The organism is Aquimarina sp. 433, assembly GCF_054054605.1.
The window spans coordinates 436,652-494,322 of sequence record NZ_JBSWZK010000003.1; the positions used below are offsets into that span (position 1 = coordinate 436,652).

Annotated in this window: 38 protein-coding genes (2 of these 38 running past the window's edge); 22 read left to right on the plus strand and 16 right to left on the minus strand. The window is 33.9% G+C overall.

Annotated features, from left to right (window positions below; translation table 11 throughout):
- A protein-coding gene (locus ACWNT5_RS08590; protein ID WP_456517106.1) for a hypothetical protein crosses the window boundary here: on the plus strand, positions 1 to 263 show its final stretch. The gene continues 1,153 nt to the left of window position 1, outside the view; the window shows 263 of its 1,416 coding nt (coding positions 1,154–1,416); the start codon falls outside the window, past its left edge; its stop codon occupies positions 261 to 263.
- A gap of 725 nt (positions 264 to 988) precedes the next feature.
- Here ACWNT5_RS08590 and ACWNT5_RS08595 read toward each other — a convergent pair.
- Together ACWNT5_RS08595 and ACWNT5_RS08600 are read right to left on the minus strand one after the other, a co-directional pair.
- Positions 989 to 1,750, minus strand: a complete 762-nt coding sequence (locus tag ACWNT5_RS08595; protein WP_456517107.1) for a DJ-1/PfpI family protein — start codon at positions 1,748 to 1,750, stop codon at positions 989 to 991.
- A 77-nt stretch (positions 1,751 to 1,827) separates the two neighbouring features.
- Entirely contained in the window at positions 1,828 to 3,054 is a 1,227-nt protein-coding gene (locus ACWNT5_RS08600; RefSeq protein ID WP_456517108.1) for an MDR family MFS transporter, read from the minus strand.
- 127 nt (positions 3,055 to 3,181) lie between these two features.
- On the opposite strand from ACWNT5_RS08600, the gene ACWNT5_RS08605 reads away from it, so the two are divergent.
- Positions 3,182 to 3,796, plus strand: a complete 615-nt coding sequence (locus tag ACWNT5_RS08605; RefSeq protein ID WP_456517109.1) for a DUF1684 domain-containing protein — start codon at positions 3,182 to 3,184, stop codon at positions 3,794 to 3,796.
- 62 nt (positions 3,797 to 3,858) lie between these two features.
- On the opposite strand, the gene ACWNT5_RS08610 is transcribed toward ACWNT5_RS08605, so the two are convergent.
- From ACWNT5_RS08610 to ACWNT5_RS08625, 4 genes are all read right to left on the minus strand, one after another.
- Positions 3,859 to 4,956, minus strand: coding sequence for a porin (locus tag ACWNT5_RS08610; protein WP_456517110.1), 1,098 nt, complete (start codon positions 4,954 to 4,956; stop codon positions 3,859 to 3,861).
- 313 nt (positions 4,957 to 5,269) lie between these two features.
- On the minus strand, positions 5,270 to 5,608 hold the full coding sequence (locus ACWNT5_RS08615; RefSeq protein WP_299606531.1) for a P-II family nitrogen regulator: 339 nt from the start codon (positions 5,606 to 5,608) through the stop codon (positions 5,270 to 5,272).
- Between the two features lie 70 nt (positions 5,609 to 5,678).
- A complete protein-coding gene (gene crcB, locus ACWNT5_RS08620) occupies positions 5,679 to 6,044 on the minus strand; it encodes a fluoride efflux transporter CrcB (protein ID WP_299606534.1) in 366 nt (121 codons plus the stop codon).
- Between the two features lie 44 nt (positions 6,045 to 6,088).
- Positions 6,089 to 7,126, minus strand: a complete 1,038-nt coding sequence (locus tag ACWNT5_RS08625; RefSeq protein ID WP_456517111.1) for an SRPBCC family protein — start codon at positions 7,124 to 7,126, stop codon at positions 6,089 to 6,091.
- A gap of 188 nt (positions 7,127 to 7,314) precedes the next feature.
- Here ACWNT5_RS08625 and ACWNT5_RS08630 point away from each other — a divergent pair, with 188 nt between their 5' ends.
- Positions 7,315 to 9,378: a dipeptidyl-peptidase 3 family protein gene (locus ACWNT5_RS08630; protein ID WP_456517112.1), complete on the plus strand. Its 2,064-nt coding sequence runs from the start codon at positions 7,315 to 7,317 to the stop codon at positions 9,376 to 9,378.
- Between the two features lie 69 nt (positions 9,379 to 9,447).
- Here the strand turns inward: ACWNT5_RS08630 and ACWNT5_RS08635 are convergent, their stop codons facing one another.
- The 8 genes from ACWNT5_RS08635 to ACWNT5_RS08670 all read right to left on the minus strand — a co-directional run bounded on the left by ACWNT5_RS08635 (position 9,448) and on the right by ACWNT5_RS08670 (position 18,590).
- A complete protein-coding gene (locus ACWNT5_RS08635) occupies positions 9,448 to 10,617 on the minus strand; it encodes a cupin domain-containing protein (protein ID WP_456517113.1) in 1,170 nt (389 codons plus the stop codon).
- Between the two features lie 284 nt (positions 10,618 to 10,901).
- Positions 10,902 to 11,099, minus strand: coding sequence for a hypothetical protein (locus tag ACWNT5_RS08640; RefSeq protein WP_299606546.1), 198 nt, complete (start codon positions 11,097 to 11,099; stop codon positions 10,902 to 10,904).
- A gap of 107 nt (positions 11,100 to 11,206) precedes the next feature.
- Positions 11,207 to 12,124, minus strand: coding sequence for a YfaP family protein (locus ACWNT5_RS08645; RefSeq protein WP_456517114.1), 918 nt, complete (start codon positions 12,122 to 12,124; stop codon positions 11,207 to 11,209).
- 104 nt (positions 12,125 to 12,228) lie between these two features.
- Positions 12,229 to 13,464 carry a hypothetical protein gene (locus ACWNT5_RS08650; protein WP_456517115.1) on the minus strand — a complete coding sequence of 412 codons (1,236 nt, stop codon included), beginning with the start codon at positions 13,462 to 13,464 and terminating at the stop codon, positions 12,229 to 12,231.
- Between the two features lie 107 nt (positions 13,465 to 13,571).
- Positions 13,572 to 14,198, minus strand: a complete 627-nt coding sequence (locus ACWNT5_RS08655; RefSeq protein WP_456517116.1) for a response regulator — start codon at positions 14,196 to 14,198, stop codon at positions 13,572 to 13,574.
- Positions 14,195 to 16,057, minus strand: coding sequence for a sensor histidine kinase (locus ACWNT5_RS08660; RefSeq protein WP_456517117.1), 1,863 nt, complete (start codon positions 16,055 to 16,057; stop codon positions 14,195 to 14,197). Before ACWNT5_RS08660 ends, ACWNT5_RS08655 begins: the two co-directional genes overlap by 4 nt.
- A complete protein-coding gene (locus ACWNT5_RS08665; protein ID WP_299606561.1) occupies positions 16,057 to 16,773 on the minus strand; it encodes a hypothetical protein in 717 nt (238 codons plus the stop codon). Before ACWNT5_RS08665 ends, ACWNT5_RS08660 begins: the two co-directional genes overlap by 1 nt.
- Positions 16,774 to 16,865: 92 nt before the next feature.
- Positions 16,866 to 18,590: a clostripain-related cysteine peptidase gene (locus ACWNT5_RS08670; protein ID WP_299606564.1), complete on the minus strand. Its 1,725-nt coding sequence runs from the start codon at positions 18,588 to 18,590 to the stop codon at positions 16,866 to 16,868.
- A gap of 493 nt (positions 18,591 to 19,083) precedes the next feature.
- On the opposite strand from ACWNT5_RS08670, the gene ACWNT5_RS08675 reads away from it, so the two are divergent.
- Entirely contained in the window at positions 19,084 to 19,470 is a 387-nt protein-coding gene (locus ACWNT5_RS08675) for a nucleoside triphosphate pyrophosphohydrolase family protein (RefSeq protein ID WP_299606570.1), read from the plus strand.
- Between the two features lie 86 nt (positions 19,471 to 19,556).
- Here ACWNT5_RS08675 and ACWNT5_RS08680 read toward each other — a convergent pair whose 3' ends face one another.
- A complete protein-coding gene (locus ACWNT5_RS08680; protein ID WP_299606573.1) occupies positions 19,557 to 20,624 on the minus strand; it encodes a branched-chain amino acid aminotransferase in 1,068 nt (355 codons plus the stop codon).
- 185 nt (positions 20,625 to 20,809) lie between these two features.
- Here ACWNT5_RS08680 and ACWNT5_RS08685 point away from each other — a divergent pair, with 185 nt between their 5' ends.
- From ACWNT5_RS08685 to ACWNT5_RS08695, 3 genes are all read left to right on the plus strand, one after another.
- The gene (locus tag ACWNT5_RS08685) at positions 20,810 to 21,316 is read left to right on the plus strand and encodes a DUF4920 domain-containing protein (RefSeq protein ID WP_456517118.1); all 507 of its coding nucleotides are present in this window, start codon (positions 20,810 to 20,812) and stop codon (positions 21,314 to 21,316) included.
- Entirely contained in the window at positions 21,316 to 22,005 is a 690-nt protein-coding gene (mnmD, locus tag ACWNT5_RS08690; RefSeq protein ID WP_299606578.1) for a tRNA (5-methylaminomethyl-2-thiouridine)(34)-methyltransferase MnmD, read from the plus strand. Before ACWNT5_RS08685 ends, mnmD begins: the two co-directional genes overlap by 1 nt.
- Positions 22,006 to 22,334: 329 nt before the next feature.
- Positions 22,335 to 23,237, plus strand: a complete 903-nt coding sequence (locus ACWNT5_RS08695; protein WP_299606580.1) for a TIGR01777 family oxidoreductase — start codon at positions 22,335 to 22,337, stop codon at positions 23,235 to 23,237.
- A 132-nt stretch (positions 23,238 to 23,369) separates the two neighbouring features.
- Here the strand turns inward: ACWNT5_RS08695 and ACWNT5_RS08700 are convergent, their stop codons facing one another.
- A complete protein-coding gene (locus tag ACWNT5_RS08700) occupies positions 23,370 to 24,041 on the minus strand; it encodes a YceI family protein (protein WP_299606583.1) in 672 nt (223 codons plus the stop codon).
- Positions 24,042 to 24,201: 160 nt separating this feature from the next.
- On the opposite strand from ACWNT5_RS08700, the gene ACWNT5_RS08705 reads away from it, so the two are divergent.
- The 15 genes from ACWNT5_RS08705 to ACWNT5_RS08775 form a co-directional block, all read left to right on the plus strand.
- Complete coding sequence (locus ACWNT5_RS08705; protein ID WP_299606585.1) at positions 24,202 to 24,753, plus strand: nucleotide exchange factor GrpE; 552 nt, start codon at positions 24,202 to 24,204, stop codon at positions 24,751 to 24,753.
- A 7-nt stretch (positions 24,754 to 24,760) separates the two neighbouring features.
- Entirely contained in the window at positions 24,761 to 25,876 is a 1,116-nt protein-coding gene (dnaJ, locus tag ACWNT5_RS08710; RefSeq protein ID WP_299606587.1) for a molecular chaperone DnaJ, read from the plus strand.
- 335 nt (positions 25,877 to 26,211) lie between these two features.
- Positions 26,212 to 27,141, plus strand: a complete 930-nt coding sequence (locus tag ACWNT5_RS08715) for an ABC transporter ATP-binding protein (protein ID WP_299898821.1) — start codon at positions 26,212 to 26,214, stop codon at positions 27,139 to 27,141.
- A complete protein-coding gene (locus ACWNT5_RS08720; protein WP_456517119.1) occupies positions 27,134 to 28,447 on the plus strand; it encodes an ABC transporter permease in 1,314 nt (437 codons plus the stop codon). The genes ACWNT5_RS08715 and ACWNT5_RS08720 overlap by 8 nt, the downstream gene beginning before the upstream one ends.
- Before the next feature lies 1 nt (position 28,448).
- The gene (locus ACWNT5_RS08725; RefSeq protein WP_299606594.1) at positions 28,449 to 29,348 is read left to right on the plus strand and encodes a mechanosensitive ion channel family protein; all 900 of its coding nucleotides are present in this window, start codon (positions 28,449 to 28,451) and stop codon (positions 29,346 to 29,348) included.
- A gap of 23 nt (positions 29,349 to 29,371) precedes the next feature.
- Positions 29,372 to 30,271, plus strand: a complete 900-nt coding sequence (locus ACWNT5_RS08730; protein ID WP_299898826.1) for a DUF6268 family outer membrane beta-barrel protein — start codon at positions 29,372 to 29,374, stop codon at positions 30,269 to 30,271.
- Positions 30,271 to 31,434 carry a sigma-54-dependent transcriptional regulator gene (locus tag ACWNT5_RS08735; protein ID WP_299898828.1) on the plus strand — a complete coding sequence of 388 codons (1,164 nt, stop codon included), beginning with the start codon at positions 30,271 to 30,273 and terminating at the stop codon, positions 31,432 to 31,434. Before ACWNT5_RS08730 ends, ACWNT5_RS08735 begins: the two co-directional genes overlap by 1 nt.
- Before the next feature lie 45 nt (positions 31,435 to 31,479).
- Positions 31,480 to 31,998 carry a hypothetical protein gene (locus tag ACWNT5_RS08740; protein ID WP_299606602.1) on the plus strand — a complete coding sequence of 173 codons (519 nt, stop codon included), beginning with the start codon at positions 31,480 to 31,482 and terminating at the stop codon, positions 31,996 to 31,998.
- 130 nt (positions 31,999 to 32,128) lie between these two features.
- A complete protein-coding gene (locus tag ACWNT5_RS08745; protein WP_299898831.1) occupies positions 32,129 to 33,007 on the plus strand; it encodes a PPK2 family polyphosphate kinase in 879 nt (292 codons plus the stop codon).
- Positions 33,008 to 33,049: 42 nt separating this feature from the next.
- The gene (locus ACWNT5_RS08750; RefSeq protein ID WP_456517120.1) at positions 33,050 to 34,438 is read left to right on the plus strand and encodes a M20/M25/M40 family metallo-hydrolase; all 1,389 of its coding nucleotides are present in this window, start codon (positions 33,050 to 33,052) and stop codon (positions 34,436 to 34,438) included.
- A gap of 1,225 nt (positions 34,439 to 35,663) precedes the next feature.
- Positions 35,664 to 42,290, plus strand: a complete 6,627-nt coding sequence (locus tag ACWNT5_RS08755; protein WP_456517121.1) for a glycoside hydrolase family 48 protein — start codon at positions 35,664 to 35,666, stop codon at positions 42,288 to 42,290.
- Between the two features lie 314 nt (positions 42,291 to 42,604).
- On the plus strand, positions 42,605 to 44,989 hold the full coding sequence (locus tag ACWNT5_RS08760; RefSeq protein WP_456517122.1) for a cellulase family glycosylhydrolase: 2,385 nt from the start codon (positions 42,605 to 42,607) through the stop codon (positions 44,987 to 44,989).
- A gap of 131 nt (positions 44,990 to 45,120) precedes the next feature.
- Positions 45,121 to 52,071: a PKD domain-containing protein gene (locus ACWNT5_RS08765; protein WP_456517123.1), complete on the plus strand. Its 6,951-nt coding sequence runs from the start codon at positions 45,121 to 45,123 to the stop codon at positions 52,069 to 52,071.
- Positions 52,072 to 52,273: 202 nt separating this feature from the next.
- Positions 52,274 to 55,669, plus strand: a complete 3,396-nt coding sequence (locus ACWNT5_RS08770) for a PKD domain-containing protein (RefSeq protein WP_456517124.1) — start codon at positions 52,274 to 52,276, stop codon at positions 55,667 to 55,669.
- A 195-nt stretch (positions 55,670 to 55,864) separates the two neighbouring features.
- Positions 55,865 to 57,671, plus strand: partial view of an RICIN domain-containing protein gene (locus ACWNT5_RS08775; RefSeq protein WP_456517125.1) — the 5' portion only. The gene runs 1,439 nt beyond the window's last position; only the first 1,807 of its 3,246 coding nucleotides appear in the window; it begins with the start codon at positions 55,865 to 55,867; its stop codon lies beyond the right edge, outside the window.

Genomic DNA, 57,671 nt, shown 5'->3' on the forward strand with positions numbered 1-57,671 from the left:
TTGATAAAAAAATATTCCTAAATATATTAAGTACTATAATTAATAGAAAGGATTTTAAGTCTTACAAAAATATAATTTCTCTGAGCGCTAGAGATGAGGATAATCAAACTGCATTATTCTATTTAGAAAAAATGCTGGAACAGGGATATAAAGAAATGGACAGTTTATACGCTATAGAAGGAACTTTGGCTCTTAGAATTTCTAAAGAGTACAATATGATTGTTAAAAAGTACTTAGGTTCCTCCAAATTCTATTCGTATTAGTGCTTAAAATATTGTAAAAAGTGCATTTCGTCGTGCTTAATAAACATTTAATCGTATTTTTGTTAATAACTTTTTAGATAATTACGGTTTTGAAGTAGAAAAACATTTATCTTTATAATACGTAAAATATTAAAGATGTGTATGATACAAATTAACATATCAAGAAATATGACGATATGGATTTGAAATATTAATTTGGAATACACATTGGGATGAATTAAGTGTGAGGACATTAGTCTAAAGACCCCAAATCTAAAAACTAAAGAGAGTACATAATTTGACCCATAAGAGAAAGCGATCTATTTTAGATCGCTTTTGTTTTATAACTATTCTGTCTTAAGCAAAAAAAGGAAGTAAAAGAAGAAATATCCCTGTTTTAAATAAATGGGGAGATATTAAAAATCTTTAAAATCATGTATTTTTGTGTATTTCATCGAATATTTATGTTTTTTATCGTTGAAAATTTTGTATTAACAATTTTTTTACAATATATTTACATAAGCTTAAAAACATAACGGTGTATGGCCAGAATTAACATTTTTAAGCTGTATGACGATACAGGTTTGAAATATTAGTTTGGAATACATCAGGGTATATTAAGTGTGAGGACATTAGTCTGAAAGACCCCAAATCTTGAAGCTAAAGAGAGTACGTAATTAGCCCTAAAATTGATGAAAGCGTTTCCCTAGGGAAGCGCTTTTATATTTTCTATTACACTTTTTAGCTTACTTAGAAATAACTAAATGAGGGATTTTTTCTAAATCCCAATCGATTACCAATCCTTTGGCTAATGATTTTGCTATTTCCGCACTGTATAAATGTTCGGACAAATACAAGGCAGCTTCAAAACTTTTGGCACCACCAGCAGAAGTTATATATTTTCCATCATGTACAAATAGAATATCTTTTCTGATATCCAGATCAGGAAACATATTTTTCATTTTATCAATATCACTTGGGAAGGTAGTTGAAACTTTATCTTTTAATAATCCAGCTTTGGCTAGTACAAAAGCACCGTCACAGTGGGACGTCATGTATATGGCTGTTTTATCTATTTTTTTTACAAAGTTGATCATAGTAGTATCCTGTAGATCTGTATCGAGATGATGTTCTGCACTGGGAATTACTAATATATCAATCCTCGGAATAGAATCTCGCATATAATTGTAATCTGGAATAATTTTTACACCTTCAAAAGTGGTTATAGGTTTATCGGTATTAGCAACCGTAAACACATTCATTTGTTTGATGTTTTCTCGATACTGCGTATGCTGGAAAATATCAAAAGGAGCAGTAAATTCCGTGTTGTAGGTGCCATCCATAATTAAAAAACCTACATTATATCTGTTAGCTACTAATTTTGGAAATGTTTTTTGTTTTAGTGCAGTTTCCTTGGGTTCTTTCATATCCAATGTAGATTGTTCGGGTCTGTCCGTTTTACAACTGAATAATATGATAATTAACAAGATATGAATTAAGTACTTCATAGGAATAAATTATATTTTATGTATTCTTTAATGATATTGTGGTTTAAAAATATTGAATCTACTGGTTTTATTGGTAATTAAGTTTTTTCATGCAGTGCTGTTTTTTCTTTTCCAATTTTATATTTCACAATAAACAATAAAAACGTTCCTAAAGCGGCAATACTACCCATAAATAACCATGCATTATTATAACCAAAATTATTAATGAATTGCATTCCTGTATTATGTCCCAATATATGTGCTAAAGAAAATGACATGCTATAGAAGCCCATATAATCTCCTTGTTTCCCTTTTTTAGAACGGTCAAGAGCAAAAGCGTTACCAAAAGGAAATGAAATCATCTCACCGACAGTAGCTATGATCATACCAATAATAACAATCCCAGCCCAAGGAGTGATCACTAATAACAGGAAACTTATACCTGTTAGAATAAATCCATGAATTACATTTTTTATTTTGGATAATGAGGTAGATTCTAAATAAGCTATTAAGGGCATTTCGAAAATGAAAATTAGAATTCCATTCATGGCAAGTATCAGACCTATACTTTTTTCTGATAAAAAATGAACTTCTTTATAGTATAAAGGTATGGTAGAAAAATATTGAACAAAAATAAACCCAAACAATGTTAGTGCTATTAGAAATAGCATATAAATTCCATCACTTGCTGCGGGAGTAGGGTTGTCTACAACAATTTCTTTATCAATTACTTTGGCTTTTTTAGGATGTAAAGTTTTGATCATAATAAGTCCTGCGATGATACAGGTAATTCCATCTACCCAAAACAGTCCTGAATATCCTAAGGTAACTATTAAAAACCCTCCAAGAGCTGGAGCCATAGAAAATCCAAGGTTTATCGCAAGTCTTATAAATGTTAATGATCGAGTTTTGTTTTCTGGTTTACTATATGCACTAAGCGCTACGAAAAATGCAGGTCTCGCGGCATCTGCAACCGTAATTAAAATAAAAAAACTAATACAAATACTCAAAAAGCTTGAGAAATACTGCACAACAAAGAAAGAAATCCCAGTTAGCAGCAGAGATCCTAAAATTACTTTGTAATAACCAATTCGATCACTTAATTTTCCTCCAATCCAGGCACCTAATAGAGAACCTAAACCATAACAACTCATAACCCATCCAATCTCTTGTAGTGTAAAACATAAATCATCAGAAAGGTATAAAGACAAAAATGGGATGACCATAGCTCCCATTCTATTGATCAGTGTTATCAAGGCTAACCACCAGACTTCTTTGGATAATCCAGAGAAGGTATCTATATAATTTAGGAACAGTTTTTTCAAAATATGGTTAGTTGGTTTGTTTAGAACCCGTAAAAGTAGCTTTTTGTCGAAAAACTGGATACAATTTTAGAGAATATTAACTTGTTTATTGTGAATGCTTTGTACTTTTGCAAAAAATAAGGGGACAGTGTACAGATTATCTTTTTTACTAATGCTATGCTTTAGCCATTTAGTGGCTCAAGATTCTACAGCAATAAAAAAAATACTAGCTTTTCAAGAGGGGTTAAATAAGAAGTTCGCTTCAGAAGAAAAATCGCCATTAACACCAAAGGATTTTAAAACATTTAAGGCATTAGAGTTCTTCAAAATTGATACAAACTACAGCATAAAAGCAAAGTTTGTAAGGACACCCTATGAAACTCCTTTTATTATGAAGACTACAACGAATAGAGAACCAATTTATGTGAAATATGGTGAAGCTCAATTTGTTTTAGAAGACAAAAAGCAAAAGCTTAATATTTATCAAAATCAAGGATTAAAAACACAACCTGAGTACGAAAATTATCTTTTTTTACCTTTTACAGATTTAACGAATGGTGATAGTTCATATGATGGAGGACGTTTTATAGATCTTACTATTCCAGAAGGTGATACAATTATAATCGATTTTAACACTGCATATAATCCTTATTGCGCTTACAGCGCTAGATATTCTTGCCCTATTCCTCCAGAAGAAAATCATTTAGATTTAGAAATTCCAGTTGGAGTCAAAAAGTATAGTACCGTCGAAGAAAATAAATAAAAAAGCACTCTGATATCAGAGTGCTTTTTGCATAAACAAACAATATATTAAACTATAATATATTAAAACTTATAGATGGCTCCAAGAACAAAAGAAGAAAGACTCTTAGTTGCGTCTCCATCATTGTCACTGAAGAAATCTTCAGATGTAGAATCTAATCTTAATTCAGGCTTAAGAGTTAGGTCTCCAATATCATAACTTCCTGTAAGCGTAGCAGCAATAACGCTACCATCACCTTCTCCATCTAAACCTACTACATCAACTAAACCACCGTTAAATACTGAAAAATATTCACCTCTTAATCCAATGCTGAAATTATCAGTAGCTTTTACTTGTGGATATAGAGCAACTCCGTAGAATCCTGATGCATCAGCATCTCCTTGATCTTCCGTAGTTAAATAAGTGGTATTAACTCCTAAATAAAATTTCTCAGAAAGATCCCATCCTGTTGTTAGATCAACTTGAAAAGTAGGACCTACTAATCCTGGTTCGCCTTCGTTTCCATATCTAAAGTTAAGATATGCACTTCCGTTATCTGCGGCATAACCTACTTGTGCACCAAAAATGTATGTGTCAAAAGGATTATTTTCTGTATAATCTGTTGGGTTCATAATGGCTACCATCGCAGACCATTTGTCGCTTAGCGCAAAATCAGCTTTTAATCCAGTATGAGAGAATGGACCATAAGAGAACATGTAGGAAGTAGAGTAGTTGAAATTTCCAGTTGGAGAAATTACCTCATACCCAAGAAAAGTATTAAAGTTACCAAAAGTAAGTTTGAACTTTTCAGTTACATTCCAGTAAGCATATAATTGATTTACAATTTGCGAAGAACCGTCAGAAAGGAATACAGCATCCTCTCCTCTAGGACCAAAAACAAGATCTGCTACAAATCCTACTTTCTCACCTTCATAACCCACGATTAAATTAGCCATACCTAAAGCAAATCCAGATTGATTAGCAAAAGAAGTAGCAGGTGCGGTAGAATTGTCGTTTTGTGCCCCAAAATTATATCTGAAATATCCATCTACAGATCCATTAACAGAAAAATTATCGAACCATTTTTTTTCTTCTTCCTGTGCGATTGCAGAAAAACTAATAAGCGCTAGAGAAAAAAGACATACTTTTTTAAAAAGTGTTGTTACGGTTTTTGTTTTCATAATAAACATTAATTGGTATTAATTTGTTTTTAATTGGAGCTGTAAAACTATGTTAAAACAAATTTATCCCAATAAAAAAAGGGGTATCCATCCCTATTTTTACGTTTTTACTATTTTATGCCCCTAAAAAATTAGACATTATCGTTTGTAGGTCGATTTTTTAAGAATTTGAAAGTGTAGTTTTTTGTAAAGATGTTAAATAAGTAAATAATCTTCACTAATTGTTAAATTAAGTTATATAAAGGTTAATGAGGATATAATAAAAAAAGCTTATCAAGTACTGATAAGCTCTTTTATATTAGCAAGGATTTTCTTAATTCAAAGCTTGATTACCATGCTCGCCAGTTCGAATTCTGTAGGTATTTTGTATTTCAGAAATGAATACCTTTCCATCTCCGATTTCTCCGGTTTTCGCGGCATCAATTATTGTTTGTATTGTCTTTTCTGCAAATTCATCTGAGACAACTACCGATAGATATCTTCTTTGGATATCAGAAGTACTATAGCTAATACCTCTATATAAATGCCCTTTTTTTTCATTACCAACACCCGTAACATCCCAATAAGTAAAAAAGTTTACCTCTATATCATGCAAGGCATCTCTTACTTCTTTAAATCTTGATTTACGAATGATTGCTTCTATTTTTTTCATTGGTTATAATGGTGTTGGTTATTATTTAAAATGATACTTTAAATTTCTATTATTGATAGAATTGTAGTTGTTATTTTACGATCCACATACCTAAAAATACTAAAAGAAACCCTATCACAAAAGAACCAAGCGTATACACTGCGAAATTCACAAAGTCTCCGGATCGTAGAAGCATATGATTTTCATATGCAAAAGTGGAAAATGTTGTAAACCCTCCACAGAAACCAGTGGCAATTAATAGAACAGTATTTTGTGATAATACATTGTTCTTTAGAGCAAGCCCAAGTATAATACCGATTAGAAAACTACCTAATATATTGGCGGTAAAAGTCCCATACGGTATTCCGTTAGTTTCATTATTTAGGTATTTACTAATAAGAAACCTGGCTACACTACCGGTACCTCCTCCTATAAACACGAGCAGTATTTGTTTCATTTATATAATATTAGACTTTTCCTTTACTGTTTTGTCAAAAGGGTTTATTGAACAGGAATATATATTTCTGTTATCCATTCCGCCGGATTAGGTTGTAAATCTGGACCTGATCTGTAAACTTCAAAAGCCGGAGATTCAGTTGAAGGAACTAAACCGCTTTTCTGTACATACTGGCTGGCAGCTTCCCATGCTTCTTTTAAATTCTTATAATCTCCTTTTAAAGTAGCTTTTACAACCTTTTGACGTGGGAGTGACCCACATAAGATATTACTATCAGCCGGCGTAATTACTTCTTCTCGTACCGGAACTCCCGAAGAATAAATAGCAGTTCCTAAGGCTTCATTATATTCATTAAATACAGTAAGAGGCATTCCTGTTTGCGGTAGATTATTCTGTCGTACATATGCCAAAACCGAAGATAACATCTGTGCTGATTTTTCTGGAATTTCAGCTATCGAAGATGCTGTTGCGTTATACATATAAAAACCGCCTCTGTGTTCTGTTATACCATCAACATTAATAGAATATTCTTCCATTTTTTTCTGAGTATAGGTATCTAGTTTTTCTAAGCCTTTTTTATACATAGGTCTTAAACTTTCGGATACCGTACTATCTCTAGTCATCCAAAATAGCTTTTCCATAAAACCTTGTTCTCCTTTGATTCCCCAAGTCACTTTGGTTTTTTTGTTTTCCAATTTTTCAAATTTCCAATAAACATCATTGGTAATTTGATCAACCACAGGTAGTACCATTGTTAACTCTTGATCTATACTAGAAAAAGGAGCTGATTTTACAGTTTTCATCCCTCCATCTTCTTGCGATTCGCTTTTCCAACTATAAGAAGCTCCTACACCACTAGTTTGATTAGAATATTCTATAATTAGATCATCAGAATCAGTCATCCAAGGATTCCACTGTTCCCATGTTTTGAAGTCATTAACCGTGTCAAAAAGTAATTCATTAGGAGAATTAATTACTTTACTTTCTTCTAATTGAAATTTGCCATCTATCATTGCCACGTAAGCCCCACCACCAACAACTACAATAAGAAGAAGAAAAAATAAATATTTTATGATTTTCATGTTAGTTAGTTTAGAAAATTTGAGTAGCTAAGATAATCAATTTTTAAAATGGTTTTTAGTGTGTAGGTTTTCAAGGTGTTATGCTTTTTTATTGTCTAAATGAAGTATAAAAATGTTCTTTGTAGGTGACTTAAAAATGTGATTTTTTTTATTTCGTTACATTTGCTGGAAACAATAAACATAAACAAATGATAATTAAACGTATAATGTATTTTATGCTAATTAGCTTATTGCTAATTGGATGTAAAAATGATCCAAGCATTCAGGATCAGATCAATCAACAAGAAGCCGAACAAACTTCCGAGCAAGAAGCTGAAGAGGAGAAGTTCGATTATGTTGTTGAGCAATTTGCCGACCTTAAGATTTTAAGATATCAGATCCCTGGATGGGAGAATCTTACATTAAAGGAACAGAAATTAGTATACTATCTTACACAAGCAGGATTGAGTGGTAGAGATATTATGTGGGATCAAAACTATCGTCATAATCTAAAGATTCGTAAGGCACTTGAAAATGTATATACTTCTTATAATGGAGATAAAACTAGCAAAGATTGGATCTCTTTCGAAACCTATTTAAAAAGAGTTTGGTTTTCTAATGGTATCCACCATCACTATAGTAATGATAAAATAAAACCTGAGTTTAGTAAGGAGTATTTAACTACTCTTCTGGAAGCAACAAAAACAGAGTTGAGTGAGGATGCGCTTACAGTTATTTTTGATGATAGTGATGCTAAAAAAGTGAATCAGGCAAAAGGTATAGATAACGTAGCATTATCTGCTGTTAATTTTTATGGTCCAGGTGTTACTAATGAGGATGTTACTTCTTTTTATGGAAAAATGAAATCACCTGATCCTAAAAAGCCTCTATCTTATGGTTTAAATTCTCAATTGGTAAAAGAAAATGGAGAATTAAAAGAAAGGGTTTATAAATCTGGTGGTTTGTATGGTGCAGCAATTGATGAAATTATCAAGTGGTTAGAAAAAGCAAAAGAAGTAGCAGAAAACCAGGCACAAGGTGATGCGCTTGGATTACTAATCGAGTATTACAAGACTGGAGATTTACAAATCTGGGATGATTATAATGTAGCTTGGACAGCAGCTACTGAAGGAAATATCGACTACATCAATAGTTTTATAGAAGTGTATAATGATCCTCTTGGATATAGAGGGTCTTATGAAACTATTGTTCAGATAAAGGATTTTGATATGTCAAAAAAAATGGCAGTTTTATCTGAGAATGCACAATGGTTTGAGGATAATTCTCCATTGATGGAAGAACATAAAAAAGACAGTGTTGTTGGTGTAACTTATAAGGTGGTTACAGTAGCAGGAGAAGCTGGAGATGCGTCACCAAGTACCCCAATTGGAGTGAATCTTCCGAATGCCAATTGGATTAGAGCTGCAGTTGGATCTAAATCTGTTTCCTTAGGAAATATAATTAATGCCTATAACAATGCTGGAGGATCAGGACGTCTTAAAGAGTTTGTGCATGATGATGAAGAATATGAGTTAGAAGAAAAATACGGACAATTAGCAGATAAATTACATACTGCTTTACATGAGGTGGTAGGGCATGCATCTGGTCAATTAAACCCTGGTGTTGGAGAAACTAAGGAAACTTTGAAAAACTATGCTTCAACTATGGAAGAAGGAAGAGCAGATTTAGTAGGGCTATATTATCTAATGGATCCTAAACTACAGGAGCTGGGATTAGTCGAAGACTGGGAAAAAGTTGGAAAAGCAGCATATGATGGCTATATCCGTAATGGACTTATGACGCAATTAATACGTCTTAATTTGGGTGATGATGTAGAAGAAGCACATATGCGTAACCGTCAATGGGTAAGTTCTTGGGCTTATGAGCAAGGAACTAAGGACAATGTTATAGAAAAAGTAAGTAAAGACGGGAAAACATATTATAATATTAATGATTATGCTAAGCTGCGTGAAATTTTTGGACGTTTGCTTCGTGAAACACAACGTATTAAATCCGAGGGTGATTTCAAAGCTGCCGAGGAGTTAGTAGAAGGTTACGGAGTAAAAGTTGATCAAGCGATTCATGCAGAGGTTCTAACAAGAAATGAGCAATTTACATCCGCTCCTTACAGTGGTTTTGTAAATCCTGTTTTAGTACCTGAAATGGGTGAAAATGGAGAAATTACTAAAATAAATGTTACACAGCCTAAGGATTTTGTAACACAAATGTTAGAATATAGTAAGTCATTTGGATTCTTACCAGAAGTAAATTAGTAAAAAACATTTGGTATAAAATAAAACGCCTTCTGATTCCGATCAGAAGGCGTTTTTTAATGCTACATTTTAAGAAGCAATATCAAGTACTCCAATTTTAGATAATTGTTTTGTTACTAAAACTTTACTTTCATTATCAAGGTTACAGTCAATTTTATGAATAGGTAAAGGATGATCTTCGGCAATCAATCTATCCAGAAATGGTTCACATTGTATAGGCATGGATAATTTGAGATCATAGAATTTTACATTAATTTTAGTATCTAGAGATGTTATTCTAAATTTATTTTTTTCACGGATTTTAATGGTTGAATTTTCATTAATCTGATCAATGTTTATCATTTGATTCAATTGTCCTTGCGCAATGGCTTTTTGTCTACTGTAGAAATCATCTAAAATCTCTTCGTCATGTTGCAGATTTTCTATTAGAGCTGTAACAACCTGTTTTATTTCTTCAAGCTCTTTACTTTTTTCTTTCTCATCTGTCAAATGAAATTTCGTGAATTTTCTTAATGGTAAGTTGTTTTTAGATTTTTCTATAAGAACCTCTGCCAGATGTTCTGCCCATGTTTTGCCAACAATTCCAGTAGTAATATGCCCAGAATTTTCATCGGTACAATAAGCATCATGAACAATACCTCTTGGGATGTATAATACATCACCCTTTTCAAGAGTAAATTCATCGATTACTTTACCAGGAACAAACGTTTCCTTATCAAAAGGAGTTGTTTTATCTGCCAATGGAACTGGCTCATCATAAATACGCCAATGTTTAGAGCCTTCGAATTGAAAAATAAATACATCATGCGTATCATAATGAGTAGAAAAACCTTGTGACTTTTTTGGTGTAAGGTAAACATTGGTTTGAATACGATGTTTAATAAAAGTTTCTAACTCATTGGTCAGTTTTCGCAAACTATAAATCTTGTTTTGTAATCCAGACATTACTAAGGTACTTCCATTTTCAAAAGCGTTAGAAAATTTTAGGGGATCTATAATATCGGATCCCTTAATTGTGTATTCTTTTGGATCTGGTTTTTCAGTTTTAGAATGATCAGCTAATCGGAAATCAGGATGATGATTAGTTAATGAAAATAATATAGTGTCAAGATCATTTACTGATAACAAATCATCAAAAAAGCGTTTGCTTCTATTCTTAATAATTAGATGTTTTTTTTCGTAATAATCTTTAAAGAAAACATCGGGTGTGATAGGATATAATATTTCTTGTAAATTCATTGTATTGGCTTTTATGGATAAGTAATTAACTAGTGTTTAAATATTCATTGTAAAATGAAAAGAGCAGGAGTGAAGTGGAATCATACAAATGAGTAATAATATCTGAATTATTTTGATCAGCAATTTCCTACGCTTTCTATTTATCAATATAACTCTAGAGATTGTAGATTTTATCATAACATTGTGTTTAGTCTTATGATAAAATTACATTGGAATATAAAATGAAAAAATACCCAATTAAGGGTATTTTATAGTGGCATAATTCTAAGAGTTGAATGATTAAATTAATCAGAATCAACACAATTAACTCCTGCAGCAACTGCATCACCACTATTACTATCTGTACATACAGCACTGTCCGAGGTACAAGATGTTGCTACGGCGAGTGATGATACTACGAGAGCTGAGTAAAATGTCCTTCTAAAATTGTAGCTTTTAGAAGCATTTTCGATTTCGAAATCAGAAAGTTTCAATTTAGTCATAATAACATATTTTAAAGTTTGGGTTGAAATTAAAAACCAAGAACTCATCAAAAAATACCCAGTTAGAGGTATTTTCTGGAGATGTTGGTTATAAATACCCCAACAAATCAGTTTTTAGTATAGCTTAGCGTATTGGAGTTTCCACTGCTGATGGTTCCATTAAATGAATTTACAGTACTACCATTGTCTCTAACTGTAATTGTATAAGAAGTAGTACTTCCGCTAAAAATATTTACGTAGAACTGATAAGTTCCAGAAGGACCGCCATTAGCCCATGTAATGTTTTCTGAATTTCCACCGGCACAGTTTCCGGTGCAGTCTACATCTAAAGCTCCACCTGAATTTGATTGTGGATTGTTAAAAGATAATGTTTCGCCGTTAGGGTCTCTTACATAAAGATCTAGATCGGAACTCCCTGACCAGGTAAGATTAAATCTAGGACTTCCATCCTGACCAGCAAGTCCGCCGCAATCCGATGCATCTACCAAACCTTGACAAGATGGTTCATCGCAATTTCCGCAGAGCATAGCTACATCCCTAATATTTGCTCGAGAAATATTTCCGGCGGATGTTTGGGCAAATTCATAACATTTGATATCATGACATACTTGCGAAAGATCGGCACAAATTCCTTGATTAATTAAAAAGTCAAAGTTTCCTGTACCTGCTGTAGCTCCATTAGTATTGATTGGAACAAAATAAATAGGACCCGTGGTTCCAAAACGCATACCCACAGCATTGACATTGCCATTGGGAGCGTTAAAAGAAATTGCATTTGTCATAGATTGCCCAGAGGCAATGGGAACGATACTAGAGGATCCAGTTCCTAAGGTAATAGATTCATCAATTCCAACAGTGCTAGGATCAACGGTAAATGAACCAGCAGGTAATATCAAATTGTCATTCATTAGGTTAGCAATTTGAGCAGGATCAGAAATACCAGAATTTCCGGAATCTCCGTTGTCTTCGCTACAGCTGTAGCAAAATAGTATTCCAATAAGTGTAAGTGCATAAAAATTTTTCATTTGAAAAGGTGTTTTTTGTTTATACCAAAACTACCTTTCGAACAAGCACAAAAAAATACCCGTAATAGGGTATTTTGATGTTGTCGCTACTTCGTTTTTTATCGTTAATCATTCTTTGCGAAATTTATTTCGGCTTTATAACCAAACTGAATATTAAAAAAGTTAGCACTAGCATTCAGGTCTCTTCGACCTTCTTCATATTTCATTCTTAAAAAAAATGCGTTATCACTTTGTGGTACAAAAAAGTATACTTCAGAATGAATACTAAAAGTATCGAAATTGACAATATTGTTTTCCACTATATTGTTATTCTGATATCTGTTGAAATATATAGAAGCGTTTATTCCAAAATTAGAAAACCGTTCAACTTGCAATTCTGTGCCGTATCCCAACCCTAAAGTGGTAGTGTTTTCTAAGTCTTCTGAGTTTTCTTCAGAAGTTTCAGTGAGTCTAAGACTTCCTTTCGCTTTCGCTAGAATTTTATAAGGAAATTTTTTACCTAACCGGACCTCATAAATATCTATTTCAGTTTCTGCGGTTAAAAATGATTTTTGTATTAGATCTAAGGAATTTATGACAGGAAGATTAACTTCTCTATCATCATTGTCGAATCTAGAATAGCTAACTCCTGCTTTAAATTTTTTAAATAAATAGTGAAAGCGTCCAAGATTAAATGGGTTGAGAAAAAATGTGCTATTGCCTTCGAAGCTTACAATACCATTAGACGATTCATCTATTAACCCTAAAAAATCTGTATAAACCCTAAAATCTATGATGGATTTTAAATTATTATTTATAAAAATTTTATGTTGTGTGGAGTCTTTGTGAGAAGAAAGATTGATTAATTCATTTTCTATGATGTATCGTTTGCCGTTTTGATAATCATAAGTGATAAAGTCTATGAGCTTTATGTATACGCCTTCCTTTTTATTACTCCAAAGTTTAGTTTTGTTTTTATAAGAATTAAAGCTATAGATATTAGTTGGGGATTTGTTATAAAAAAACAAAGTTTGATCGTTTGTAGGGAAAACTTTGATATTGAACATTTCACCATCTTTAATTTCGATAATGACTTTTTTAATATCTATAGTTTCTGAATTTATTTCAGATGTTACTGATACATCAGATTGATATAATTCAATTCCTGTTGTATCTACTAATTTGAAAATTCCGAAGTACTCATTTTTCTCAATATTGTAATTGTTTTTTAATAGTTCTATGAATTCAGATGAACTTTTGTTTTGATCTGCTAGTTGTGATATTTCTTCTTCAGCGCTCTGTGCTATCGCAATGAAATTATAGCATAATATTGCGATCGTTACAATGGATTTTGTTTTCATGATTTGAAATAATTAGGAGTTAATGATTCCTAAAATTATTCCGAAATATCACGGGAAAAAATACCCATAAAAGGGTATTTTGTTCAGTTTTCAATAGGTCTTAGACCTTAGAAATCATATTTTTTCTCGATAGCATAGCGTAATAATTCTCCTTTTCCTTTGAGTCCAAGTTTACGGATGATATTTTTTCGGTGTGTTTCTACAGTGGATACAGAATTAAAACGAATAGCAGCGATTTCGGATGAGGTTTTTCCCTGTCCGATTAGTGTAAGGATTTCTCGTTCGCTTTTAGATAGTACTTGTTTTTTTACCTGTTGAGTAGTGTCTTCTGAGAAAAAAGAAGGGTCTATAGATGCATCATAATAGGTGTTTCCTTTAGTCACTTCATATATGGCAGTAAGTACTTCTTCTAGAGGGGAATTTTTTAATAAATATCCAGAAGCGCCTGCTGTTACCATTTGTCTTACGGCATCTTCTTGATCAAACATGGAGAAGGCTATAATTTTGGTGTGCGGTAATTCTTTTTTGATGATTTTAGTTGCGGCAATACCATCCACTTTCGGCATCCGAATATCCATTAGTACGACTTTAGGTTGTTTTCTTCTTACAATGGATAATAATTCTTCGCCATCATTAGCCATACCAATAATACTGATTCCTTCTTCATATTTTAATAATAAATCAATACCATCTATTAATGATTGGTGATCTTCTGCAATAGCTACTGTGATCATATGGGTATGTTTATGATGATGTTTGTTCCTTTACCTACAGTAGAATCAATTTCAAAAGTTCCTTCCAGATGTTCAATACGTTTCTCGATACTTTTTAATCCCATTCCATCTTTTTCTGGTAACACTTTGGCATTGAATCCTTTTCCGTTATCCTCCACGATAATATTTAATAAAGAATCATGGTTGGTAAGAGAAATATTAATTTCTGAGGCATTGGCATGCTTAATGGTATTGGTAATCAATTCCTGAATCATTCTAAAAATTGAAATTTCCAAGGAATTATCTAAGCGTTCCTCTAATCCATAATCTTGTACTTCTATTTGCAGCTGATCTCCATTGGAAGCTTTTGCGGCTAACTTTTTAATTGCTGGAAGCAATCCCTGATTTGCCATAACTCCACTATTTTTTTCATGAGCAATAGTTCGTACTTTTTGATATGCTTCGTCTAGCAAATTATTGGTTTTACTGTAAAGTTCTTCTACATTTTCTATATTAGGATTGTTTCTATTGTTTTTTAAATGATCGAAATGAAGTTTTACAGTTGCAAGTGTACTTCCTAAATTATCGTGTAAATCATTCGCTAAGCGCTGCCGTTCTTTTTCTTGTCCAGAAATCATGGCGTCGATAGCCGTTAGTTCTTGTTCTTTAAGTAGTTTTTCGGTTTTTTGAATTTCGATTTCTCGCTGTTGTTCAGCGATTCGTTGTTTGCGTTTGGTGTTACGATATACAAGAATTGCAATAATACTTCCCAAAAAAAGAGAACCGCCTAATCCAATTGCTATGTTCTGGTTGTTTTGTCTCTTATTATTTAATTCAATCTTATCAATTTTTAATTTATCGGTTTGATTTTGAACGGTTAGAATTGAAGATTCAAGAGTATTATTTTTATAACCTAATTCATATTCAATCTTTAGAGATTCATTTAAGAATTGGTATGCCGAATCAAACTTTTTTTCTTTCGCTAATATTCTAGAGAATAATCGATAATCATAAAAGGAATCCTTTAACCTTTGTCTACAACCATTAGGGTTTCTAATGATTTCTTTCGCCGTATCAATTTTATTCATTTTCATATTGACGTCTGCTATTTGCCAATTTGCTGAACATTCTAAGTTTTTTAAAAAATCTTTTTGTTTTGATAAGCTTATCGTCTTATTAAAAAAATAAATTGATTTTGAATAATCCTTATTAATTTTATTAAATATTCCCTTTTCAAAATAATAAATAGGTCGGAAGTTATGATTTTTAGGTAAGACTTTGAATATAGAGTCTAATTGGTAAAACGATTGGTTATATAAGTCATGAATCGATAATTTGGCATCACCTTTTGAAAAAAAAGTAAGTCTGTATAGAATAATTAATACTTCATCAGTTAAATCGGTTTTAAGCTCAATAAACTCTTCTAAATACGGAAGATATTGCTTTCCACCTATAAAGATTTCTCTCTTAAACAACTCTAAAATGGCTATCAATGCTACTTTCTTTAGTTCTGTGCTATTAAAAGCCTTACTGATCTTTAGGGCTTTAGAGAAATTTATATAGGCTTTTAAACTGGATTGTTTTTCTTGAAGAGTGTTGTTATAACCAATCAATAAATGTTTAATAAATCTTGTTTCTAAAGCTTCATTTTTGGTTATGATCACATTCTTTTTATGAATTTCTTTTTTAGATATAGTAGATAAAAGTAAATTAAGCGATGGGCCGTACGGCTCATCACTTAACTCTTGAGCTATGTTTCTTGCTACATTGTAATTATGATTTTTTAATTGCTCAAAAAAACTATCTAATTTTTTATTTGAATAAGCATAAAAATTTGGGATAAAGCAAAAAATAAAAATTAAATAGTTAATATTTTTCATTACTCAGAAAATATGATTTTATGATTATATTCTCTACATCTTGGTCCTGGGTCTTTTATAATAACTCCTCTTCTATCTGAATCCATATCATAATCGTATTTAGCTACTAGATGATGGCCATCTTTGTAGAAAAATTCTGAGTCAAAAATTGTCCCATCTTTATTGCTTGATTCGCTGTATAAAGTATCTTCGGTTCTTTTATTAAGAACTCTTTTAAAATATTGTTTGTTCTTCTTTGTGATGTCAACATCTGTTTTATTCACAATAAATAAGGGTTGAAGAATTCTTTCACCTCTTATTATAGAGTTTTCCTTTGGTAAATCTATTTTTGTAGAGTCAGTTGAGATCCAATCAAAAGTTTTTTTAGGGTTAACTAATCCTTTCATATAGACTTGGATTTTTAAGGTTTTTGATCCTCTTTTTTTTACTACAACGGTATCAATTCCAACAGATATGGTGGGTTTGTAATTTATAGTTTTAAATTCAATGTTTTTAATGCTAAAATATTTTTCTCCGAGGTCGGATTGCTGTGCGTTGATTTTTGCAAAAATTCCATAATTGGTTCCGTAATTTTGACTGGAAGCAATCGATTGCCACCTATCATCCACTTCATTTATAATAAATGAAGAGCTAAATGTTAAAGCTTGATGAGGTTGGATAGTGTCATTTTCTAGACTCTCATATTGTATTACTTTAGAAGTAGGTAATTTAGTCATTTTTTTGCAGGAGAAACAGCTTATTATTATTAGGAGTAAAAATGTTGTTTGAGATAGGTGTTTCATGTTCTTGTCTTGTTTTATTATTAAGTTTAATCTAATTCACAGCTAGCAGGGATATGATTTTTACTTTTGTATAATAATAGAAAATCATCCCATTTACTTTGCTTTACAATTGATAAATGTCTTTGATTATTAACGATATATCTTTTGTTAATTACTTTTTTTCTTGGGAAATAAAATGAAATTCCATTAGATCCATATGTAGGAATATTAGAATTAGAATATTCATCAAGGCTATATGTTTCTAGAACTAGTTCATCTTGAATGACCTTTTTAGTTTCATGAATTTTTTCGATCAAAATGGGATAATTGTTTATTAAATAGGTGTCTTTTGCGAGATAATCAAGAAATGTAAATATATCAATAAAGCCTTCACATTCTCCAGGACTGTATGCTTTACATTTTGTCCTAACCTTTTTTATTATTAGACTAAGAGGCTCATTATCTTTTTTGATCTCTTGAATTAATAAATTAGAGATTTCATTTAAAGAAGCAATTAATTTATCGGTTTTTCCAAGATCTAAAGAGGATATTGTTTTGTTTTCAGTTGATTCAAAGTTTTTAATCAGCTTAACAGAAAGTATTTCAGGATCAATGTCCGGATTATTAATAAAATTTTTAAATATTTTATGATAATTCCATCCACTTCCATCAATGGTTTCTTGACTGGCAATCATATATTTTGATAATGTCTTTACGGAAAAAGCTACTTCCAAACTGCCTAAAGCACAAGCATCAAAACCGATAATATCAATTTTGTGATTTTGTAGATCTTTTAAGTCTTCTAAAGATAAAACACTTTCAGTTTTTTTATCCAGTATTATTGGGTTCAAAATATTAGTTCGAATAATATCTTTACTAAATTCAGAAAATTTTTTTATTCTAGTCTTGTTTGTTTCTAGTAAAGAGTCTATTAATGTAAGCTTTCTCTTTTGTAGATTAAGTGAGTCAAGACTAATAGTTGTTTTTTTTAAAATTTTTCGAAAGTGTCTTATTTCGCGGGATGTAGATGAAATGTTATTGTTAAATCCAAAGTGTTTTGAGTACTCGTCATAATACTTATCAATTTCGATTAAAAAAGGATTGTCAATTTGAAGGTTCTTGGGAAGTTTAGTGTTAAGGCTTCGAGATTTTTTACCTATTCTCTTTAATTGCCTTTTTAATAATTTTGAATAATATTTTCTTTTTTTTATTGTCGACTCAATTTTTGAATTATAAAGTTCTTCAACTTTAAGATTTTTCTTTGTTAATTGATGTTCATATTGATTGTAAAATTTATTCAATAAGATGCTATCCTTTAACGATTTTTTTAAAGGAAGTTTCCATACATTACCATGATCCCAAAAAATTAAAAAATACTTTTCTGCCGGATATTTTTCTTTACCCCATTTAATAAATTCGTAAAATGCTGTTTTTGATGCCATACTTGACTCCGTTAACTTTTCTACAGCATTTTCAGGGAAAGGTTTCATGTTCTTTTCAATCTTAAACCTCAAAGCATCATATCTTGTGTCGTTTGGATGTTCATAATAATTGTCATCATAATAATCACTCCTCCCCATTTGCATAATGATATTGAGATTGCTATTACTTCCTATTTTAGCCATTTCTTCGAAATCATCAAGTGCATATGAAGCTAAATCACTATAATCTGGATTTAAGTATATCAATACTGTCCATTTAGATAACTCTATGCTAAAACTACTATGAATAATGAAGAGTAAGAATAGTAGATTACAATATGCTTGTCTCATTTTTAGTTATTTAGTTATTCCAAATCTCTTTAAACCCCACAGTTATTCCCATACCCAATACCCGGTATTTTTCTAAAATTTTTTAGAAAAATACCAAAAAGGATTTACTAGTGATCAAATGATCCTAGATGATAAAAATTACTATTTAATTGAAAACTAGGGGTATAGTTTATTATTCTGGTCTTAAATACGTTTTTAACGCAAAAAGCAGCAAAATAAAGATAATAAAACCGATGAGAATAAAAATACTGCCTTTGTAATATTTGCGATGTAGTTGTAAGTCTTTTCGATAGCTAATAATCATCAAAACAATAAAAGCAACTACAAAACATCCTGCAAAAATCAACTGACCAGTACTAAACATAAATTGTTATTTTTACCGCAAAGATAACTTATAGAAGAATCACTTGAAATACACCATAACAAAATTTTGACACAAAGCAGATGATTAATGGTAGGTTCTAAATAACTTCTAAAACAACAGTATAAATACATGAAAGATAAAATTGCCGCTGTACAAGAATTTCATACAGCATTTGAAATTGGATATAAAAACGAACCTATTGCAGATTTAGGAGAAGCGAAAAACACGCTTCGTTTTAATTTAATGAAGGAAGAGAATGAAGAATATTTTGAGGCGGCTCAAAATAACGATTTGGTAGAAGTAGCAGATGCGTTGGGCGATATGTTGTATATTTTATGTGGTACGATTATAGAACACGGTATGCAGCACAAAATAGAAGAGGTTTTTGAGGAGATTCAACGTAGTAATATGAGTAAATTAGGAGAAGATGGGAAACCTATCTATCGAGAAGATGGTAAAGTGCTCAAAGGGCCTAATTATTTTAAACCAAATATTAAAGAGATTTTAGATAGATAAAAACTAAATCAAAAAATGCCTTAGATGAATTTCTAAGGCATTTTCTTAATATCTAAATTCGTATTCTTTAATTGTAATTTACTTGATTATACCTTTGCTCTCCATCCAAATGGATCTTCAGCTTGGTTATACTGAATATCCATTAATGCTTTCTTAAAATAAGAAGCATATGAGTTTTCTTGTTTTTCTAATTCGTAATGTTCTCCTTTATAACCAAAAGCTTTTACGGGGCTTACAACAGCAGCAGTACCAGCACCAAATATTTCTTTTAGGCTTCCATTTTTAAAAGCTTCTACGATTTCACTAACTTTTATAGGTCTTACATCTACATTATATCCTTGTTTTTCTGCTAATGCAATCAAACTTTTACGAGTAATCCCATCAAGAATTCTATCACTCGTTGGAGCTGTTAATAAGGTGTCGTTTATTCTAAAGAATACATTCATAGTACCTGCTTCTTCTACATATTCATGTGTATTAGAATCTGTCCAGATAATTTGCTGATATCCTTGTTCTTTAGCTAATTTAGTTGGGTAGAACTGTCCGGCATAATTTCCAGCTGCTTTGGCATATCCGAATCCTCCATTTGCAGAACGGCTAAATTTCTCAGCCACTAAAACACTTACATCTCCACTGTAATAAGATTGAGCTGGCGAACAAATGATCATAAATCGATATTCATCAGCTTCCGAAGCAGAAACACTAGGTTGTGTAGCAATCACAAATGGGCGTATATATAATGAGTTTCCAAAACCTGGTTGTATCCACTCGTTATCTAAACGCAATAAAGTATGTAATCCATCAAAAAAGTATTCCTCAGGAAATTCTGGCATTGCTAATCGTTCTGCAGACTTGTTAATTCTTTTAAAATTTTCATCTGGTCTAAACAAAAAAGTATCTCCATTATCGTCCTTATAAGCTTTCATTCCTTCGAAAACAGCTTGTCCGTAATGAAATACACGCGCAGAAGGATCTAGTGTTAGGGGTCCGTATGGGACTATTTTTGGTGTTTGCCACTCGCCGTTGACATAATCGCAAATAAACATGTGATCTGTAAAAACTTTACCAAAAGCTAAGTTTTTAAAATCTACTTGTCCAATTTTTGATTCTTGTACTTTGGTGATTTCAATCTCCTGCGGAACTGCATTTCTCATCCGATAATTATTTATAAGGTTGTGAAAGTTTGATAAAAAACTACTATTAGTATACATTATGATAAGTTCGAAACTTATGATGATTCCTACAGTAGTTCAAATTTTAAACAAAAATACCCTTTTCTTATAAATTAAGAATTTTAAAAATGTTTAATTTTGCTAAACATTATTAATAATAACACATTATGAAAAAAATCGCACTATTTTTTGCAGGATTATCATGTCTAGTAGCTTGTAATTCGGTTCAAAACGAAAAAGAATCTTTTGCAATGCAGGATATAAAAATAAGCGAGTACAATACTTTTGGGGGAGAAGTTTCTTCTAATACTGTTTTATATAAAAACGCAATAACCGAAAAATATGAGAACCTTAAAGAAGGTGATACTATAGATATTGCTTTCTCGAGTACCGTAAATGATGTGTGTAAAGCAAAAGGATGCTGGATGAAAGTAGCCTTAACCAATGATCAGGAAACTATGGTGAAGTTTAAAGACTATAGTTTTTTTGTACCGAAAGATATAGAAAATGATACCATCATTGTACAAGGAAGAGCATATGTTTCGGAAACTTCGGTAGAAGAATTAAAACATTTAGCATCCGATGCCGGAAAATCCGAAGCCGAAATTGCTGCAATAACTAGTCCTAAAAAGACCTATTCTTTTATGGCAGATGGCGTTTTGGTAAAACAATAATGGAGAAAAAACTCAAGAGAGAGATTATTAAAACTTCAGATGGCTCAACGACCATCCATTTTCCAGAATTGGATGAACACTATCATTCTAAACATGGTGCTATTAGTGAAGCAAAACATGTGTTTATAAAGAGTGGATTTGATCATCTTCTGGCTTCTAGGCAGTTTTCTGAATTGAAAATTCTGGAAATAGGTTTTGGAACTGGACTTAATGCGTTTATTACATATTTAGAGGCATTAAAGAAAGGACAACAAATTCAGTATACAGGAGTGGAGGCGTATCCAGTATTGGAAGAAGAAATACAACTCCTTAATTATGTGAATGAACTTAACGCTGAAGATTACCAGGCTATTTTTGATAGTTTGCATCAATCATCTTGGGAAAAGATGAACTCAATTTCTGATTCTTTTTTTCTAATAAAACGTCAACAGCTATTCGAAGATATTGAAGATAAAGATGCTTTTGACTTGATTTATTTTGATGCATTTGGGGCAAGAGTACAGCCTGATTTGTGGGATGTAACCATTTTCAAGAAAATGTATAAAGCCTTATTGCCTAATGGAATACTAGTGACTTATGCTGCAAAAGGAAGTGTAAGAAGAGCAATGCAAGAAGTTGGTTTTACTGTAGAACGACTTCCAGGTCCTCCAGGTAAAAGAGAAATGCTAAGAGCTTCAAAAATTTTATAAATACCAAGTTTTTCATAGAAATAAGAAGGTTTTAACTACTTTGTTAAACCTATAATAAAGGGATAGGTTTTGTTAAAATCACATACTATTTTGCAATTCATAATAGTAGTAATGAGTCTTTTTTGAAGATATCTGTCTTGTGTCGTAAACGACATCTTTGATCTTATTGATTTCAAAGTGACTAAAATTAATATAATAAACATTAAGAAACTTAAAAATTACTTCGCCCTAGAGAATATTTAAAATTCTTAAAAAGAGAACAGATTGATAAGAGATGTTCTTCATTTTATAATGAATAGTTTATAAAATAATTACTAAAATTTAAACGTGTGAAAGTTTTAATTACGGGTGCTACTGGACTGGTTGGTCAGGAAATTGTAAAGTTATGTCATCAATCAAATATGGATGTACATTACCTAACAACAAGTAAAAGTAAACTTACATCTCAGCATAATTATAAAGGATATTATTGGAATCCGAGTGCAGGAGAAATAGATCTTGATTGTTTTAAAGATGTCGAGGTAATTATACATTTAGTTGGTGCTACAGTGGCTAAGCGCTGGACAAAAAGCTATAAGCAAGAAATACTAGATAGCCGTACCGTCACTACTTCTTTACTTATTGATTCTTTACAAAAGATAAAGCATTCTGTTCGACAAATTGTATCGGCAAGTGCTATTGGCATCTATCCGGATTCTTTTCAGAATTATTATATGGAGGATTCTGAAGAAGTGGATACAGGTTTTTTAGGAGAGGTAGTACAAAAATGGGAATCTGCAGTTTTGGATTTTGAAACCTTGGATGTCGAAGTAACGTTGCTAAGAATCGGACTTGTGCTATCATCTAAAGGAGGTGCTTTTCCGAAGATAGTAAAACCAATTAAACAAGGAATAGGAGCTGTTTTCGGAAACGGAAAACAATGGCAAAGCTGGATACACGTGGAAGACTTAGCCCGATTGTTTCTGTATGCTGTTGAAGAAGAAATATATGGATTGTACAATGCTGTGGCTCCGAATCCAGTTTCCAACCATAAGTTAACGCACACTATTGCCAATAGATTAGACAAGAAAATAGTATTACCAGGTATTCCACGTTTTGTAATGAAACTTGTTTTAGGAGAAATGCATGTATTGCTATTTGGAAGCCAGCGAGTATGCTGTGATAAAATTATGAAGACTGGTTTTAGTTTTACGTATGATAATATTACGCACGCCGTAGAAGATTTAATCTAAATATTAATTTCAAGAAGTCTTTTTACACGGCTTTCGACTTTTTTTATTTAAGGGAAATAGTAGATAAAAAATAAAGGCTAACATAAACTAAACGTTAGCCTTTATTTTATTATCATGTTGGAATGTCTAATATTAAGCTTTGTTTGCTTTTAAGCTTACTTTTAATTCTATATCATCTAAGATAAACTTGTCTCCTAGGTTTTCGAAAACAGATTTAGAACCGTAATTTACACCCCAATCAGTACGATTAATAGTAAATACTTCACTGTTTAAGGTCATTGTATCTCCTTCTACAGTAGTGGTTGCTGGAAAAGAAATATTTTTCTTAATACCTTTAATAGTTAAATTTCCTTCGATCATAGATTTACCATCTTTTTCAGTGATACCAGTAACTTCAAAAGAAGCATTAGGGAATTTAGCTACATTAAAAAAGTGATCTTCTTTTCCTTCACCTTCACCTTTAAGGTGACCTTCTAATCCAGCTTTTTGCTTTCCTTCTAAATCAGTTACATTGATAGAAGTCATATCGATTACGAAAGAACCACTTTGAATTTTTCCATCCTGTGTTTTTACTTTTCCTTTTGCGATACTAATGGTACCAGTATGATTTTCGGTAGGTTTTTTTCCCACCCAATCAATAGTACTAGCGGCGTTATCTACGACAAAAGTGATAGCTTCTGCTGGAGCTTCTTTTACTTCTTCAGCAGCAGTAGCTTCAGTTTCATTTTTTTTCTCTCCTTTACAAGACATTGCAGAAACAATAATTGCAGCAATTGCAAGTAGATTCACTAATTTAGTTTTCATAATAATGTTAGTTTATAGTTTTAAACATCAAAATTATTTTTTTCGAAAATGAATACTCTTAAATATATACTAAAATATTCCTGTGACATTATGACATTAATTCAAAAATGGCAGTACTTTTGCATCTTCAGAAAATAAACTTATAAAAGGTACTAGTTACATGAGTAAGAAAAATAAAAATACAGAAGAGGTAAAAGATCAGGTAGAAGAGGTACTTGACACAACAATAGAGGAAACTGAAGTGGAAGAAGTAGAAGAAAAAGATGTAGAAACTCAATTAAAAGAGGATCTTGAAAAAGAAAAAGATAAATTTTTAAGACTTTTTGCTGAGTTTGAAAATTATAAAAAACGTACTTCCAAAGAGCGAGTGGAGTTATTTAAAACTGCTGGTCAGGATATTATGCAATCGATGTTGCCAGTACTTGATGATTTTGATCGTGCCATGAAGGAAATTGAAAAGTCTGAAGACAAAGATCTTTTAAAAGGTGTGGAGTTAATACATAATAAATTAAAGGAAACCTTAAAAGGTAAAGGACTAACAGAGGTAGAAGTAGCTGCTGGAGATGCTTTTAATGCGGATGATCATGAGGCAATTACACAAATTCCTGCTCCAAGTGATGAGCTCAAAGGAAAAATTGTAGATGTTATAGAAAAAGGATATAAGTTAGGAGATAAGGTAATTCGTTTTCCTAAGGTGGTAACCGGACAATAATAGAGAGATGAAAGAAGATTTTTATGATATTTTAGGTATTAGTAAGAATGCTACGGAAGCTGAGATAAAGAAGGCATACCGTAAAAAAGCTATAGAATATCATCCGGATAAAAACCCTGGAGATGCTACGGCAGAAGAAAAATTCAAGAAAGCTGCCGAGGCGTATGAAGTTTTAAGCGATCCTGATAAGAAAGCGCGATATGATCAATTCGGACACCAAGCTTTTGAAGGCGGAGGTGGCTTCGGAGGTGGCGGAATGAATATGGATGATATATTCAGTCAGTTCGGAGATATTTTCGGTGGCGGAGGTTTTGGCGGCTTCGGTGGTTTCGGTGGTGGCGGCGGAAGACAACGCCGAGTAAAAGGAAGTAATCTTCGTATTAGAGTTAAACTTACTTTAGAAGAAATTGCCAATGGTGTAGAGAAAAAGATCAAGGTAAAACGAAAAATTCAAGCACCAGGAGTTACCTATAAAACTTGTTCTACATGTAATGGTAGCGGTCAAGTTACAAGAATTACCAATACGATATTAGGTAGAATGCAAACTTCTACTACCTGTTCTACTTGTGGTGGATCTGGACAGATTATAGACCACAGGCCTGCAGATGCAGATGGTCAAGGTCTTAAAGTATCTGAAGAAACTGTGAGTATTAAAATTCCTGCTGGAGTGGAAGATGGAATGCAGCTTAAGGTGTCAGGTAAAGGAAATGAAGCTCCAGGAAATGGTATCGCCGGAGATTTATTAGTAGCAATCGAAGAACTGGAACATCCACAGTTACAACGTGAAGGTGATAATCTTCACTACGATCTTTACATCAGTTTTTCAGAAGCTGCCCTAGGAGCGTCTAGAGAAATTGATACAGTTTCAGGAAAAGTTCGTATTAAAATCGAAGAAGGAGTACAGAGTGGTAAAATATTACGTCTTAGAGGGAAAGGTATTCCAAGTATAAATGGCTATGGAAAAGGTGATCTTTTAGTACATGTAAATGTATGGACTCCTAAGACCCTTAATAAAGAACAAAGAGAGTTTTTCGAAAAAATGGCACAGGATGATCACTTTAAACCAAGTCCTGATAGTAAAGACAAGTCATTTTTCGAAAAAGTTAAAGATATGTTTTCTTAAAAAGGAAATTCAAAAAAATATGAGAAGAATCATTTCGATATGCTAATTTTTGTTTAATAAAAATTTGTATATTTGAGACATCACTAGCGCATTTAGTGATAATTTTTCTTTTTCATAGCAATTTTTTTCCCATCCTTAATACTTGTATTTAGGGTGGGTTTTGTTTTTAGATGAAAGAAGCATCATGATTTTACCTTTTATAAGCCATGATTAGATTGCATTAAACAATATGTAGGTGTATAATTGGTTTATGTAGGAGATTTATTTCATTTCATCAATATTTTGACTTAATTAGCATAGTTTTTTAATTCTTTTACACAAATCAAATTATTTATATGTCTAATCTTTTAGAGGTACAAGAAGCATCAAAACGATTTGGAGATTTTATAGCTCTTAATAACGTTTCTGTTACCGTACCTAAAGGAAGTATTTTTGGTTTGCTAGGACCTAATGGAGCTGGTAAAACCACACTTATTAGAATCATCAATCAAATAACACTTCCGGATACAGGAAAGGTGTTTTTAGATGGAGACCCTTTGCAATCTCATCATATTAAAGATATTGGGTATCTGCCAGAAGAACGAGGATTGTATAAATCAATGAAAGTTGGAGAGCAAGCACTATATCTTGCTCAATTAAAAGGATTAAGTAAAAAGGAAGCAAAAGAACGATTAAAGTATTGGTTCGATAAATTTGATATTTCTCATTGGTGGAATAAGAAAATACAGGAATTGTCTAAAGGAATGGCACAGAAAGTACAGTTTATAGTAACTGTCTTGCACAGACCAAAACTATTAATTTTTGACGAACCGTTTAGTGGATTTGATCCTATAAACGCAAACGTAATTAAAGATGAGATTCTTCAACTACGGGATGAAGGAGCAACGGTGATTTTTTCTACCCATAGAATGGAAAGTGTCGAAGAATTATGTGATCATATTGCTTTGATTCACAAGTCTAACAAAATATTAGAAGGTAAAGTTTCAGATATTAAGAAAGCGTATAAATCAAATACTTTTGAAGTTGGGTTGTTATCAGATAATATGTTGGAGTTAGAAAAAACTTTACAGAACAAGTTTAATACCGAACCTGCTAATTTCAAAGCTATAGATGAGCAATTAAAACTTAAAATTTCATTGGATAAACAAGTTGCACCGAATGAACTTTTAAGCTTTTTAACAGAAAGAGCACAAGTAGTTAGATTTAATGAGGTAATACCAAGCGTAAACGAAATATTCATTAAAACCATCACAGAAAATGAGTAGTAATTTACAGTTGATTATTAAAAGAGAATTTATATCTCGAGTTAGAAATAGAACCTTCGTGGTAATGACTTTTTTAAGCCCATTGATTGTTGTGGGGATGATCGGACTAATTGGATGGTTAACAACGTTAAATAGTGATGAAGTAAAAGAGGTTGTAGTAGTAGATGAAACCAAGTTGTTTATAGGTGATTTTGAAAATACAAAAGAGGTAGCCTATTTGGATTATAGCAGTTTTGATCTTGATGTTGCTAAAGATTCGGTGATATCTAAAAAACTGTATGGTCTGCTGTATATTCCAAACAAAACTTCTAATAATGATCTGGCTAAGTCTATTCAGTTTTATGCAGAAGAATCTCCTAATTTTTCTGTTTTGAATAAAATAGAAAGAATCATTTCTAATAAACTAACGGAACAAAATTATAAGAATGAAGGTCTTAATTTGGAGGTTATAGAGAGATCAAAAGCAAAAATAAATATCCAGATAGAAAACTTTTCAGGAGAGAAGACTTCTAAAATATCTAATTATGTAAAAATGGGATTTGGAGGTTTGGCAGGGTATTTATTGATGATGTTCATTATCATTTATGGAAATATGGTAATGCGATCTGTGATAGAGGAGAAAACAAATAGGATTATAGAAATCATTATATCTTCTGTAAAGCCTATGCAATTAATGCTAGGTAAAATTTTAGGAACTTCTTTTGCTGGAATATTACAATTTTTGATTTGGGTATTTTTAGGAGGAATCATAATGATGATTGGTTACGGTATTTTCGGATCTAGTCTTGAGGCAAATACGCTGGAGGAAGCGACCAAATTATTAGAAGCAAATCATGAGGGTATGATGGCAAATATTGGAGAGTTCTTCCTTGAAGTTTCTAAACTTCCTCTATTAGAATTAGTCTTGTCATTCTTTATATACTTTGTAGGAGGGTATTTCCTATATAGTTCTATATATGTAGCAATTGGAGCAGCAGTAGATAGTGAAACTGATTCGCAACAATTTATGTTGCCAATCATATTGCCACTTATGTTGGGTATTTATGTCGGCTTTTTTGCGGTTATAGAAAATCCTCATGGAACAGTTTCAACTGTTTTTTCTATGATTCCACTAACTTCTCCGATAGTTATGTTAATGCGAATTCCTTTTGGAGTTCCTTGGTGGCAAATACTAGTGTCCATCTCGTTATTAATTGGAAGTATTATTTTTATGGTATGGTTTGCTGGTAAAATATATAGAATAGGTATTTTGATGTATGGTAAAAAACCAAGCTATAAGGAGTTATTTAAATGGTTGAAGTATTAGTATGATACAAGAGGAAATAACAGATCAAGTTAAAGAAGTAATTCAGGAAGATGTTTGGGGAAACATCAAGAAGTTTCTGGATTATGAAATCATTCATATTGGTCCAGATGACCATTCAATTATACTTACAGTAGGTCTGTTACTCTTTGTAATCTTGATCCTTGTTGTTACTACAGTATCATTAAGACTTATTCGGAAAATCGTTACCAGGAAACTGAGAAAAGAAGATAAATTAAAATTTGAATCGGTTTTTTCGTTTTCCAAGTATTTTATTTATGTCATTGTTATTCTGATCACTCTAGATAGTATTGGTTTAAACATTACGGCTATTTTTGCAGCTTCGGCAGCGTTACTAGTAGGAGTTGGTTTAGCATTGCAAACATTAATTCAGGATGTAATATCGGGTATTTTTATTCTGATTGATCAAACAGTTCACGTCGGTGATATTATTGAATTAGAAGGTAAAGTAGGAAGAGTAGAAGATATCAAACTACGAACTACAAGGGCAGTAACCATAGATAACAAGGTGCTGATTATTCCGAATCACAAGTATCTTACGTCTACATTATATAATTGGACACAAAATGGTAAAATCACTAGAGAATCGGTAGATATTGGAGTGGCTTATGGAAGCGATGTCAATTTGGTAAAAGAATTACTGCTAAAAATCGCAGTCGAAAATGATAAGATTTTGCAATATCCAGAACCACTAGTTTTATTTACTAACTTCGGAGATAGCTCTTTAAATTTTAAGCTTATTTTTACAATGAATGATAGTTTTCAGGCTGCCGTTCCTAAAAGTGAAATAAGATTCGAAATTGATCGTTTGTTTAGAGAAAACAATATAAGTATTCCATTCCCACAACGAGAAGTAACGATCTTAAACCCTAGCAAAGAGTAATATAAAGTTTTATGAGGTAAAAAATGAATTATAAAAGACTACTTGTGCCCTTTATTTTGATCTGTTGTGCTATTCAAATAGTGCAATCACAAGATACAAATCTGGCTAGAGTAGAATATGCATACATACCTCAGTCCAAAAGTGATAATAGTTATAATAGTCTAAGGGTTTCAGGGAATTACCCTATTCAAATGAATGAAAAAGGTACGTACTTAGTACTGGCCTTTCAGTATCGATTGAATAATCTACAACTTAAGGACGATATTATTGTAGATACTCAAGGTCTACAGGAGTTTCATACATTTGGATTTGAGCTAGGATATACCTTTAAAATGAAGAATGATTGGAGATTTGGAGCAAAATTAGGAACCCGACTTTCTTCTAATTTAGAAGCTTCGGGTGTGGATAGTGACGATTTTAGATATGTAGGTTCTGTCTATTTTGTGAAGAGCTATGGAGATAAAAAAGCAATAAATTCTTCTAGATTGGTGCTTGGTCTTAGGTACGCCTCTCCGGCGAGCATTAATTTTCCATTACCAATCATTAACTATTCAAAACGTTTTCATCCTAATTGGTCCTATTCGTTAGGTACGCCTAAGACAAGTATTAAATATTTTTTTAATGATAAGAATACGTTACAGGCATTTATAGGTTTGGATCGTTTTTATGGTAACATACAGAATAACAGAGCGTTTATAGATGAAAATGGAGATGCAAAACTTGCGGAAAATGCTTCGATGTTACTTATAAATAGTGCTTTGGGTTATGAGTATTATTTTACGGAACATTTATTGCTGTTTGCATATGGCGGATATACATTAAGCAACGAAATCCGCCTTAGAGATAAAAATCAAGAAAATGTATTAGTTCTCAATGATAGAAATACGTTCTATATGCGAGGAGGAATTAAATTAAAATTATAATGGCGAAAATATTAGTTATAGAAGACGAAGCTGCAATCAGAAGAGTACTTGTGAAAATATTATCTGAAGAAAATGATAAATATGAAGTTTTTGAGGCAGAAGATGGATTAGCAGGTATTGATATGATCAAAAGTGATGATTATGATTTGGTATTATGTGATATCAAAATGCCTAAAATGGATGGAGTAGAGGTATTGGAAGCTGCAAAAAAAATAAAACCAGAAGTACCAATGGTAATGATTTCTGGTCATGGAGATTTGGACACAGCGGTGAATACTATGCGTTTAGGAGCTTTCGATTATATTTCTAAACCGCCAGATTTAAATAGACTACTTAACACAGTTCGTAACGCATTGGATAGAAAGGAACTGGTAGTAGAAAATAAAATGCTTAAGAAAAAGGTGTCTAAGAATTATGAAATGATAGGAGAATCTCCTGCTATTACAGACATCAAAAATATGATCGAAAAAGTCGCTGCTACCGATGCTAGAGTGTTGATTACAGGCCCAAATGGAACTGGTAAAGAACTCGTAGCACATTGGATACATCAAAAAAGTGATCGTTCTAAAGGACAAATGATCGAAGTTAATTGTGCGGCAATTCCTGGTGAACTTATCGAGAGTGAATTATTTGGTCATGTAAAAGGTGCATTTACTTCGGCTAATAAAGATAGAGCTGGTAAATTTGAAGCAGCAAATGGAGGTACCATCTTTTTAGATGAAATTGGAGACATGAGTCTTTCCGCGCAAGCAAAAGTATTAAGGGCTTTACAAGAAAATAAAATTCAGCGTGTAGGTAGTGATAAAGACATTAAAGTAGATGTAAGAGTAGTTGCTGCAACAAATAAGGACCTGAAAAAAGAAATTGCAGATAACAAGTTTAGAGAAGATCTTTACCATCGTTTGGCTGTTATCCTTGTGAAAGTGCCTGCACTAAATGATAGAAGAGAAGATATTCCACTTTTGGTAGATTATTTTACGAAGAAGATTGCAGGTGAACAAGGTTCTCCGGCAAAAACATTTTCGGATAAAGCTATTAAGCAATTACAACAATATGATTGGACCGGTAATATAAGAGAGCTAAGAAATGTTGTCGAACGCCTAATTATATTAGGAGGAAACGAAGTAAGCGAGGAAGATGTTAAACTTTTTGCTGCAAAGTAAGGAGAATCATTATCTTGCGACTTATCTCTAATATATTTGCCCCTAATGAAGAGAGTTCTTTTTATCATTTTACTATTTGCTAGCTTTTTATCAAATGCGCAATACGAACCCAGTGCCATTAATTATGGTTTGGTTGCTATCAAAAGTTTCGGTTCTGTAGAAGAGGTCGGATTGGGAGCCCGTTTGGAATATGCTCCTAATTGCTTTACCACTTATATGGGAGAATATAATAGATTGTTTTCTATTGGTGCTAGTGATGAGGTAGAAGGGTATAATGAATTGGCAATTGGGGTAAATCTGATTCTGTTTAATTGGTACCCAACCACAATAACAGCAGGTTTCGGCTATATTGGTAATGATTCTAGTATTTTCGAAGAAATTGAAGATGATGCGTTAATAGCATTTAGAAGTGGAGATTTTAATCATGGAGCTCAGATAAAGCTTAGAGCTTTGCACCAAATATCAATTCCGGTACATATTTTTGCAGAATTAAACATTAAAAGTCTCGGCAGAAGATACGATACATTTCTTATCGGATTTAGCTATGATTTCGATGCCAGATAACCTGCGTTTAGTTTGACGTTAAATTATCAATTGGAGGTACTTCTTATCTATCTATTCTAGTACTTACGACTTTTCTTTTTTCAACAATCCAAAACTTTAGTATCTTACAAAAGATAATACAAATCATACTATGAATACGATCAATCACGAAGATTTTAAAGTTTCTCAATCAATAGAATTGTCTAAAGTTCCTACTACATTTGATCTTGGAGCGGATAAAAAGAAAATAGAAAAAGAATTAGAAGAGGTTCGGGAAAAGTTAGGGGACTTTCAAGATACCATTTATGCACATGATAAATATGCCATCCTAATATGTTTACAAGGAATGGATACTGCTGGTAAAGACAGTCTTATTCGCGAAGTTTTTAAAGATTTTAATACCAGAGGTATCGTAGTTCATAGTTTTAAAGTCCCTACAGAACTGGAACTAGGTCATGATTATTTATGGAGGCATTATATAGCCTTGCCACAACGAGGTAAGTTTTCAGTCTTTAATAGGACGCACTACGAGAATGTATTGGTAACCCGAGTACATCCAGAATATATTATGAGTGAAAAACTTCCAAATGTTAACTCGGTAGATGATATTGATGATGCATTTTGGGAAAAGAGATTTGAGCAAATTAGAAACTTTGAAAAGCATATTGCCGAAAATGGCACCTTGATTTATAAATTTTATTTACACTTGTCAAAGGACGAACAAAAAAATAGATTACTTAGAAGGCTAGAAAAGAAGGAAAAAAACTGGAAGTTTTCTGCTGGAGATCTTAAAGAAAGAAAACTTTGGGATCAATATCAGTCTTGCTATCAAGATGCAATTAATAAAACATCTCTTCCACATGCTCCTTGGTATATAATTCCTGCAGATGATAAACCAACTGCGCGATATATTGTAGCAAAAACATTGTACGATACCCTTACGAAGTTTGAAGATATTAAAGAACCAGAATTGGACGATGAAACAAAATCCAATTTATCATTATATAAAGAACAGTTAGAAAACGAATAGTTGATCATTTAGAAAGATAAATAATTTATATAAAATACCTCAGTGAAAAAGATAGTCCTTATACTTTGTGCATTTTTTTTCTATACGTCCTACGGACAACAGAAAGTTAATAAAGAAGATTCCATAACCATTAAAAATTTTTATAATTCATCATTATTAAAAGGGAAGAGTTATTCTTGGCTGGATTATTTGTCTAATCAAATTGGCCCAAGATTATCAGGATCTTTAAATGCACAGAAAGCGGTGGAATGGACAGAAGCTGAACTAAAAGAAATAGGCTTAGATAAGGTATGGCTGCAGTCTGTAATGGTTCCAAAATGGACAAGGGGTGTTACCGAGTTTGCTTATATCGAAACACAACCAGGTCAAACTACCAATGTACCTATTTGTGCTCTGGGAGGTTCTGTACCAACTCCAATAGGAGGTGTGAAAGCAGAAATTGTGGAAGTACAAGGGTTAGAAGATCTTCGAAAATTGGGAACTGATAAAATAGAAGGAAAAATCGTTTTCTATAATCGTCCGATGCAGGCAGATTTAATCAATACTTTTGAAGCCTATGGAGGATGTGTTGATCAGAGATATTCTGGAGCTGCTGAAGCTGCTAAATTTGGAGCGGTCGGAGTAATTGTTCGTTCTCTGAATCTAAGGTTAGATGATTTTCCTCATACAGGAACGATGAGTTACGGTAATTTAACGGACTTAGAAAAAATACCAGCTGCTGCTATAAGTACAAATGGTGCTGAGTTATTGCATTCAATGTTAACACTAAATCCAAAAATCAAGTTTTTATTTAATATGAACTGTAGAACATGGAAGGATGTGGAATCTTTTAATGTAATTGGAGAAATTACCGGAAGTGAATTTCCAAATGAATATATGGTTGTAGGTGGTCATTTGGATTCATGGGATTTAGGAGATGGTTCACATGATGATGGTGCTGGTGTGGTGCAATCTATGGAAGTATTACGTTTATTCAAAGAAACAGGATATAAACCCAAGAGATCTATTAGAGTAGTTTTATTTATGAACGAAGAAAATGGATTACGAGGAGGTAAAAAATATGCTAAGGTAGCAGAGACTAAAGGAGAAAATCATGTTTTTGCGCTGGAAAGTGATGCTGGAGGTTTTACTCCCAGAGGTTTTTCATTTGATTGTAATATGGATAATTATACTCAGATTCAAAGTTGGAAACCACTTTTTGAACCTTATTTGATACATTATTTTGCAAAAGGTGGAAGTGGTGCAGATATTGGACCATTAAAGAAAGATGGAATTGTTTTAGCTGGCTTACGTCCGGATTCTCAAAGATACTTCGATTATCATCATGCTAAAAATGATACGTTTGATGCTATAAACAAAAGAGAGTTAGAACTTGGAGCTGCTACCATGGCAAGTCTAGTTTATCTATTCGATAAATACGGAGTAAAATAAATAATAAATATTTTGGCTTAGCTTACCTTTAATTCTCAGTGTTTTAAAGCGTAATTGACTTGTACTTTTTTATTCTTTAAAAAATAAGAGAAGATTTTAGTAATGTTACCGATTGGCTAGGGGATTCATTTCTAATAATATTCTAATTCATTTAATTAGTGTCCTATCTTTATAATCAACTTGCTATCATAATATTCCTGTAGCGTATAATTCTGTGTTAGTATGTTTTTGTTCAATAAAACACATGTAGAAAGGGGAATATTTCAATTAATTAGACGTAATAATGTAAAAATCTTATGTTTTTGATCTAACTATTTTTTCAAAATTCCAATATACTGTAAGTTGTTTCTTGTTTAAAAAATTAACGATTTTAAGAAGATTTTTATAGGAAAACATGTGTAAAATTGTTTTTTTGTTAAATAGGTTTATGGTTTTACCATTGAGATAGTTATTTTTTTTTATAAAAAATTGATTTTTTAAAAATTATTTTTGCCTAAATTTCTTAGTATCTTCTTAACAAAGTGTTTTTTTTCTTTTTTTTTTTAGTTAAGAATCAAATAGCTCATATTTCTTTTTTCCCCTAAAACCGTATGCTATAGAACGGTCTATGAATACTGTCTATGTTTATATGAAGACGTGTTAAGAGGTAGTAAAGGTATCAATGCTCGTACTTTTACATCAGACTTGTTATAACTTTGAGTATCGTTATGATGGTAATCAGATGTTAATAATAAAAAAACGAAAACCAAATCTGATAAAATAAAACATCGATAAACGGAATGATTTAAAATAACACACATTGTGTCACATATTTTCCCTAAAAAATCAATGATACAATTTTAATGACATTGAACTTAAACTAAACTAACTATGCACAAACTCACAACCAAAGAGATACTATTATCTCAAGCGCTATTGTATCTAATAGGATACTTCTGATCTCAAAAACGAAGCGTACATTCTATAGCTGAATTCTCAGAATGATTTTAGACTAATCGGATATTAAGAACCTATAATATTCAGGTAGAATAATTTTAAATTTTAAAATTGGTTAACCAATTCTATCGAGTATTACATTAAAACCAACAAATTCTTTCTAAACCATATCAATTACTAATTAGTCCCAAAAGAAAATTGATTTCACAGCTAGTTTTGTCGTTTCGGTAATGGTAACAAAAAACTTAAAACCTAATCTAAAAACACAATTCTTAAAACTACACTTACAATGAAAAATTTAATTAAAATGGGCACAGTATTCCTATTGTGTTTATTTTGCACACACTTATCCGCACAATTTAATTACGGAGAAGCATTGCAAAAATCTTTGCTTTTTTATGAAACCCAACAATCTGGGGTCTTACCTGACTGGAATAGAATAAGTTGGAGGTCTGATTCTGGAATCAATGATGGAGCAGATGTAGGACTCGATCTAACTGGAGGATGGAATGATGCAGGAGATCATGTAAAATTTGGTTTCCCAATGGCATTTTCAGTCACTGCACTTAACTGGGGGTTTCTAGAATATAAAGATGGGTACGATGCTGCTAATCAAACTGAGCATTTCAAAAGAAACATTAAATGGGTTACAGATTACTTTATTAAATGTCATCCTTCTCCTAATGTATTTTATGCCCAAGTAGCGGATAGTAAATCACAGGACCATAATTTTTGGATGCCAGCCGAGATGGTTGATGTGCATCCTATGTATGGACAACGAAAATCATACGCATTAACAACGGCTAATCCTGGTACAGAAGTAGCTTGCGAGACTGCAGCAGCCTTGGCATCTGCAAGTATTATATTTAAGGATAGTGATCCAGCATATAGTGCGACCTTATTAAGTCATGCTATCGAATTATATGAGTTTGGAGATACTTATAGAGGATTATATACTTCAGAAGGAAATATCCCGGCAGTGGGGACTTATACATCTGGAAACTTTCAGGATGAATTAACTTGGGGTGCACTTTGGTTATATAAAGCAACTGGAGACCAGAAATATCTGGATAAAGCAGAAGCAGAATATACACAGCCAGATTTTTTATGGAGTTTGGTTTGGGAAGACAAGTCATATGGTAATATGGTTTTATTATCCATTATTACTGGAAAAGACATTTACAAAACGGATGCCGAGCGTCATTTAGATTGGTGGCAAGAAGGTAATGGAGGAGTAAACTATTCTCCGGGAGGTCAGGCTCACTTAACACAGTGGGGATCTTTACGTCATGCCATGAATGCTTCGTTAACAGCATTAATATACAGTGATAATGTAAATACTCCAAAAAGCAGCCAATACAAAAATTTTGCAATTAATCAGGTAAATTATGCGTTGGGTGATAATCCTAATAATAGAAGTCTAGTAACAGGTTTCGGTGTAAATCCTCCAACAAAACCGCATCATAGAGGACAGCATTCGAGCTGGTCAAGAAGTAGCGCTAATCCTGTTGAGTCTCGACATACAATGTACGGTGCATTAATGGGAGGACCTGCTAAACCAGATGACTTTTTCGAAGAAGATAGAGATGATTTTCAGGCTAATGAAGTAGCAACTGATTACAATGCTTGTTATCAGGGAGTATTAGCAAGAATGGTTATGGAATTTGGTGGATCACCATTACCTAATTTTCCACAGCCAGAAACTCCAGGATTAGAGTTTGCAAACGAAGTTAAACTCAATAATGATCAAGCAAAATTTACAGAGGTTGCTATCTGGCTTAACAACCGTTCTGGATGGCCAGCAAGAGTTCCGAATACTCTTAAAGCTCGCTACTTCGTAGATATTTCAGAAGGTATAGCAGCTGGATATGCTGCTAGTGATTATGAACTAACAGCTAGAGGAGCTGGAGGAACAACAATTAACGGTCTACAAGAATGGGATGCTGCAAGTAATATTTACTATGCAGAAATAGAGGTGGATCAAGATCAGATGCCATTCCCAGGAGGTCAAGGAGAGTATAGAAGCGAAATACAATTAAGAATTTCTCTTCCTACAAGTGCACCAGAAAGTGCATGGGATGCATCCAATGATTTTTCGTATCAAGGACTAAATAATACTTTAAAAATTTCTGATAACGTACCAATCTATGCAGATGGGGTATTGGTTGGAGGAAAAGAACCAAATGGTGGAGAAATACCAACTGCTTCTTTTACCGCAACTCCAGAATCTGGAACAGCACCGTTAGAGGTTTCGTTTGATGCTTCTTCTTCTTCGGATCCTAACGGAGATGCGTTAACATACAACTGGGATTTCGGAAATGGACAGACTTCATCAGTAGTAGATCCACTTATTACTTATACAGCAATAGGTTCATATTTAGTGACATTAACCGTTAGTGATGGACAAAATACATCTTCAGAATTTACTAGAACCATTACTGTATTAGATGGTAATATTGCTCCTGTAGCAGATTTTACAGCTACACCAACATCTGGTGTTGCACCTGTATCTGTGAATTTTGATGCATCCGCATCTACAGATGAGAACGGAGATTCACTAACCTATATATGGGATTTTGGAGATGGAGAATCTGGTGCTGGGGTAACCATTACACATGAATATGCAGCCATTGGAGAGTATGAAGCGAAACTAACTGTTAGTGATGGAAGTAAAGAAGATAGTAAAACAATTACAATAACTGTTACAGACGGAAGTCCGATTGCTTCTTTTACAGTAAGTACAGATTCAGGAGTTGCTCCTTTGGATGTTACTTTTGATGCTTCAGGATCAGTAGACCCAACGGGTGGTAGCTTAGCATATAGTTGGGATTTAGGTAATGGACAGACCGCTTCTACAGTAAGCACGTCTACTACTTACACACAAATAGGTCAGGTTACAGTGACGCTCACAGTAACAAATGCAGCAGGAGACACAGATGTTGCTACGCAAACGATTAATGTTACTGATGGAAGTACGAGTTGTGCTTTTGATACGCCGATTGCAACACCGTTACAAAATATTAATGATAGATATAACAATGCATTTGTCTTAGGTGAAGGTGGTCCAAGTTTAAGTAATTTTAGGGAGTTCTCTATCAATTGGGACTTGCAGAATAATGGATTGTATGAATTTGCAATGAATACAACAGATGGACAACCAAATTGGTATATCGATCTTAGAGACAATCTTACTCAGACCTTTAATTCGGCTAGTCCTGATGCTGTTCTTGCAGGTACTGGAATCCCAGGTTTTGATGGTGCTTATTGGGTGACAATTGACGAAGGAAGTTTTGTAATGGTTTCTAAAACTGCAGGATATACAATTTACTTTACAAACTCTGATGTAGAACCACAATGTGGTACCGTTACTCCAATTGTAGTTGACGGAGGAACAATTACAGGAGGACCATTTACATTTACCGTTGGAGATGGTATTGCGGATAATGTATCTGGAATAACTTTAGCTGGAGCTGAAGGAACCAATAGTACTTGGGTAATCACCGATGATCTAAACAATATTTTAGGATTACCAGCAACATTAGCAGATGTAGAAGGAGTAGATTTTGATGGTGCTGGTACAGGAGTTTGTTTAATATGGCATTTAAGTTTCGAAGACGGATTACAAGGAGCAGCTGTGGGTAATAATGCAGCGGATCTTGTAGGTGATTTTGACCTTTCGAATTCAATTACCGTAACTAGAAATCCAGTGGCTACGCCAGTTGTTGATGGAGGAACAATTACTGGAGGACCATTTACTTTTACAGTTGGTGATGGTATCGCGGATAATGTATCTGGAATAACTTTAGCTGGAGCTGAAGGAACCAATAGTACTTGGGTAATCACCGATGATCTAAACAATATTTTAGGATTACCAGCAACATTAGCAGATGTTGAAGGAGTAGATTTTGATGGTGCTGGTACAGGAGTTTGTTTAATATGGCATTTAAGTTTCGAAGACGGATTACAAGGAGCAGCTGTGGGTAACAACGCAGCAGATCTTGTAGGTGATTTTGATCTTTCGAATTCAATTACTGTCACTAGAAATCCAGCTTCAAATGAAAATGATTGTTCTTTCGAAACACCAATTTCTACAGCTTTACCAGGTATTGATAACAGATATTCTCATGTTCATGTACTAGGAACAGGAGGTCCAAGCTTAAGCAATTTTAGAGAATTCTCAATTAATTGGGATTTACAAAATACAGGATTGTATGTATTTGCTATGAACACAAATGATGGACAACCAAATTGGTATGTAGATCTTAGAGGTAATTTGACTTATAACTTTAGCGCTGCAAATCCTGAAGCAAGCTTAGCAGGAACAGGAATTGCTGGATTGGATGGAGACTATTGGGTTACTATTAATGAAACTGATTTTGTAATGGTTTCTAAAACAGGAGGATTTACGATATACTTTAGTAATTCTGCTATCGCTCCAGATTGTGATAATAGTGGAGGTAATATTGACCCTGTTGCAGATATTTCAGCAACTCCTATTTCGGGTGATGCACCATTGCTAGTAACTTTTGATGCTTCGGCTTCTTCTGATGCAGATGGAGATGCATTAAGCTATACATGGGATTTTGGTGATGGAAATACAGCCAATGGAGTAACAGTTGAAAATACATTTACTGCTATTGGAACGTATTCAGTAACCTTGGTAGTAGATGATGGAAATGGAGGAACGGACCAAGCTGTTATTACCATTAATGTTACGGATGGTGATATTATCATTACTCCTCCTTCAGATAATGCGTATATCAACAGATTTATAGAGTTACGAAATGAGTTCTATGATCCGGCTAACGGATACTTTAGTGCAGATGGTTCTCCACATCATTCTATAGAAACATTAATTGTGGAGGCACCAGATTATGGTCATGAATCTACAAGTGAATTGTATTCCTATTGGCTATGGTTAGAGGTTATGAACGGAAGAATAACTAAAGATTGGGCACCATTAAGTAACGTATGGGACAAGATAGAACAGTTTATTATTCCTACAACAGCCGACCAACCAACTAATGCAGCTTATAACCCTTCTTCTCCAGCAGCATTTGCAGCAGAATTCCCATTACCAAGTGATTATCCAACTCCGTTAGAGTTTAACGCGCCTGTAGGAGTTGATCCTGTTTCTGCAGATTTAACAGCAACCTATGGACCAGATGTATACCAAATGCATTGGTTATTGGATAATGATAATTTTTATGGATATGGTAATCGAGGAGATGGAGTAAGTACACCATCTTATATAAATACATTCCAAAGAGGAGAGCAAGAATCTGTATATGAAACAATACCGCATCCGTCTTGGGAGTCATTCGATTGGGGTGGATCAGATGGTTTCTTACCATTATTTGTAGAAGATCAGAATTATGCGCAACAATGGAGATATACAAGTGCTCCAGATGCAGATGCTAGAGCAGTACAAGCAATGTTTTGGGCACAATTATATGCCAAAGAACAAGGAGCTAGTTTAGGAAGCTTAGACTTAGATAAAGCTACCAAAATGGGAGATTATTTGAGAATAGCCATGTTTGATAAATATTTTAAGCCCTTAGGAGTACAAAGTGCTTCTAGTGGAGCGGGGTCTGGATATGACAGTGCACATTACTTAATGTCGTGGTACATGTCTTGGGGTGGTTCGGCAGATCCTGCTTCGCAATGGGCATTTAGAATAAGTTCTAGTCATTGCCATTTTGGATATCAAAATCCAATGGCTGCATATGCATTAACACAGGTAAATGAACTAAAACCTCAATCTCAAAATGGAGAAAGAGACTGGAATGAAAGTTTAACTAGACAAATGGAGTTCTATACTTGGTTACAGTCTAAAGAAGGAGCTATCGCTGGTGGAGCTACTAACAGCTGGAACGGTGATTATAGTGTATATCCTTCAGGTAAATCTACATTCTATGGAATGGCGTACGACAAAGATCCGGTATATCATGATCCAGGAAGTGGAACTTGGTTCGGATGGCAAGCTTGGTCTATGGAAAGAGTGGCTGAATATTATTACATTACCAATGATCCAATGGCCAAAAACTTAATGGATAAATGGGTAGCATGGGTAAAAAGCGAAGTAAAACTTATCGGTACGGATGATTTCGAAATTCCGGCTACACTAGAGTGGACTGGAGAGCCTGATACTTGGGACGCTGATAGTCCAGGAAGTAACAATAATTTAAGTGTTACCGTTACGGATTATGGAAAAGATCTAGGAGTTGCAGCTTCTATGGCTAAGGCATTAATTTATTATGCGGCAGCTACTCAGAAACATGCTACTTTTGATACAGATGCCAGAGACCTTGCTAAAGAAGTGCTTGATAGAATGTGGAATACCTATAGAGACGATAAAGGAGTATCTTCTCCTGAAGATAGAGGTGATTTCGCAAGAATCTTCGAGCAAGAAGTATATGTTCCAAATGGTTTTACAGGAACGATGCCTAATGGCGATGTGATCGAACCAGGTGTTTCATTTTTGGATATAAGATCTGATTATAAAAATGATCCAGAATTTGATAGACTTCAAACAGCTTATAATGCTGGAGAAGAATATACACAACGTTACCATAGAAGTTGGGCTCAGATAGAAGTTGCTTTGGCTAATGCTGAGTTTGGATTCTTCTTTTCAGATCAAGAGCCAGGAACTAAGGCTCCAGAAGAAGTGCTTAAAGTAACAGCGACTCCAAATCCAGCTTCAGAGTTTATCAATATCACAACTAATTTTGATATGAAAAATACGAGAGTTAGAATAATTGATATTGCTGGAAATGTGGTAAGAACAGAATCGCTAGTGAATAAACAAAAGTCGACTAGACTTTCAGTAAATGAATTACCTACTGGAATGTATATTTTAGAAATTTACGATATTCTTTCAGGAGATAAATTCAGAGATAAAATTATTAAAAATTAAAGTCCAAAACGAGAGAGGTAGTATATGCCTCTCTCTACTTTTTTTTGCCATATAAAAGAAGAAGATATAGTGATAGCTATTTATTTTAATCAATTTGATGAAGAAATTGGTTATCACTATATCTACACTTCTAAAATCTAAATACATAATCAATAAAGATATTTTAGAATATTAGAATTTACTGATAAAATCAGCCACTTAACTTTTATCAATAGTAAAATAAGATGTTACTAATAAGTATCACTCCGTGTTCTGAAAAACTCTAGATGATCAAATTTCATCTCAGATCAAAAACAATAAAAAACTAACTACAAATGAAACAATTTATAAACTACACGATAGCACTGCTATTGCTTTTAGGTAATATGTCAGGTGTCTATGCACAACAACAAAACTGGCTTTCGGTTTCTGGGAATAAATTATTCGATTCCACAGGAAAGGAAGTAAGACTTACTGGGGTAAATTGGTTCGGTTTTGAAACACAAACCTATTTTCCTCATGGAATTTGGAGTCGTGATATGAAAAGCGTACTCCAGCAAATCAAAGATTTAGGATTCAATACCATTAGAGTACCCTGGTCTAATGAAATGCTAAACCCAAGTTCTACGATTAGCATCAATTCTTATGGGACTGATGCCTATACTGGAATTTCTCCTATGAATGAGGAAGAATCACAAATCACCAAACCAATAGAACTCATGGATATTTTGGTGCAATGGTGTCAGGATAATGATATTAAAATTGTATTAGATAATCATTCCAGAGCAGCAGATGGATACTTAATAGAAGATCTTTGGTATACTAATGAATATTCAGAACAAAGATGGATTAATGATTGGCTATTCATGGCTGAGCGTTATAAAAACTATTCGGCTGTGGTAGGTATGGATTTAAATAATGAACCTCATGGATCTTCTTGGGGTAATAGCAATCCAGCTACCGATTGGAATAAAGCTGCAGAACGATGTGGAAATGCGATTTTGGAGGTAAATCCTAATGTGTTAATCATTGTAGAAGGCGTTGGTGAGTTTGAAGGAAATTCCTATTGGTGGGGAGGACAATTAATGGGAGCAAGACAATATCCTGTACAATTATCAAACCCTTCGAAATTAATGTATTCTGCTCACGAATATGGACCAGAAGTGGCACCTCAAGATTGGTTTGAAGCAGCTTCATTTCCTCAAAACATGCCACCAATATGGACAGAAAACTTTCATTATTTATACGAAGAAGAAACATCTCCATTATTTATTGGAGAGTTTGGAATTAAAGATCAAGATGCCTTTGGTGGTGTAGCTTTTACTTGGTTTACAGAATGGGTTGATTTTATGGGAAGTATATATTCCTGGACATTTTGGACGATGAATCCAAATTCAGGAGATACGGGTGGAATATTACAAGATGATTGGACTACTGTAAATGAATGGAAAATGGATGTGCTTCGACCACACTTCGCACCATTTATTCCAAATGTTATTGGGGGCACAGGTAATTTACCACCTTCTGCTAGTTTTACAAATGATCTTAGTTCTGGTAATGCACCATTAACAGTACAATTTGATGCTTCTCAATCTTCAGATCCCGATGGTGATACACTATCGTATTCTTGGAATTTTGGGGATGGAACCACAGCTACTGGTGTTAGCATTTCACATGTTTTTGACACATCTGGTAGCTATCAGGTAAGTTTAACAGTTAGTGATGGTTCTTTGAATGATACAACTAGTAAAACTATAACTGTAAATGATGATACTACTCCAATAATTACAGCAAGTATTTCGGTAGATAGTAATTCTGGAATAGCTCCTGCGACAATTACTTTTGATGGATCAGGTTCTACATCATCAGATGGAAGCAGTTTATCATACAACTGGGATTTTGGTGATGGTACTTCTGGTACTGGGTCTATTGTAAGTCATGAATACACAACGGCAGGGGATTACATAGCTATATTAACAGTAACAAACACTGATGGAATTTCGGATACGGATCAATTAACGATAACCATTACAGGATCAGGTAATGGAGGTGATTGTACATTCGGTGCTCCATTAGCAAATCCGCTACCAACCATTGCTAATAATTCTTATTCTAATATTTACGTATTGGGATCTGGAGGCCCAGACTTAAGCAATGTGACTAATTTTACAATCAACTGGGATCTACAAAATAATGGATTATGGCAATTCTCTATGAATACCAATAATGGAGTTCCAAGTTGGTGGAATGATCTTAAAAACAATGTAACTAGTCAAAATTTTAATTCAGCACAGCCAAGCATAACACTTTCTGGAACTGGATTTGCAAATCTTGATGGGGCGTACTACGCAACACAAGATGGTCAAAATTTTGCTCTAGTAGCTAAGGATAAAACCTACACCATCTATTTTAGCAATAGTGATACGGCACCTAATTGTACAGATCAATTAAGAAAGCCTGAAGAAGATACTAGTATTGAAATCAAAGCTTATCCAAATCCTGTTTCTGATAAATTAATAATATCGTCTAATAGTATTCTTAAAACCAATCAGGTAGATATTGTTGATGTAACTGGGAAAGTACTGAAAAAGGTTTCTTTAAACAAAGACATAAATACTAATTTTATTGAAGTAGATCTGGTAGATTTAAAATCAGGAATTTACTTTTTGAAAATCAGAAACCAAAAAGAAACAATCACAAAACAGATTATAAAACAATAATAAAATCATCAAAGGAAAGAGATTATTACCTTCCTTAACTCCTTAGTCTCTTTCCTTTTTTATAGCATTCAAAAACAGCTTTTTTTAAATAAAAAGTACAACAAAACAATTCAAAAAACTCACAACTTATTATGGGACCAACACCAAAAAATAAGTGTGGATGGCTCGCGTATTTTAAAAATGTACGTAAAACGCTTTTTTACACAATAGGAGTTCTCATTTTATCTGGTCTGGTAGCACTATCTTCATTCAATATGATGTATGATGGTACTGCCGGTCCGGAAATGACAACACAAACCTGGCCTGCAGGAACTTTTCTGGCCAACTTTCCGGAAGGGGATAGAATTAATACCTACCATCGCAATTACTTAATGATTAATGGGCAAGCTGGAACAGGAGTTTGGGATATCTCTAATCCTACGGCTCCAAAAAGAGTTCAGTTTAGCGATGCGGCAAATAATGGACATCGATGGTGGAAACTAGATGGCGATCTTTTTTATAGAGAATATTCTGTGCCAGAAGTGGAGGGTACAGGTTATAAATATCTGGATCTTTCTGATATGTTAGATCGTAAGCCTGTTACTTCTTCGGATATACTGTATACTGTTCAAGACGGACAGTCTAACTATGATAATTTAGAGACGTTTCCGCATACAATTAATGGTAGTAGAGTATTCGACATGCGATCAGGAGTGCAGGTAGATGATATACCTGTTTCGGTCTCACTACCAGATGTAGTAGTGCGTGTAGGGAATTATGTCTTTTATGCTCCTCAAACTGGCGATATTAGTGTTTTCGATTTTGGAAACCCTGATGACATTAAGTTTTTAGGATCTTTTGGTGGAGATATTCCACATGAACAATATAGCACGGGAATTCAACTTTGGAGAAACTATCTGGTTTTCATGAGTGGGAACCAAGGTCCTGATGCATTAGTAGGTTTTGATATTAGTGATCCTACAAATGTAAAAAGAGGATTTAGCTTGCATTCTGATCAGATTACTTTAGGGAGATACATGATTTTTCAAGATGAATATGGTTTTTCTGGAAGGTTTGATAGGGGGGTGAAGTTCAATTTTGAAACGATGGAAATTGAACAAGAATTTATACCTCCTTCTAGTGATGAGACACTACAGTTCATAGACAATCAATGGATGCCAATCGGACATATTTTGGTAGCTAGTGGAGATGATAAGACATCAATTTTTGCACACCAAGATGGTTTAGATACTAAAGCTCCATCTGTTGGACATCATTTCCCAGTAGCAGGAGCAATTAATCAGCCTGTTACCACAACTATTGGTTTTGTAATTAACGAAACTCTAAATGATCTTACTCTTAATGATCAAACGATTCAGGTAAGTCCGTTAGGTGGTCAGCCGATTAAAGGAGATATAACAACTACCTCTTATCAAGTTATTAATTATGCCCCAAAAGAAAAGTTATTACCTAATACTACGTATGAAGTAAAGTTTGTAGAAGACGGAATAAAAGATGCTGTTGGTAACGGAATGGAAGAATACACATTTTATTTCACTACAGGAGGAGATTCTTCTAACCAATCTCCAGAAGTTACTAATATAGAATTGAATATTCCATCACCAATAATTGTGGGGACTAATTTAGAGTTTACCGTAAATGCCACAGATCCCGACGGTAATTCATTGAACTACCGATGGGATTTTGGTGATGGTTCTCCGAAAACAGATTGGATTGGTAATACTACAAATCACATTTTTACCGAAGCAGGAAACTACACTGTTCAGGTACAGGTTTCTGATAATAATGGGGGATTTGCAGTAGCATCTCAGTCAATAGTGGTGACCAATAATATAGCAGGTAGTGGACCAAAGCAATCAAGTCCAATTATAGTGGATGAGGATAATAGAATTGTATGGTCTGTCAATCCAGATAATAATTCAGTTACACTTATAAATGCTGATAATTTTTCGATTATAGACGAAGTTACTGTAGGAGAGGATCCAGTAAATATAGCATTGGACACTAATAATAATGCTTGGATCACCTGTAGAGATTCGGATGAACTCTATATTCTAAATAATCAAGGTATTCTTATAAAGAAAATAGCTTTAGATAGAGGATCTAGACCTTACGGTATTGTATTTACTCCAGATGGCACTCGTGGTTTTGTTTCTGCTTTTGGATCAGGAGAATTGATAGAGGTTAGCGCTGTCACAAACACTCTTGTATCTTCAATCGCTATAGGAAATACGCCAAGAGCACTTGCTATAACAGGTGATAGCGAAAAGTTATTAGTAACAAGATTTATATCACCAGATCAGGAAGGTCAAATATGGGAAGTAGATCTATCTACTTTTACTCTTCGAAATACCATTGGGTTAGCATTGGATGACTTTACAGTGGATAACGGTAATGAAGGTAGAGGATTGCCTAATTATATTGCTGGAATTAGTATTCATCCAGATAACAATACAGCTTGGTCTGTAGCAAAAAAAGACAATACATTACGAGGTTTGGCTAGAGATGGAAAAACATTAACTTTTGATAATGTGGTACGAACTGCAATATCACCTCTTAATCTAACGACCAGCACCGAGATCCTTCAGAATAGGCTAGATATTGATAATCATGGTCAGCCTTCTTCGGCATTGTTTAGTCCTACAGGAAATTATCTTTTTATCACGATGCAAGGTAATAACCGAATCGTAGTTATTGATCCTAAAACCGGTTTAGAACTAAATAAAAAAGATGTAGGTAAAGCACCTCAGGGAATGGTGTTTGATCAAGCTACGAATCGATTATTTGTGAAGAACTTTATGGATCGGACGGTTACCGTATTTGATGCGGATCAAATGGTTACACAAGGAACAACGCTCTTAGAAGAAATAGCAACAATTCATACGGTTACTCAAGAATTATTAAGTGCTGAGGTTCTTAAAGGGAAGCAAATATTTTATGATGCTGCCGACATCAGAATGGGAACAGATGGTTATGTAAGTTGTGCTAGTTGTCATATCGATGGAACCCAAGATGGAAGAATCTGGGATTTTACAGATCGTGGAGAGGGACTTCGTAATACTATTTCTTTAGTTGGTCGAGCAGGAACTGGTCATGGAAGAGTACATTGGAGTGCCAACTTTGATGAGATTCAAGATTTTGAGAATGATATTCGTTTTCATTTCAAAGGGCAGGGATTTATAGATAATGCTACTTTTAATGAAGGTACTACAGCATTAACTTTAGGAAGTCCAAAAGCAGGTAAATCTCCTGATTTAGATGCTTTAGCAGCATATATTGAATCTTTAAATCAATTTGACCCAAGTCCATACCGAAATCAAGATGGTTCCTTGACCGCCGATGCAGTAGCTGGAAAATCAATTTTCGCAGATCTGCAATGTATGTCATGTCATGGTGGAGATAATTTTACAGATAGTCCATCCGGAAAATTACACGATGTCGGGACTATTATTGCTACAAGTGGGAATCGTTTAGAAAAATCATTGTTAGGGATTGACGTTCCAACGTTAAAAGATGTTTGGGCTACTGCGCCATATCTTCATGATGGATCTGCTCCAACAATTAGAGATGTACTAACGACCTATAATCCAAATGATGCACACGGAGCGGTATCTACATTGAGTGCTAGTGAAATTGATCAACTAGAAGCATATATCAAGCAGATAGATGGTTCAGAGTCCGCGATAGCAGGAACTCAACTATTAGAAATATCTTCTCCAGTTGATGGAGCTCAAATTGATACTTCGGATGCTGTAAGACTAGCTGTAAATACCAATATTACGGATGTTTCTAAAATCGAATATTATATAGATGATGATTTAATAGGAAGTGTAACAACCTCTCCTTATGAAATGGATTGGAATCCTTTGATTTGGAAAACATATAGAATTACAGCAAAGGTTTTCTATAATGAGGGCAAAACAGCTTCGATTACACCAGAAATTCAAGTAAACTACAAGAATACGATCAAAGTGATGTTTGTAGTAGGAGATAAGGACAACCTTTCTAATGAAGATCAGCGTATAAAATCCAGATTAGAGCAAAAATTAGGATTTGCAATTACGTTGTTTTCCGATGAAGAAGCTACCAGTCCTCAATCTGCTAATCCTTTTGATTTAGTATTAATTTCCTCTTCCGTAGATCCTAGAGAACTAGGGAATGATCTGGAAGGTGCACGTGTGCCATTAATGACATGGAATCCTTTTATGTATGGAAAACTAAGAATGACTTCAGGACCATTAAATTCTGGTTTTGGAATTACCTCTGAAGGGTTTTCTAAGGTTACCATTGCAGATACAGATCATCCAATGGCAGCTGGTGCTGATGCGCAAACTGCTTTATATGGAATCACTCAGAGTTTACCATTCGGGAACCCATCTGATGAAGCTATTATTGTGGCAAAAGCTGGAACGCAACCCATTTTGTTTGGATACGAAGCCAGTATTTCAATTCCATCAAGAAGAACAGCCTTTCCATTAAGAGATCAGTTTATGCATTTACTAACCGAGCAAGGGCTTAAAATGTTTGATGCTGCGGTTATCTGGACATTACATGGCGGTGATGCTAATACTCCAATAGGACCACTGCCAGATATCTTCTTTACATCTCCAGTAGATGGGCAAATGGTGAATGCTCCAATAACCATCAATTTTGAAACAGAAGGTTGGGAATTACCTTCACAGCAATATAAACTTCGATTTAAAATAGATGGTCAGGACAGAGGATTGATTGATGCTGAAGGTCCTCATGCAGATGGAACAGCTTTATCGGAGGGTCCTCATGAATTAACCTTGCAAATGGAACGTAGTGATAACTCAGTTACAGATCTGGGAGAAACAATTACGGTAATTGTCACCAAAGATCAATTACCTCAAGACCCTACGGTTATGATACAATCTCCATCTGATGGCGGATTGGTAGGTCCGGATTTTGAAATAGAGTTTACCACATTCTTATGGGATATTGCTCCTAATGGTCAGCATATTAAATATTTTATTGATAATGTAGAACAAGGTTCGGTGTATATAGTAGCACCAATTGCCATAACAAATCTTACTGAAGGAGAACATGCCATAAAACTAGTAAGAGCTGCTGCAGATGGAGAAATAGTTGGTGATCCTACCGAGATTACGATTACTGTAGATGAAAGATTTGGAGATTTACCAGATACAGATTTCAGTGTAGAATATCGTGATAATAGTTCAGGAGTTGCTACTGTAGAATTAAAACCAGTATTCCAAATTGTAAATGAATCTAATCAAAGTGTTTCGTTAGACGATTTCAAAATAAGATATTGGTTTACTCCAGAACATGATATTCCGATGAATTTTAATATTGACTATTCACAACCTATTGGTGTTAATGGTACTTTTGGAATTCAGGATAGTGAGCATTATCTAGAAGTAGGTTTCTCTGCATCATCAGGGAATATCAATGCAAATGGTAAGTCGGGACAGATACAAACCAGATTACATCATGCAGGATTCCAAACACATAATCAGAGTAATGATTTTTCTTACGATGGATCTAAAACTTCGTTAAAACCACATGTACTCGTAACATTGTACTATCAAGGAGTATTAGTTTGGGGATTAGAACCAATTTCGGGAGACAATACCAATAGAAGTCCTGATGCAGTGATAACGAATAATGTTAGTTCTGGAGAAGCTCCATTAGCTATTAGTTTTGATGCTAGTAATTCTACTGATCCAGATGATGATATACTTTCTTATAGTTGGGATTTTGGAAATGGAGATACAGCTACAGGAGTAACTACTTCATATACATATCAACAGGTTGGAACCTATCAAGTGGTACTTACAGTAGATGATGGCAATGGAAAGACAGATACCGATACTCAGACAATAGAAGTACAAAGTACCTTACCTGGATTGGAAGCTAATTTTACGGCTACGCCAGTTTCTGGAGATGTTCCGTTACTAGTCAGTTTTGATGCTTCAAGTTCTGTTTTCCCTTCAGGATCTAGCATTGATTATTTATGGGATTTTGGAGATGGCAATACTAGTAATTTAGAAACCCCTTCGCATACTTATACTTTAGCTGGATCTTATGCTGCTACTTTAACCATTAGTGATGGAGTACAATCGGATACATCGTTACCAATGACAATTGCTGTTTTGGAAGGAAATGTAGCTCCTGAGGCAAGTTTTGATACTTCTGTAACTACAGGAATAGCTCCATTGATCGTAGCTATGGATGCATCAGCATCTTCAGATGCAAATGGAGATGCTTTAGAATATGTATGGGATTTTGGCGATGGTTCTGCGGGAAATGGTGAAACTGTGAATCATACATATACTATAGAAGGAGTATATACAATTACATTGACGGTGAGTGATGGTTCTTTGTCAGATAGTGTAATACAAACTATTACTGTGACCCAGCCATCATCTGGTAATGATTGTAGTTTTGGGGCACCAATGAGTGCCGCATTACCAACCTTAGCTAATATTTCCTATGATAAAGTTTATGTGCTAGGTCAGAATGGTCCAGATTTGAGTAACGTAACCAATTTTACAGTCAATTGGGATTTACAAAATAATGGATTATGGCAACTTTCTATGAGCACAAATAATGGAAATCCAGGATGGTGGATAGATTTGAAAGCTGCTATTACCAGCCAAACATTTGGGCAAGTGGGGCCTGATATTGTTTTGTCTGGAACTGGAATATCAAATTTTGATGGTGCTTATCTGGTAACCATGGATGGAGATAATTTTGTTCTGGTCTCTAAAAGTGGAGAATATACCATTTATTTTACGAATCAGAGTGACATTCCTGACTGTCAAAATAAAGAAAATGATCCTTCATTGTCAGAACAATCTTTAAGTGTAACTGCTTTTCCAAATCCGGTAACAGATTATCTATTATTAGATAGTAATTACAGTTTTAAAGATGCCTTCATTCGTGTGGTTGATATTAGTGGAAAAACAATATCATCTAGATATGTTCAAGACAATATAAAAGAAATGAAACTTGATATGACTTCGGTTCAGTCAGGTATGTATTTTATTCAGATTCAAGTAGACAGAAAAACAATAATTAAACAGATTGCCAAATAAATGTGAAACTGTTGGGTGTCAAATTCTTCATAGGCATCCAACAGTTATCTAAAACATCAAACTAAAGAAGTAAAAGTGATCGTTGATCCAGGACTAAAAAGGGGAATGTCTTGTGATTAAATGATGCTGTGTTGATAGTTGGAGTACAAAAGATACAATTCAAAAAACAACAAATTTAAAAACTCAACTAATCTATTTTAAGATGAAAACTAACATTAGCACAATAACATTTCTATGCTTACTATTTTTTGGTATGGAATCGTTTTCGCAAAGAATGCCATCATCAGACTTTGTCTACACGGATGGTGAGAAATTTATGCTAGACGGAAGGCCCTACTATTTTTCTGGGGCCAATGTATATGACTTTTTTACTTATGGTTCTTCTAGCGGTGATATCGAAACGCAATTTATGGACAAAGATCGCATTGATGAACATATGCGAAGGTTATATGAAAATGGAGTGAGAGTAGTACGACTATGGGGTTTTAGCCACGAGGATTGGCATGGATTCGAACCTCAAAAAGGAGTCTACAGTGAAGGACAATTTTCACTATTTGATTATGTGATCAAATCTGCAGAAGCAAATGGAATTAAACTGATCGTGGCTTTAGAAAATTACTGGAATGATTACGGAGGCATCAAAGATCGACTCAAATGGGAAGGTATCGAGGTAGAAGGAGCAGGAACGCATGATCAAGGACAGTTCTTTACAAATGCTTCTGCTATTCAGGGGTATAAGGATTATGTAGAATATTTTCTTACTCGTGTTAATCACTACGATGGTGTAGAATATAGAAATGATCCTACAATTCTCGCTTGGGAGTTGATGAATGAACCAAGATATCAGGGATTTGGAGATGATGTAACTTCGGATGTATTGAGAGCATGGGTAGATGATATGGGAGCCTTTATTAAAGCAATTGATTCCAATCATTTATTAAGCACAGGTTTAGAAGCACACGGAACTCGCTATGGATTTGGTGGAGATGAAGGAAATGATTTTATCAAAATTCATCAATCGCCTTATATCGATTTTGCTTCTGCACATCCCTATATTCGTGAGAGTTGGTCCAATTTCACATTAGAAGAAACCTTAAAACTAGTCTGTGATTGGGCTGATGAATCTCATCAAATTCTAAAGAAACCATTATACATCGGAGAATTTAATGTTGAAATTCAAGAGCGATACGAATGGTGGGAAGAAATGTATGGGTTCATAGAACAAAAAAAGATTGGTGCTAGTGCGTTTTGGTGGTTTCCAGATAACAATACACCAAGGGATAAATTCGGAGTTTTTGAAGGAGATGTAGAAGTGGCTATTTATAAAGAGCATTCGCTTAAAATGGAAGCAATGTCTGGAGGAGAAGCTATCTATTTGTCATTAATGTCTCCAAAATCTGGTGATAAATATGTTTCAGGAAGTACAGTTCATATAGAAGCAAACTTATTAAATGAAAGTAATAATGTTCTTAAGGTAGAATTTTTTAGTAATGGAGAATTAGTAGGTGAAGATACAACAGCACCTTATGAATTAGATGTAACTGGCTTGCCAGATGGAAATTATCAAATTACATCTGTAGCGAAAGGAATCAATGGTGTTACCAAAACATCAACTCCAAGAAACATTCAAATTGGTGGAGATGGAATTCTAACATTGGAGTATAAGGATGCTTCAGAAGGAGCAGTTACCAATATTATCAAACCACATTTTAGAATTTTTAATAATTCTTCGGAAGATGTTGCATACGCTGATCTAAGTATTCGCTATTGGTTTGAAACAGAAACGGATTTACCGCTGAATTTCTTTGTGGATTATGCAATGATCGGTAGTAATAATGTAAAGGGACAAATCGTAAATACCGAAGGGAATAATCATTATTTGGAGATTACTTTTGATCCAGCAGCAGGTATGCTTGGAAGAAGTGATGGTTCTGGTAGAATGGAACCCAAAATAGCCAATAGTAATTGGTCGGATACGGATCAATCTAATGATTACTCGTATGACGGAACCAAAAAAGAATTTGCGCCTTGGGATCAAGTAGCATTATATCTCAATGGAAAGTTAGTAAGTGGTATCGAACCAGGCGGAAGTAATGCTCCCTTAGCAAGAGTAACTGCAACACCAGTTTCAGGCTTTGCACCATTGTTAGTAGATTTTGATGCTTCAGCTTCTAGTGATCCTAATGGTGACACACTATCGTATGCTTGGGATTTTGGAAATGGAGATACCGCAGTTGGAGTGACTACATCTTATGAATTTACACAAATAGGAGATCAATTAGTAACACTTACCGTAACTGATCCTGATGGAAACACTAATAGTACTACAATAACAATAGAAGTACTAGATGCTAATCAAGCTCCGATAGCTCAATTTACATCAGATGTTGATCTTGGAATTGCCCCATTATTGGTAAGCTTTGATGCGTCTGGGTCTTCCGATCCTGATAATGATGTATTAACGTATTCATGGGATTTTGGAAATGGTGATACAGCTACTGGAATTACTACCGATTATGAATTTATAAATCCAGGAGTCTATGAAGTCAAGCTTACAGTAAGTGATGGGAAATTAGAGGATATGATTACTAAATCAATAACCGTTTCCGATGGAAGCCTTATTGTTGACTTTGTAGCAGATAATCAATCAGGGTCTGCTCCTTTGGTAGTAAGTTTCGACGCATCAGCATCTTCTGACCCATTAGGGAATCCACTTTCATACACTTGGGATTTTGGAGACGGTACTACCGGAAATGGAGTTAGTATTGCACATACATTTGATAGCATTGGAACATATCTAGTTTCATTAACGATCGATAATGGTGTTGGACAAACAGCTACAAAATCGCTAGAAATTTCTGTTACTGATGCACCTAGTGGTGATTTAGTACTAGAATATATTGATGGAGGGAGAGGAAATGCAACGGATAATATGATCAATCCACATCTCAGAATAGTAAATAATGGAGGCCAATCGGTATCTTTTGAAGAGCTAAGCATTAGATATTGGTTTACTTCAGAAGATAATAATGATCTTAATTTTTGGTGTGATTGGGCACAACTAGGAACTAATCTTGTGAATGGTACTTTTGGTCAGGATAGAGGTATGGATTATTTAGAAATTACTTTTGATATCGGTGCTGGAGTATTAGATCCTTCTCAAAATTCCGGACCTATTCAAACTCGTTTTGCCAAAGCAAACTGGAGTGCCTTTAATGAATCAGATGATTATTCATATCAATCTGCTGGAATAGCGTACGAATCAAATCAAAATATAACCCTATATAGCAATAATAACTTGGTTTGGGGTGTAGAACCATCCTCTTCTTTGGTGGCATCAAGAATTTTTGATGAGATTAAGGTGTTTCCAAATCCAACAAAGGATTTTGTCAACCTTTCAGGTCTTGAATCTCTAAAAAATCCAGAATATAAGCTGACTGATTTTGTTGGAAACGTCATCAAAACAGAAAAACTAAAAGAGCAACAAAAGCAAGTGTCTATCTCATTTCAAGGATTGCATCAAGGAATTTATGTTCTTGAAATAAAAGATACAGAAAGCAATCAAACCATTCTAAAGAAAATTTTTGTAAACAGATAACTCAGATATCAGGTATTTCAGGAAAAATTATGAAGAATAGGAACAATTAAAAGCTTCCTAAGATTGTCTTCTCTTGTCATAATTTTTTCTGGAATACTTAACGAATTCTTCAATAAACAATACGATTACTAAAACTATAACGTCGGAAAGCTAGAGTAGAACTAACTTTCGGGCAACTAAACTCAACTAACAGTCATGAAAAATTTTAAAACTCTCTTAAGGAGGTATGTTTTGGTGTTTTTAATCGCCATCGTATCTTCTGTAAATGCTAAAAACATTTACGTATCGAAAAACGGGAATGATTCTAATCCCGGAACACAAGCCAAACCTTACAAAACTATTTCAAAAGCATCTTCAGTTGCGCAACCAGGCGATGTTATTGTTATTGGAGGAGGTACCTATGAAGAAGTCATTAGACCAGCTAGGTCGGGGCAAGCTGGTCAACCGATTACATATACTTCAAAACAAGGAGAAAAGGTGATCATCAGTGCGATGCAGGCGCTTAGCGGTTGGCAAAAAGACAATGGAGCTATTTACAAAACCAAAATAAATTGGGATTTAGGACAAGAAAACTTTGTTTTAAATGGAAATACAGCGATGGATTTAGCTAGATGGCCTAATAATACAGATGGAGATCCTTTTACATTAAATTCTCGTAGAAATGATGGAGGTAGTGGAAGCAATGTCGTTAACGGAGCTTTTTTAACCTCTTCACAAATACCTAATATTAATTGGTCAGGAGGATCCGTTTTCTTTTATGGTGATAAACCTGGATCAGGGTGGATTGCCTGGAAAGCATTTATTAATAGTAGTTCTTCAGGAAGGGTGAATTTTACACTTGATAAAAATCCTGCATGGATTAGAACGTTTCATGCTCCAGCTGATAAAGGAGATTTTTATTTAGAAGGAGTAAAAGGGGCTCTAGATTATCAAAATGAATGGTGGTTTAATAAGCAAACAAAGGAACTATTTGTGCAAATGCCAGGTGGGCAGGCACCAGTTAATGGGGTTGTGCAAATGAGAAGAAGAACAACAACTGTAGATCTAAGTGGAAGAAGTTTTATTCATATCAGAAACCTCGCTGTTTTTGGAGGATCGATTAATATGCCTAGAAATTCAAACAATAATGTGATTTATGGTGTTTCTTCTTTCTATGGGAATCATACACAAGGAGTTCAAAAAGGTTTTTCCGCCAATAAACAAAGCGTTTTAATGGAAGGGAATAATAATACTATAGAGCGTTGTGAGATAGCTTTTGGAGCTGCTAATGGTATCAAAGTAAGTGGCGATAAAAATAGAATCCTTAATTCTAGAATTCATGATTTTAATTATATCGGATCTTATGATGCACCTATAAATGCTAGAGGTGGAAAAAATACACTTTTCAAAGGAAACACAATTTTTAGAGCCGGAAGAGATGGTATTCAATTCTTTAATAATAGAAGTGAGTTTGCCTATAATGATGTATACAGATCAAACTTAATTAATGATGATTGTGCCTTGCTGTACACGGTAGGTGGACCGCATTATGGAGAGATTCATCATAATTGGTTTCATGATAGTGAAGGTAGAGGAAAATTAAGAAAAGCTGCAGCCATATATTTGGATAATGATGCAGAAGCATTTTCGGTACATCATAATGTAGTATGGAATGTAGAGTGGACTGGAGTCCAGATTAATTGGAATGGTAAAGACATTGATATTTTTAATAATACTTTAGTTAAGACAGAAGGAGGAGCAATGGGAGCTTGGCATAAGCCAGGAACAGCATTTTCAAATGTAAAAGTTTGGAATAATATTGCCGATGTTAGAACTGAAGATGACCCTTCTACACAGGAAGACGAAGGTACTTTTGAAAGAGATGCAGATAAACAAAATAATGTAATTACTAAATTAGGATATACGAACTACAACGGAAATGATTTTACGTTAAGGTCAAACTCCCCAGCCGTAAATGCTGGTAGAAGAATATCAGGTATAACCGATGGTTTTGTAGGATCTG

Coding starts and splice junctions, on each gene's coding strand:
- ACWNT5_RS08595 (WP_456517107.1), bottom strand. CDS start 1,750: ATGAAGTACTTAATTCATATCTTGTTAATTATCATATTATTCAGTTGT.
- ACWNT5_RS08610 (WP_456517110.1), bottom strand. CDS start 4,956: ATGAAAACAAAAACCGTAACAACACTTTTTAAAAAAGTATGTCTTTTT.
- ACWNT5_RS08615 (WP_299606531.1), bottom strand. CDS start 5,608: ATGAAAAAAATAGAAGCAATCATTCGTAAATCAAGATTTAAAGAAGTA.
- crcB (WP_299606534.1), bottom strand. CDS start 6,044: ATGAAACAAATACTGCTCGTGTTTATAGGAGGAGGTACCGGTAGTGTA.
- ACWNT5_RS08625 (WP_456517111.1), bottom strand. CDS start 7,126: ATGAAAATCATAAAATATTTATTTTTTCTTCTTCTTATTGTAGTTGTT.
- ACWNT5_RS08630 (WP_456517112.1), top strand. CDS start 7,315: ATGATAATTAAACGTATAATGTATTTTATGCTAATTAGCTTATTGCTA.
- ACWNT5_RS08635 (WP_456517113.1), bottom strand. CDS start 10,617: ATGAATTTACAAGAAATATTATATCCTATCACACCCGATGTTTTCTTT.
- ACWNT5_RS08640 (WP_299606546.1), bottom strand. CDS start 11,099: ATGACTAAATTGAAACTTTCTGATTTCGAAATCGAAAATGCTTCTAAA.
- ACWNT5_RS08645 (WP_456517114.1), bottom strand. CDS start 12,124: ATGAAAAATTTTTATGCACTTACACTTATTGGAATACTATTTTGCTAC.
- ACWNT5_RS08650 (WP_456517115.1), bottom strand. CDS start 13,464: ATGAAAACAAAATCCATTGTAACGATCGCAATATTATGCTATAATTTC.
- ACWNT5_RS08655 (WP_456517116.1), bottom strand. CDS start 14,198: ATGATCACAGTAGCTATTGCAGAAGATCACCAATCATTAATAGATGGT.
- ACWNT5_RS08660 (WP_456517117.1), bottom strand. CDS start 16,057: ATGAAAAATATTAACTATTTAATTTTTATTTTTTGCTTTATCCCAAAT.
- ACWNT5_RS08665 (WP_299606561.1), bottom strand. CDS start 16,773: ATGACTAAATTACCTACTTCTAAAGTAATACAATATGAGAGTCTAGAA.
- ACWNT5_RS08670 (WP_299606564.1), bottom strand. CDS start 18,590: ATGAGACAAGCATATTGTAATCTACTATTCTTACTCTTCATTATTCAT.
- ACWNT5_RS08675 (WP_299606570.1), top strand. CDS start 19,084: ATGAAAGATAAAATTGCCGCTGTACAAGAATTTCATACAGCATTTGAA.
- ACWNT5_RS08680 (WP_299606573.1), bottom strand. CDS start 20,624: ATGAGAAATGCAGTTCCGCAGGAGATTGAAATCACCAAAGTACAAGAA.
- ACWNT5_RS08685 (WP_456517118.1), top strand. CDS start 20,810: ATGAAAAAAATCGCACTATTTTTTGCAGGATTATCATGTCTAGTAGCT.
- mnmD (WP_299606578.1), top strand. CDS start 21,316: ATGGAGAAAAAACTCAAGAGAGAGATTATTAAAACTTCAGATGGCTCA.
- ACWNT5_RS08700 (WP_299606583.1), bottom strand. CDS start 24,041: ATGAAAACTAAATTAGTGAATCTACTTGCAATTGCTGCAATTATTGTT.
- ACWNT5_RS08705 (WP_299606585.1), top strand. CDS start 24,202: ATGAGTAAGAAAAATAAAAATACAGAAGAGGTAAAAGATCAGGTAGAA.
- dnaJ (WP_299606587.1), top strand. CDS start 24,761: ATGAAAGAAGATTTTTATGATATTTTAGGTATTAGTAAGAATGCTACG.
- ACWNT5_RS08715 (WP_299898821.1), top strand. CDS start 26,212: ATGTCTAATCTTTTAGAGGTACAAGAAGCATCAAAACGATTTGGAGAT.
- ACWNT5_RS08720 (WP_456517119.1), top strand. CDS start 27,134: ATGAGTAGTAATTTACAGTTGATTATTAAAAGAGAATTTATATCTCGA.
- ACWNT5_RS08725 (WP_299606594.1), top strand. CDS start 28,449: ATGATACAAGAGGAAATAACAGATCAAGTTAAAGAAGTAATTCAGGAA.
- ACWNT5_RS08730 (WP_299898826.1), top strand. CDS start 29,372: ATGAATTATAAAAGACTACTTGTGCCCTTTATTTTGATCTGTTGTGCT.
- ACWNT5_RS08735 (WP_299898828.1), top strand. CDS start 30,271: ATGGCGAAAATATTAGTTATAGAAGACGAAGCTGCAATCAGAAGAGTA.
- ACWNT5_RS08740 (WP_299606602.1), top strand. CDS start 31,480: ATGAAGAGAGTTCTTTTTATCATTTTACTATTTGCTAGCTTTTTATCA.
- ACWNT5_RS08745 (WP_299898831.1), top strand. CDS start 32,129: ATGAATACGATCAATCACGAAGATTTTAAAGTTTCTCAATCAATAGAA.
- ACWNT5_RS08755 (WP_456517121.1), top strand. CDS start 35,664: ATGAAAAATTTAATTAAAATGGGCACAGTATTCCTATTGTGTTTATTT.
- ACWNT5_RS08760 (WP_456517122.1), top strand. CDS start 42,605: ATGAAACAATTTATAAACTACACGATAGCACTGCTATTGCTTTTAGGT.
- ACWNT5_RS08765 (WP_456517123.1), top strand. CDS start 45,121: ATGGGACCAACACCAAAAAATAAGTGTGGATGGCTCGCGTATTTTAAA.
- ACWNT5_RS08770 (WP_456517124.1), top strand. CDS start 52,274: ATGAAAACTAACATTAGCACAATAACATTTCTATGCTTACTATTTTTT.